This is a genomic window from Clostridium polyendosporum (assembly GCF_018332455.1).
Lineage (GTDB): Bacteria > Bacillota > Clostridia > Clostridiales > Clostridiaceae > Clostridium_AY > Clostridium_AY polyendosporum.
Genome location: NZ_BOPZ01000025.1, coordinates 1 through 54,619 on the forward strand (window position 1 = coordinate 1; position 54,619 = coordinate 54,619).

General features: G+C 31.2%; 53 protein-coding genes and 3 pseudogenes. 42 read left to right on the forward strand and 14 right to left on the reverse strand.

Annotation, left to right across the window (positions count from 1 at the left end; all coding sequences use genetic code 11):
• Positions 1-246: 246 nt before the first annotated feature.
• Entirely contained in the window at positions 247-813 is a 567-nt protein-coding gene (locus CPJCM30710_RS13215) for a hypothetical protein (protein WP_212904647.1), read from the reverse strand.
• 308 nt (positions 814-1,121) lie between these two features.
• Complete coding sequence (locus CPJCM30710_RS13220; protein ID WP_212904648.1) at positions 1,122-1,472, reverse strand: DUF6514 family protein; 351 nt, start codon at positions 1,470-1,472, stop codon at positions 1,122-1,124.
• A gap of 728 nt (positions 1,473-2,200) precedes the next feature.
• Between CPJCM30710_RS13220 and CPJCM30710_RS13225 the strand changes: the two genes are divergently transcribed.
• From CPJCM30710_RS13225 to CPJCM30710_RS13255, 7 genes are all read left to right on the forward strand, one after another.
• On the forward strand, positions 2,201-2,929 hold the full coding sequence (locus tag CPJCM30710_RS13225; RefSeq protein WP_212904649.1) for a DUF421 domain-containing protein: 729 nt from the start codon (positions 2,201-2,203) through the stop codon (positions 2,927-2,929).
• A gap of 852 nt (positions 2,930-3,781) precedes the next feature.
• Positions 3,782-5,275, forward strand: a complete 1,494-nt coding sequence (locus tag CPJCM30710_RS13230) for a phytoene desaturase family protein (protein WP_212904650.1) — start codon at positions 3,782-3,784, stop codon at positions 5,273-5,275.
• Positions 5,276-5,291: 16 nt separating this feature from the next.
• A complete protein-coding gene (locus CPJCM30710_RS13235) occupies positions 5,292-6,140 on the forward strand; it encodes a hypothetical protein (RefSeq protein WP_212904651.1) in 849 nt (282 codons plus the stop codon).
• A gap of 88 nt (positions 6,141-6,228) precedes the next feature.
• Positions 6,229-7,119, forward strand: a complete 891-nt coding sequence (locus CPJCM30710_RS13240) for an EFR1 family ferrodoxin (protein WP_212904652.1) — start codon at positions 6,229-6,231, stop codon at positions 7,117-7,119.
• A 300-nt stretch (positions 7,120-7,419) separates the two neighbouring features.
• Positions 7,420-7,791: a GntR family transcriptional regulator gene (locus CPJCM30710_RS13245; protein ID WP_212904653.1), complete on the forward strand. Its 372-nt coding sequence runs from the start codon at positions 7,420-7,422 to the stop codon at positions 7,789-7,791.
• A 5-nt stretch (positions 7,792-7,796) separates the two neighbouring features.
• Complete coding sequence (locus tag CPJCM30710_RS13250; protein ID WP_212904654.1) at positions 7,797-8,651, forward strand: ABC transporter ATP-binding protein; 855 nt, start codon at positions 7,797-7,799, stop codon at positions 8,649-8,651.
• A gap of 2 nt (positions 8,652-8,653) precedes the next feature.
• The gene (locus CPJCM30710_RS13255) at positions 8,654-9,316 is read left to right on the forward strand and encodes an ABC-2 transporter permease (protein ID WP_212904655.1); all 663 of its coding nucleotides are present in this window, start codon (positions 8,654-8,656) and stop codon (positions 9,314-9,316) included.
• 297 nt (positions 9,317-9,613) lie between these two features.
• Here CPJCM30710_RS13255 and CPJCM30710_RS13260 read toward each other — a convergent pair whose 3' ends face one another.
• A complete protein-coding gene (locus CPJCM30710_RS13260; RefSeq protein WP_212904656.1) occupies positions 9,614-10,156 on the reverse strand; it encodes a recombinase family protein in 543 nt (180 codons plus the stop codon).
• Between the two features lie 176 nt (positions 10,157-10,332).
• Here CPJCM30710_RS13260 and CPJCM30710_RS13265 point away from each other — a divergent pair, with 176 nt between their 5' ends.
• The 6 genes from CPJCM30710_RS13265 (at position 10,333) to CPJCM30710_RS13290 (ending at position 15,923) form a co-directional block, all read left to right on the forward strand.
• Positions 10,333-11,796, forward strand: coding sequence for a SulP family inorganic anion transporter (locus tag CPJCM30710_RS13265; protein ID WP_212904657.1), 1,464 nt, complete (start codon positions 10,333-10,335; stop codon positions 11,794-11,796).
• Positions 11,797-11,848: 52 nt separating this feature from the next.
• Positions 11,849-12,268, forward strand: coding sequence for a universal stress protein (locus tag CPJCM30710_RS13270; RefSeq protein WP_212904658.1), 420 nt, complete (start codon positions 11,849-11,851; stop codon positions 12,266-12,268).
• A gap of 403 nt (positions 12,269-12,671) precedes the next feature.
• Positions 12,672-12,980 carry a DUF2892 domain-containing protein gene (locus CPJCM30710_RS13275; RefSeq protein WP_212904659.1) on the forward strand — a complete coding sequence of 103 codons (309 nt, stop codon included), beginning with the start codon at positions 12,672-12,674 and terminating at the stop codon, positions 12,978-12,980.
• Between the two features lie 267 nt (positions 12,981-13,247).
• Positions 13,248-13,973 carry a ferritin-like domain-containing protein gene (locus CPJCM30710_RS13280; protein ID WP_212904696.1) on the forward strand — a complete coding sequence of 242 codons (726 nt, stop codon included), beginning with the start codon at positions 13,248-13,250 and terminating at the stop codon, positions 13,971-13,973.
• Positions 13,974-14,058: 85 nt separating this feature from the next.
• Positions 14,059-14,325, forward strand: coding sequence for a hypothetical protein (locus tag CPJCM30710_RS13285; RefSeq protein ID WP_212904660.1), 267 nt, complete (start codon positions 14,059-14,061; stop codon positions 14,323-14,325).
• Between the two features lie 500 nt (positions 14,326-14,825).
• Positions 14,826-15,923: a hypothetical protein gene (locus CPJCM30710_RS13290; protein ID WP_212904661.1), complete on the forward strand. Its 1,098-nt coding sequence runs from the start codon at positions 14,826-14,828 to the stop codon at positions 15,921-15,923.
• A 20-nt stretch (positions 15,924-15,943) separates the two neighbouring features.
• Here CPJCM30710_RS13290 and CPJCM30710_RS13295 read toward each other — a convergent pair whose 3' ends face one another.
• The 4 genes from CPJCM30710_RS13295 to CPJCM30710_RS13310 all read right to left on the reverse strand — a co-directional run bounded on the left by CPJCM30710_RS13295 (position 15,944) and on the right by CPJCM30710_RS13310 (position 20,468).
• Positions 15,944-16,264: a lipocalin family protein gene (locus CPJCM30710_RS13295; protein ID WP_212904662.1), complete on the reverse strand. Its 321-nt coding sequence runs from the start codon at positions 16,262-16,264 to the stop codon at positions 15,944-15,946.
• Between the two features lie 88 nt (positions 16,265-16,352).
• Positions 16,353-17,297: a zinc metalloprotease gene (locus CPJCM30710_RS13300; RefSeq protein WP_212904663.1), complete on the reverse strand. Its 945-nt coding sequence runs from the start codon at positions 17,295-17,297 to the stop codon at positions 16,353-16,355.
• A 551-nt stretch (positions 17,298-17,848) separates the two neighbouring features.
• A complete protein-coding gene (locus CPJCM30710_RS13305) occupies positions 17,849-19,153 on the reverse strand; it encodes a glycosyl hydrolase family 18 protein (RefSeq protein ID WP_212904664.1) in 1,305 nt (434 codons plus the stop codon).
• A gap of 193 nt (positions 19,154-19,346) precedes the next feature.
• Complete coding sequence (locus CPJCM30710_RS13310; RefSeq protein WP_212904665.1) at positions 19,347-20,468, reverse strand: 4Fe-4S binding protein; 1,122 nt, start codon at positions 20,466-20,468, stop codon at positions 19,347-19,349.
• 777 nt (positions 20,469-21,245) lie between these two features.
• Here CPJCM30710_RS13310 and CPJCM30710_RS13315 point away from each other — a divergent pair.
• The 4 genes from CPJCM30710_RS13315 (at position 21,246) to CPJCM30710_RS13330 (ending at position 25,386) form a co-directional block, all read left to right on the forward strand.
• Positions 21,246-22,664, forward strand: a complete 1,419-nt coding sequence (locus CPJCM30710_RS13315) for an NCS2 family permease (protein ID WP_212904666.1) — start codon at positions 21,246-21,248, stop codon at positions 22,662-22,664.
• Between the two features lie 282 nt (positions 22,665-22,946).
• Positions 22,947-23,240, forward strand: coding sequence for an ArsR/SmtB family transcription factor (locus CPJCM30710_RS13320; RefSeq protein WP_212904667.1), 294 nt, complete (start codon positions 22,947-22,949; stop codon positions 23,238-23,240).
• Positions 23,241-23,442: 202 nt separating this feature from the next.
• Positions 23,443-24,339, forward strand: coding sequence for a DUF2156 domain-containing protein (locus CPJCM30710_RS13325; protein WP_212904668.1), 897 nt, complete (start codon positions 23,443-23,445; stop codon positions 24,337-24,339).
• Between the two features lie 228 nt (positions 24,340-24,567).
• The gene (locus tag CPJCM30710_RS13330; RefSeq protein WP_212904669.1) at positions 24,568-25,386 is read left to right on the forward strand and encodes a nitroreductase family protein; all 819 of its coding nucleotides are present in this window, start codon (positions 24,568-24,570) and stop codon (positions 25,384-25,386) included.
• Between the two features lie 179 nt (positions 25,387-25,565).
• Here CPJCM30710_RS13330 and CPJCM30710_RS18250 read toward each other — a convergent pair whose 3' ends face one another.
• Positions 25,566-25,967, reverse strand: coding sequence for a MurR/RpiR family transcriptional regulator (locus CPJCM30710_RS18250; protein ID WP_212904697.1), 402 nt, complete (start codon positions 25,965-25,967; stop codon positions 25,566-25,568).
• Between the two features lie 175 nt (positions 25,968-26,142).
• On the opposite strand from CPJCM30710_RS18250, the gene CPJCM30710_RS13340 reads away from it, so the two are divergent.
• The 4 genes and pseudogenes from CPJCM30710_RS13340 to CPJCM30710_RS18315 all read left to right on the forward strand — a co-directional run.
• A complete protein-coding gene (locus CPJCM30710_RS13340) occupies positions 26,143-27,126 on the forward strand; it encodes a Gfo/Idh/MocA family protein (protein WP_212904670.1) in 984 nt (327 codons plus the stop codon).
• 188 nt (positions 27,127-27,314) lie between these two features.
• Complete coding sequence (locus CPJCM30710_RS13345) at positions 27,315-28,274, forward strand: Gfo/Idh/MocA family protein (protein WP_212904671.1); 960 nt, start codon at positions 27,315-27,317, stop codon at positions 28,272-28,274.
• Between the two features lie 674 nt (positions 28,275-28,948).
• The gene (locus CPJCM30710_RS13355) at positions 28,949-29,860 is read left to right on the forward strand and encodes a radical SAM protein (RefSeq protein WP_212904673.1); all 912 of its coding nucleotides are present in this window, start codon (positions 28,949-28,951) and stop codon (positions 29,858-29,860) included.
• Between the two features lie 112 nt (positions 29,861-29,972).
• Positions 29,973-30,065 (forward strand): annotated as a pseudogene (locus tag CPJCM30710_RS18315) (FAD-dependent oxidoreductase); the annotation flags it as partial.
• Between the two features lie 390 nt (positions 30,066-30,455).
• Here the strand turns inward: CPJCM30710_RS18315 and CPJCM30710_RS17880 are convergent.
• Positions 30,456-31,019 carry a hypothetical protein gene (locus tag CPJCM30710_RS17880; protein WP_246503541.1) on the reverse strand — a complete coding sequence of 188 codons (564 nt, stop codon included), beginning with the start codon at positions 31,017-31,019 and terminating at the stop codon, positions 30,456-30,458.
• A 341-nt stretch (positions 31,020-31,360) separates the two neighbouring features.
• On the opposite strand from CPJCM30710_RS17880, the gene CPJCM30710_RS13365 reads away from it, so the two are divergent.
• Both CPJCM30710_RS13365 and CPJCM30710_RS13370 read left to right on the forward strand, forming a co-directional pair.
• The gene (locus CPJCM30710_RS13365; protein WP_212904674.1) at positions 31,361-31,594 is read left to right on the forward strand and encodes a hypothetical protein; all 234 of its coding nucleotides are present in this window, start codon (positions 31,361-31,363) and stop codon (positions 31,592-31,594) included.
• A 329-nt stretch (positions 31,595-31,923) separates the two neighbouring features.
• On the forward strand, positions 31,924-32,385 hold the full coding sequence (locus tag CPJCM30710_RS13370) for a hypothetical protein (protein ID WP_212904675.1): 462 nt from the start codon (positions 31,924-31,926) through the stop codon (positions 32,383-32,385).
• Positions 32,386-32,656: 271 nt separating this feature from the next.
• Here the strand turns inward: CPJCM30710_RS13370 and CPJCM30710_RS13375 are convergent, their stop codons facing one another.
• A complete protein-coding gene (locus CPJCM30710_RS13375; protein WP_212904676.1) occupies positions 32,657-33,373 on the reverse strand; it encodes a YoaK family protein in 717 nt (238 codons plus the stop codon).
• Between the two features lie 717 nt (positions 33,374-34,090).
• Here CPJCM30710_RS13375 and CPJCM30710_RS13385 point away from each other — a divergent pair.
• From CPJCM30710_RS13385 to CPJCM30710_RS13420, 8 genes are all read left to right on the forward strand, one after another.
• Positions 34,091-34,261, forward strand: coding sequence for a hypothetical protein (locus CPJCM30710_RS13385; protein ID WP_212904677.1), 171 nt, complete (start codon positions 34,091-34,093; stop codon positions 34,259-34,261).
• Between the two features lie 253 nt (positions 34,262-34,514).
• Positions 34,515-35,147 carry a hypothetical protein gene (locus CPJCM30710_RS13390; protein ID WP_212904678.1) on the forward strand — a complete coding sequence of 211 codons (633 nt, stop codon included), beginning with the start codon at positions 34,515-34,517 and terminating at the stop codon, positions 35,145-35,147.
• Between the two features lie 160 nt (positions 35,148-35,307).
• Entirely contained in the window at positions 35,308-35,766 is a 459-nt protein-coding gene (locus CPJCM30710_RS13395) for an MgtC/SapB family protein (protein ID WP_212904679.1), read from the forward strand.
• Positions 35,767-36,019: 253 nt separating this feature from the next.
• Positions 36,020-36,253: a hypothetical protein gene (locus CPJCM30710_RS13400; protein ID WP_212904680.1), complete on the forward strand. Its 234-nt coding sequence runs from the start codon at positions 36,020-36,022 to the stop codon at positions 36,251-36,253.
• Positions 36,254-36,909: 656 nt separating this feature from the next.
• Complete coding sequence (locus CPJCM30710_RS13405) at positions 36,910-37,251, forward strand: zinc ribbon domain-containing protein YjdM (RefSeq protein ID WP_212904681.1); 342 nt, start codon at positions 36,910-36,912, stop codon at positions 37,249-37,251.
• A 513-nt stretch (positions 37,252-37,764) separates the two neighbouring features.
• On the forward strand, positions 37,765-39,435 hold the full coding sequence (locus tag CPJCM30710_RS13410; RefSeq protein WP_212904682.1) for an alpha-glucosidase: 1,671 nt from the start codon (positions 37,765-37,767) through the stop codon (positions 39,433-39,435).
• 229 nt (positions 39,436-39,664) lie between these two features.
• On the forward strand, positions 39,665-39,853 hold the full coding sequence (locus tag CPJCM30710_RS13415) for an alpha/beta-type small acid-soluble spore protein (protein ID WP_212904683.1): 189 nt from the start codon (positions 39,665-39,667) through the stop codon (positions 39,851-39,853).
• 328 nt (positions 39,854-40,181) lie between these two features.
• Positions 40,182-41,636, forward strand: coding sequence for an amino acid permease (locus tag CPJCM30710_RS13420; protein ID WP_212904684.1), 1,455 nt, complete (start codon positions 40,182-40,184; stop codon positions 41,634-41,636).
• Positions 41,637-41,853: 217 nt separating this feature from the next.
• Here CPJCM30710_RS13420 and CPJCM30710_RS13425 read toward each other — a convergent pair whose 3' ends face one another.
• Positions 41,854-42,699 carry an AraC family transcriptional regulator gene (locus CPJCM30710_RS13425; RefSeq protein WP_212904685.1) on the reverse strand — a complete coding sequence of 282 codons (846 nt, stop codon included), beginning with the start codon at positions 42,697-42,699 and terminating at the stop codon, positions 41,854-41,856.
• A gap of 458 nt (positions 42,700-43,157) precedes the next feature.
• Between CPJCM30710_RS13425 and CPJCM30710_RS13430 the strand changes: the two genes are divergently transcribed.
• Positions 43,158-44,075, forward strand: a complete 918-nt coding sequence (locus CPJCM30710_RS13430; RefSeq protein ID WP_212904686.1) for an aldo/keto reductase — start codon at positions 43,158-43,160, stop codon at positions 44,073-44,075.
• Positions 44,076-44,509: 434 nt separating this feature from the next.
• Here CPJCM30710_RS13430 and CPJCM30710_RS13435 read toward each other — a convergent pair whose 3' ends face one another.
• From CPJCM30710_RS13435 to CPJCM30710_RS13445, 3 genes are all read right to left on the reverse strand, one after another.
• A complete protein-coding gene (locus CPJCM30710_RS13435) occupies positions 44,510-44,722 on the reverse strand; it encodes a hypothetical protein (RefSeq protein WP_212904687.1) in 213 nt (70 codons plus the stop codon).
• Positions 44,715-45,890: an ArsA family ATPase gene (locus CPJCM30710_RS13440; RefSeq protein ID WP_212904688.1), complete on the reverse strand. Its 1,176-nt coding sequence runs from the start codon at positions 45,888-45,890 to the stop codon at positions 44,715-44,717. Before CPJCM30710_RS13440 ends, CPJCM30710_RS13435 begins: the two co-directional genes overlap by 8 nt.
• A 105-nt stretch (positions 45,891-45,995) precedes the next feature.
• Positions 45,996-46,481: a MarR family winged helix-turn-helix transcriptional regulator gene (locus tag CPJCM30710_RS13445; RefSeq protein ID WP_212904689.1), complete on the reverse strand. Its 486-nt coding sequence runs from the start codon at positions 46,479-46,481 to the stop codon at positions 45,996-45,998.
• Between the two features lie 408 nt (positions 46,482-46,889).
• On the opposite strand from CPJCM30710_RS13445, the gene CPJCM30710_RS13450 reads away from it, so the two are divergent.
• The 10 genes and pseudogenes from CPJCM30710_RS13450 (at position 46,890) to CPJCM30710_RS13495 (ending at position 54,342) form a co-directional block, all read left to right on the forward strand.
• Positions 46,890-47,255 (forward strand): gamma-glutamylcyclotransferase family protein, encoded by a 366-nt coding sequence (locus CPJCM30710_RS13450; RefSeq protein ID WP_212904690.1) that lies wholly within the window; start codon positions 46,890-46,892, stop codon positions 47,253-47,255.
• 65 nt (positions 47,256-47,320) lie between these two features.
• Positions 47,321-48,181, forward strand: a pseudogene (locus tag CPJCM30710_RS13455) (dihydroxy-acid dehydratase domain-containing protein); the annotation flags it as partial.
• Between the two features lie 378 nt (positions 48,182-48,559).
• Complete coding sequence (locus CPJCM30710_RS13460; RefSeq protein WP_212904700.1) at positions 48,560-48,919, forward strand: winged helix-turn-helix transcriptional regulator; 360 nt, start codon at positions 48,560-48,562, stop codon at positions 48,917-48,919.
• A gap of 173 nt (positions 48,920-49,092) precedes the next feature.
• Complete coding sequence (locus CPJCM30710_RS13465) at positions 49,093-49,467, forward strand: branched-chain amino acid transporter permease (protein ID WP_212904692.1); 375 nt, start codon at positions 49,093-49,095, stop codon at positions 49,465-49,467.
• The gene (locus CPJCM30710_RS13470) at positions 49,454-50,245 is read left to right on the forward strand and encodes a histidinol-phosphatase HisJ family protein (protein ID WP_212904693.1); all 792 of its coding nucleotides are present in this window, start codon (positions 49,454-49,456) and stop codon (positions 50,243-50,245) included. The genes CPJCM30710_RS13465 and CPJCM30710_RS13470 overlap by 14 nt, the downstream gene beginning before the upstream one ends.
• 803 nt (positions 50,246-51,048) lie before the next feature.
• Positions 51,049-51,360 carry a DUF2325 domain-containing protein gene (locus CPJCM30710_RS13475; RefSeq protein WP_212904694.1) on the forward strand — a complete coding sequence of 104 codons (312 nt, stop codon included), beginning with the start codon at positions 51,049-51,051 and terminating at the stop codon, positions 51,358-51,360.
• 121 nt (positions 51,361-51,481) lie between these two features.
• Entirely contained in the window at positions 51,482-52,201 is a 720-nt protein-coding gene (budA, locus tag CPJCM30710_RS13480) for an acetolactate decarboxylase (RefSeq protein ID WP_246503542.1), read from the forward strand.
• Positions 52,202-52,353: 152 nt separating this feature from the next.
• Positions 52,354-52,692: pseudogene (locus tag CPJCM30710_RS13485) on the forward strand (NADP-specific glutamate dehydrogenase); the annotation flags it as partial.
• 565 nt (positions 52,693-53,257) lie between these two features.
• Positions 53,258-53,731, forward strand: coding sequence for a GNAT family N-acetyltransferase (locus CPJCM30710_RS13490; protein ID WP_308442616.1), 474 nt, complete (start codon positions 53,258-53,260; stop codon positions 53,729-53,731).
• A gap of 284 nt (positions 53,732-54,015) precedes the next feature.
• On the forward strand, positions 54,016-54,342 hold the full coding sequence (locus CPJCM30710_RS13495; protein ID WP_407644996.1) for a YnfA family protein: 327 nt from the start codon (positions 54,016-54,018) through the stop codon (positions 54,340-54,342).
• Positions 54,343-54,619: the final 277 nt, after the last annotated feature.

The following is a 54,619-nucleotide window of genomic DNA, read 5'->3' on the forward strand; positions in this document are numbered from 1 at the left end:
AGATTTATATAAAATTTTATTCAAATTAATAGAAAAGCTCTCTTTTAAAATTTATCCACAAGTTTGCTAGAAAACCCCTCTGTTTTTTAAACAGGGGGTTTTTCAGCAAACTGTATAAAGCATTAGTAACTTATAATGTTACTAATGCTTTATTAATTTAATAGATTTACTTTGTTGGTAGAGAGTTTTCATAAATCATTTTTATTCAAAAACTTTAATATAAAAAAATTTTGAAAATCTATATTTTTATCGAATAAATCTAATTGCTGTTAGTGTATTAGGCCCAATATTCTCGATAATTAAATTAGGATTAGGGTCACTAACAGATAATAGAACTTGGTATCTAACATCAAAAAGTTGAGTATTAGGTACATCAACATGTGAAAATGGCTCTAATACTGAATCGTCTCCTGATGTATTATCTATTCTAAATCTCGAAGAATAGATAGTTACAGGTGTACCACTTAATGGAGAGCTTCTTGTGATAGTTATGGTAACACGTGCTGTAGCATTACCACTATCATTAGATAAGTGGACAACACCACTTAACCATACTCTATCTCCTGGGTTTATTGTGCTAAAATCTACCTGAAGAACGGGCGTATTTACTGATATAAGAGTATCTATAGGTGGGGTTATTTCATCATATTTAAATTCAACTTTATCATGATAACCAAAGCCTTCTTGCCTATTATCATTTTTATCGTTATCGCAGCTTATATTCATATAAACCTTCTGAATAGTATTTCCTGAATCGCTGCAATCCTCAGGGTATTTTTGGTGGCAATTTTGTACTGGACCGCAATTACTCATAAGGGTAAGTTCCTCCCTTTTATATTTTCTAATAATAGTATATTAATAAGAGATAATATTGTCACAATATGACGAACGTTTAAAATAAGATGGTTTTCTATGTTTTATCACCTCTTTTGAGCTGGTATCATCCGTGTAGAGATGCCTATTAAAATAGCTGAAGAGGAAAAGGCAGAGCATGCATTAATCTTTGAAAGTAAAGTAGATAAGATTAACATTGAATTTTGTGATATATATTCTAATTAAAAAAAATGACAAAGGTTAATAATCCCTTGTCATTTTTTTAATTAAGATAGATATATATATTATTAATTAGCTGTTCTAGCTAAAGCAACCTCAAAGTCCATGATATATGTATCTGCATACTCACCTAATATATCTATCAAGTGTCTTGGAGACACTCCATTATCATATACCATTTTTAATAAATTATGTACTTTATGTGTTTGTGGACTTATTGAAGCTATGGCTTCTATTTCAGTATTTATTAAATTACCATTGATGATATCATGTCTTTCAACTTCTATTCCGTAAGTTTGAACATTCACTTTGTCCTCACCTATTGGAAGTCTCAGTTCGTTCCTTACTAATTTATAAAAATATTTATAATTAACTTCATTTTGAATTTCGTTTCTAGTTAAGATTTCTACAATTTTCATTTAAATATCCCCCTATAAAATATCGTTTTGTATTAAGTGGTTCCAAATTAATTTATTTCAAGTAACACATTTAATTTACTGTCTTTATCCTATAAAAATAATATCACTTTATTAAAAAGAAATATGTCACTTTTTATAACTTAATAAAAACAAATTATCCCTTTGAAATGACACAATTACTCATATCGGGTTGATTTCATAAATCAGTAATTGTAATGGTTGGTATTCATTTACATATATTATGAAATATATTACATTTATTACGAATTATTTGTCGAATAACAAAGGTTATTGACTATATTTTTTTAAATTTTATCAATAGTTTTCTTGAATTTATTGTCCTCTATCCTTAGGTGTTTATAGTATATTCTACTAAAGTGAAATTTCCTATTACTGCACATATATCATATTCATTATAGTTTGTTATTTTATATTTTTCTTTAAAGAAATTTAAAACACCTTATTGCAATATAAAGTTAAATATTAATTTGAAATTTTCTTATATTACGAACAAAAGAGGGTTACAGGGGTTATCCTCCATTAGTATCATCTTTCTATCAAAACACATATAGAGACAATAGTAAGGGTTAAATTTTTGCTATTAATTTCATAGCATTATGATATATTAAATGTAAATGTTTGATGAAAATGAGCAACCTTTGAAAGTTTCTTGTGATAATTGGAAACACTAAATCTATAAATGATATTGTTAAGGGAGATGTATTTATATGCATTTAATTAAAGAACTTTTAATAGTTAGCGGTAGAATAGTAACTATCTTACCTTTGATGTTAGTTATAGTTTTGTACATGGGGAAACGTTCTATTGGTGAGCTTCCGGTTTTTGATTTTTTAGTAATAATTACATTGGGGGCAGTAGTAGGAGCTGATATAGCGGACCCCAAAATTGAACATATACATACCGCAGTAGCAATTGTTCTAATCGGAATTTTTCAGAAGATAGTGTCCAAATTGAAGATAAAGTATAGAAAGTTTGGACACCTAATTACATTTGAACCTACGATAGTTATACAAGATGGTAAGTTTATAGTATCAAACCTCACTAAGATACGTTATTCAATTGATAATGTTCTTCAAATGCTAAGAGAAAAAGAAGTGTTTGATATAAGTGAGATATTCTTAGGAATTGTGGAGTCGAATGGTAATATTTCAATACTTAAAAAGCCTAATAAAGCTGAAGTAACTATTGAAGATATGAATTTAACTAGGAAAGAGCCTTCTTTATCTTATCCAGTGATAGTTGATGGAATATTGTATAATGATACTATAGTAAAGCTTAATCTATCCGAGACTTGGTTAAAACAACATCTAGCTAACCTCGGCATAAATAGCTTAGAAGAGGTTTTTTTTGCTTCAGTAAATATGAAAAGAGAACTGCACGTTTCACCGAAAAATTATATGAAAGATAATAATGAAGTATTACCTATATATAATTAAATAGTTATTAAAATATCGTATTATTTAGAGTTAAATTTTATGGTGTTATTACGTTGCAACTTTCTTATATTACGAACAAAAGAGGGTTATAGCGAGCCAACCTTCAGTATATCTCCGTATCAGTATCATCTTTCTATCAAAACACATGCAGAGACAAATAGTAAGGGTCAAAAAGAACACTTATAGAAAAAACGTAGTAATATTAATGGTTAGAGGCCCTCAAGTGAGATAAATACACTTGAGGGTTTTGGTGTGTGGTAACATATTAGAGACTGTGGAAACATAAGTATATACAGAAAAAGGAATGGAGTTTTCTGATATAGTTGTCAGCAGGTAACTGGTAGAGTGTGTAGTTCGACGTACAAGATGTTAAGGTGTAATATAAAATTAAAATAATATAAGTTTTTGAATTAATTTACAGTTTATGAAAATAATGTTATTATTAAACAAGAGTGAATTGCATAAATTTGGAAAATAGTATTCCGAATAATAAAGAACGTTGTGATAGATATAGATACACAACTTCATAACTCAATTATAATTCATGCTATGGAAGCTCATATTAAACTAAGAATTTTAGAAAAAGCATTGTATGTCGAAGTTGTTTGCTACAAATTTCACAAAGTGTAATTTTATTTAACATTAATTGTTTAACAATTAATGTTGTTTATCTTTAATTAAAGAAGAATAAGAAATAGGTAAAATTGCATTAAGTAAATAATCAAAACCTGTAAGCTTTTATTAATGTGATACACATATATTTACATAAATATTTTAATTTATAGAGATGCTTTTAAGACACCGATAGCTAAGTAGCTTTGTAGAATACTAATAAAGTAAAGGGGTAAGATTATGAAGAAAATAATTATAATCGGAGCTGGTATTGGGGGATTATCTGCAGGTATATATGGATTAAAGGCAGGCTTTGATGCAGAAATTTATGAGATGCACACTGTTCCTGGGGGAGAATGTACGGGATGGAACAGGGATGGTTACCATTTTGATAGCTGTATACACTGGCTAACAGGTACCAAAAAAGATACACAGCTTTATAAAATGTGGTGTGAAGTTGGTGCTCTTGATAACGTAGAAATATATAACCATGACTATTTTACTTGTTATGAAAAAGAGGGAAAAAAGGTATATATATATCGTGACATTGAAAAGCTTCGTACTCATCTTTTAGATATTTCACCGGAAGATAAAAATCAAATTGAAGAACTTTGTAATTACACCAAAAGATTTCAAACCTGTTATGTGCCCGCAGATAAGCCTCAGGATATGATGAATTTTTTTGACTTTTTAAAGATGATAAAGAATATGAAGTCTGTTCTCCCACTTATGTCCAAATTAAACAAGATTACCGTAAAAGAATATTTAAGCCGATTTAAAAGTTCGCTTATTCGTGGTGCGTTGTTAAGTTCTATAATGATTGATTACTATTCATCTACAGCTTTATTTTTTACCTTAAGTACATTCACAGCTGATAACGGAGGTTGGCCAAGAGGGGGATCTCTTGCTATGTCAAAAAGAATGGCAAAAAGATTTGAAGATTTGGGTGGGAAGATTACCTATGGAGCAAAGGTAGGAAAAATAATTGTTGAGAATAATACTGCAACAGGTATTGAACTTTTAGATGGTAGAATAGTAAAAGGCGATTATATAATTTCTGCTACCGATGCAGATGTTACATTAAGTGAACTGCTGCAAAACAAATACAAAGATAAAAAGTTTGAAATTATGTACTCCAATCCTCAAGATTATCCACTACCTAATTGCGTTCAGGTTTCTCTTGGTGTTAATGAGGATTTGTCACATATACCTCATTGTATAAGCTTTCCTACAACTCCTTTTGATATAGGGGGGAAAGTAATTGACAGTTTAGTAATAAAACATTATTACTATGAGCCTGATTTTGCTCCAAAGGGTAAGTCTGTTATAAATTGCGTTCTTACGAATTGTGATTATGACTTTTGGAAGAAAAAACGTGAGAATATATCAGAATACAAAGCCGCAAAGGCAGAGGTTGCAGAAGAAGTTATGATTAGAATTGTAGAGCGCTTTCCTGAACTATTAGGGAAATTTGAGGTTATAGATGTAACAACACCTGTTACCTATGAACGCTACTGCGGAGCATATAGAGGTGCTTGGATGTCTTTTGCCATTACTCCAAAGGGAAAATTTATTTCTCACAGTGGCATTTTAAAGGGATTAAATAATTTTTACATGGCTGGTCAGTGGACCTTATTTCCAGGTGGATTACCAAGTGCTTTGGTAAGTGGCAAGTTTGCTGTTCAACGTATATGTAAAAATGAGAAAGTGCCTGCCTCTTTACATTTACATTAATAAAGGAGTGTTTTCTATGTATGCAAGTTCCACAAAAGTATCAAATTTTGAACGCATATTTATTTCTCTTAATGCAATCGTTTCTGGAATTGTTCTTACATTTCTTGCTGTAGAGGGACCCTTGATATTAAACAAATTAACTTATAAGACGTCACCTTCAAGTATTTATCAGATACAAGGGCAAGATTTAATAAATCTTATTTTATTAAGTCCTTTATTAATTATTGGAGGTATGCTTTTATTATTTAAAAAAGAGAGTTATAAATATTTTTTAATTTTAACGCCATTAACTGTAATTTATTATGTATTAAGCTATACAATTGGTATGGAATGGAGTCATCCAACCTATTCTGGCAACAGCGAAAAGTATGCATATTACTTTTTATATCTTTTAATTAGTTCATTATTAATATTATTTTATACACTTCCTGCTTTTAGAGGAGTTACCATGAACTTTAAAAAGAGAAATTTAGCAGTTTATTCTATAATTTGTATAGTGTTTTCCCTTATGTTTGCATCGATGTGGTTAAAAGAAGTAAATGAAGTTGTTGTTAACGGGATAAGCAAAACATATAATGATGCTCCAACAGTATTTTGGGTTATTCGTTATTTTGATTTAGGCTTTTCCATTCCATTAATGTTATTAAGTACGTATTTACTCTGGACAAGACCTCACAGCAGTTTTTCAATTCAAATGTTGTCATATGGTTTTTTTATTACTATGATTACAGCTGTAATTGCAATGGGAATCTGTATGCTTATAAATGGTGATCCATTAGCAACAATACAACAGTTGCTATTTTTCTGTGCCTTAGGAATTATAGTATATTCAGGTTTTATCTTTATTTTGAGAAGTGTTAAATAGTAAAGAGATGCCAGCCTCTTTACATTTACATATTGATACTGCCCAGATTGTTTAGAAAAAGTAAAAGCAGTTACAGGAGGTATATGTTGTGAGTGGTATAGTTTACTACTTTACAGGGACAGGGAATTCTCTTGCCATAGCAAGAGATATTGCTGAAACCATTAATGCTGAATTAATCTCTATTTCTTCCGTGGTTGAAAATGAAACTGTAAAAACCGATGCTGATATGATAGGAATTATTTTTCCTGTTTATCATCAAGGGATTCCTTATATTATAAAAAGGTTTGTAAACAAAATGGTTAATCTAGACAAAAAGTACGTATTTGGAGTATGTACATACGGAGACAGCCCGGGTATTTCACTGGAATATCTGGATAAGGCGATAAAATCAAAAGGGGGTAGGCTTTCTGCCGGGTATGGAGTAAGAATGCCCTATAATTATTTAACTCCTTCTTTTGTGATAAAGGATTTTTTCAACTCTTTTGGACTAAGAGAAATTACCATAGAAAAACAACAAAAGATGTTTAATGATTGGGATAAGAAACTTGAAGGAATTAAAGAAGACCTTCAGTCTAGAAAAATAGGGAAACTTGAAACACAGGCAAAAATAATTGAAAAATTAGTAGATTTCCTTAATCTAAGAGAAACGCTGCAAAAAACAGTATGGCTTAAGATTGCCAGATTTGAAGGCTATACAAATCTTTCTTTTGTGGAGAGCTTGCAATTGATGGATAGTGCCTTCAATTGTGACGAGCGATGCAATGGATGCGGAATTTGCTCTAAAATATGTCCGGTTAAAAATATTAAAATGGTTGAGGGAAGACCTTTATGGCAGCATCATTGTGAGCAATGCTTTGCTTGCTTGCAATGGTGCCCAAAAGAAACTGTGCAATTTAGAAATGGTACAATGTGTGGGAAAAGATATCACCATCCCAAGGTAAAGTTATCAGATATGTTATCTCAGGGTGAATGTAGTTGATTTATTAAACAGGAGAAATTCATATTAGTATTAAATAGAGAATACTAGGTTCTGGAGTATTATTTTTTAACGATCGGTGCTGGAATCTGGCTGAGTAGTTTTAGGAAACTTGATTTTAGATGTAGTTGAAGATAGCACAGAGATTGAATGTGAATTTGAATAGGATAAAAATGAGTCGATTGGGGTGTCAGAGAATCACCTTGATTGGCTTTTTTTCTTTATTAAACCAAATATTGACAAAGGTGATTATACTGTATATAATGTAATATATACAGTATGCCGGTAAGGAGGTATTATTAATTGAAAATACTAATCTCCAATAAATCTGGGTTACCTATTTATGAGCAGATTAAAGTACAGATTAAGGAGCAAATAATGTCTGGTGAGCTTGCTGAAAATGAATTTTTACCATCTATACGTCAGCTTGCAAAGGATTTGGGAATAAGTGTTATTACGACCACAAGGGCTTATTCTGACCTTGAAGCTGAAGGATTCATAGCTACTATGCAAGGAAAGGGAACTTTTATACTTCCGAAGGACAATGAAATGGTAAGGGAACAGTATTTAAAACGTATTGAAGAAGCATTCACCTCTGCCATTGAAAGTGCAAAATTAGCCAATATATCAAATGAAGAATTAATAATGATTTTAGAAAATTTGATGAAGGAGTGAAATTTATGTATGCACTTGAAATAAAAAATTTAAATAAAAGCTTTGGAACTTTCAATCTTGAAAATATTAATCTAAAATTACCGGAGGGATATATTTTAGGATATATAGGACAGAATGGAGCGGGCAAAACTACTACAATTAAACTTATTATGGAGCAACTTAAACGTGACAGTGGAGAAATAATTGTATTTGGTAAGAACTATACCGATGATGAAATTGCTTTTAAAGATATTATAGGATATATTGCAGATGAATGTTATTTCCCAGGATGCTTTACAGCAAAGGATGTAATGGATAGTTTGAAGAGTTTTTATAAATCATTTGATGAGTTCAAATTTAAATCATATATAGATAGGTGGGGCATACCACAAAATAAAAATATTAAAAACTTTTCAAAGGGAATGAAAATAAAACTAATGTTTGCTAGTGTGCTTTGCAGAGAGACAAAATTACTTTTATTGGATGAACCAACAAGTGGACTTGACCCTGTGATTAGAAGTGAGATATTAGAGTTGCTTCAGGAGTATATATCAGATGGTAAAAGAAGTGTGTTATTTTCTACTCATATCATGAGTGATCTAGAGAAAATAGCAGACTATCTCTATTTTATTGATAAAGGTAAAACTATATTTAATGATACAAAGGATAATATTTTAGAGGATTATTTATTGGTTAAGGGTGGCAGAGAAGATTTAACAGAACAAATAAAAGAAAAACTAATTGGTTATAAAAAATCTAATGTTGGGTTTGAAGGACTAATTCATTTAAGAGACAGTAAATATATGGGCAAAGGGTTGTTGCTTGAAAAACCTTCTGTTGAAGATATAGTAGTATTTCATATAAATGGTGCGAGGGGGTAATTATGATGAGAGCTATAAATTATTTAAAACTAGATATTAGAATTATGAGAGGTACATTAAAATATTTAGTGTTAGTTCCATTAGTATTTATTTTCTTAACTTTAAAAGATTCATCTGCTATGGGCTTGGGATACTTATTTTTCTTTTTAATCATAATTGCAGCAACCCCATTTACTGTTGAAAGTAACGAAAAATGCGATAAGATGTATTATATGCTTCCTTCTAAAATTTCAAGTATGGTTCTAGGCAGGTTTTTATATTTAATTAGTACGATTCTTATTGTTTGGATAATAGATGGAAGTGTAATGATGTATCTTTATAACACAAATACATTGAGTGCGTTGGAAGCTATAGCAATTTGCTTATCAGGAGCAGTAGCTACTATAGTTTGCTTCTGTCAATATCCTATATATTATAAATTTGGTATAGAAAAAGGTAAGATTTTATCTGCGTTATTATATACGGTACCTGCATTTATTATATTCGCATTGCCTTCAGTTTTAAGCAGTAGTAGTATTTTAACACCTCAATTTTTGGATAGAGTTTTAGCTTTAACTATGAGTAATAAAATTAGTCTATCGCTTTTAGTCGTAGTAATTATTAGTATTATAGGCATTGTATCATACTTATTTTCATGCTCTATTTGTCAAAGAAAAGAGATATAATGTTTAGTATATACTGTATGTAGAAGTATAAATCTAAAAATTTTGCCCCCTCTCACTTTTAGGGGCATTTTTACGTAAAAATCATAATTCTGAGTATCAATACATCTTTCTATCAAAGCACACATGGAGACGGCCTTAAGGTTACAAAGAAAATATAGTTGAACCCTGATTTTATCAGGGTTCTTTTTATACAGAAACATGTATCTACCCTAAGACGAGGTTAGGAAACATTATTTTTCTGTGTTATAACATTTAATACGAGGTAGATTACATGTCTGAGATAACTATAAAAAATATCTAATTCTCTAGATATCTATATAATGTAGATTTGCTAATTCCAGTTTCATTTTTTATTTCAGAGAGACTATATTTCTTACTTTGATACATAGCAATAGCACGTTTTACATTTTCATCAGGTTTTCTTGGTCGTCCTGTAGTGATTCCTTTTTGTTTTGCTTCATATAATCCTTTTTTTGTTTTTTCGCTTATTACATCGCTTTGAAATTCAACAAGGTGTTTTACAATATCAGTGAAATGATATCCAGTAGTATTACTTGTATCAATCCCTTCAGTAAGAGATTGAAAATAAGCACCTTTCGTATTAATTATTTCTAATAACTCGACTAAATGACGTGTTGAATCAGCTAACGTAAAAAGTTTTGTAACGACTATTTTATCACCTTTTTTAAGGATGCTTAACATATTTTTTAGTTGAGTTCTTTTTTTTGCTGATGAATGTTCCTCTGAAATGATTGTTGTACAATTTGCTTTTTTTAAGTTCTTTAGTTGATCTTCACATTTCAAATCTTCTTGATATGGTCTCATATATCCAATTAACATAGATGCTCTCCTAGTATTTAAGATGTTTCTTTTATTATACCATAATTTTTTTTATAAAATGGGTTCCAAAATGGTTCCGTTTTGGGATCGTATGTGTTAAACTATTTTTAATGTGTGGCAAACTTGAGTTTTATAAGAGTTAAAAGTAAAAAATAATAGAGTGAGGTGTATAAAAAATGATTGAGAAGTTAAAAACAGAATGGTTTTCAAATGTTAGAGGGGATATCCTTGCTGGGATTGTTGTAGCATTAGCATTAATTCCAGAAGCAATTGCATTTTCCATTATTGCAGGAGTAGATCCAATGGTTGGATTATATGCATCTTTTTGTATTGCAGTTATCATTGCGTTTGTAGGTGGTCGTCCTGGAATGATTTCGGCGGCAACCGGTGCGATGGCACTACTAATGGTTCCTTTAGTAAAAGAACATGGACTGAATTATTTGTTAGCAGCAACAATATTAACAGGTATTATACAAGTGATTTTTGGTGTATGTAAAATAGCAAAATTAATGAAATTTATTCCACGAGCTGTCATGATTGGTTTTGTAAATGCATTAGCAATTTTAATTTTCATGGCTCAGGTACCACATTTTATCGGAATTTCTAACATGACATATATTTTTGTAGTAATTACATTGATGATTGTTTACATATTACCTAAATTTATTAAGTCTATTCCAGCGCCATTGATAGCTATCATTTTGTTAACAGCTGTCTCTATTTTTATGAATCTAGACTTACGAACAGTTGGAGACTTAGGATCTATCACAAGATCGCTGCCTAAGTTTTTTATTCCAGATATTTCATTTTCTTTTGAAACATTAAAAATAATTTTTCCATATTCTATTGCTTTAGCGATTGTAGGTTTATTGGAGTCTTTATTAACATCATCAATTGTAGATGATATGACTGAAACAGAGAGCAATAAAAACAAAGAAGCTAGAGGTCAGGGAATTGCGAATATCATTACAGGTTTCTTTGGTGGTATGGCAGGTTGTGCAATGATTGGACAGTCTGTGATTAATGTTAAATCAGGGGGACGTGGTAGACTGTCCACTTTTGTGGCAGGAATATTTTTAATGTTTTTAATTATTGTATTAGGTGATTTAGTCGTGCAAATCCCAATGCCTGTTCTTGTAGGTATTATGATTATGGTATCAATCGGTACGTTCGACTGGTCTTCGTTCTCTTATTTAAGGAATGCACCTAAAAGTGATGCTGCTGTTATGTTAGCAACAGTTATCATTGTAGTTGCAACGCATGACTTATCAAAAGGTGTTATTGCAGGTGTTATATTAAGTGCACTATTCTTCGTTGCTAAAATTTCAAAGATACAAGTAATTGAACGAAAAGAAAATCAAAATATAATATTTGATATAAGAGGTCCATTATTTTTTGCATCTGTTCAAGGATTTGTAGAATCGTTTGATTTTACTACAAAGAATACAAAGATTATTATTGATTTCTCCAATACACATATTTGGGATGATTCAGCTGTGGGAGCTATTGATAAAGTAGTCATTAAATATCATGAAAATAATAATAAAGTCACTATTCTAGGTTTAAATGATTCTAGTAAAAGATTGGTAGATAGACTAGCTATATATAATAATCCAAATGTAAAATTAGCAGCACATTAATATAGCATTAGAAATAGGTAAATATGTAATAATATATATTAGGGGTGGGTAAATGTATAATAATATATTACTGGCTGTAGATGGATCAAAACATTCACTTCGAGCAACACAAGAAGCAATAAAAATTGCTTCATTAGCCAACAAATGTATGATTCAAGTTATAGTTGTGATTGATTTTTCACAATCAACGAGTGAGGTTCTTCATGCTCAAGGAAAAGAAGAATTAGAATTGTCACGACGAAAGAAACTTTTACCTATTGAAGAAAAGCTAAAATCAAGTAATTTATCTTATCAAATTAAGATATTACATGGAGAACCCGGTCCAACAATTGTAGACTACGCAAATAAAGGAAAGTTTGAGTTAGTTGTTGTAGGTAGTCGCGGTCTTAATTCATTGCAAGAAATGGTATTGGGCAGCGTTAGTCATAAAGTAGCAAAAAGAGTTCAGTGTCCTGTTTTAATTGTGAAATAGAAACAACTATTTTAAATAAGCATTTTTAGAACTAGTCCAAATTAGAAATGAATAAAAATCTCGATTTTGATGAATCTCCTTTCAAAATCGAGATTTTTTTATATCAATATAGTTTGATTACATTTGTCTAGTAAGGCTTTGAGTAAGAATGCTTATAACAGTAACTATAAACCAAACCATAACACCTAGATTATAGGTTTAACCCCGGTTTTAAGCATTTTTTCAAGTCTGAATTCAATCTAACTGCCGTAAGAGCCATGACTATCATAAACTTACGTACTATATTTATATAATGAATAATATTAAAGGAAACAGAAATCAGATGAAATATCTTCGTAATAAATTGTATGTATTGGAGTAAACTAAAAATATTATTAAAATGAATATGCGAGGAGTGTATAAAATGCTAAAGAGCATATTGTCACCTACTACGCAAAGGGTCAGACTGCACACGAAAGAAAAGATAAATAAGAGAATTCAAAAGAAAACACAAAAGAATATTGAATATTACAAAACTAGAAGCAGGAAAGAAATTATAGCCAGAATTGAAAACTTAGATAAAGAATGGGATATTGAAAGAGCTCTAGAGACTAACGCGGCTATTATTATTCTCCTTAGTGTTTTTCTAGGGATTATTACTAATAAAATAGGTTGGATTATACTTATAGGTATTATTTCGGGATTTTTATTACAGCATGCACTTCAAGGATAGTGCCCTCCTATACCTATATTTCGCAGGATGGGTATAAGACAAGTTTTCCTCTGGAACATCTTCATGAATACCTAATTTTTAATATAACTCTTTTATTGCAGCAGTAGTATTTAGCTAAATAAGTTTATAATAATCGATAATTAAAAGTAGTAATGATGATGTACAAACATGGAAAATGAAATGCAAATAAAGCGAGACTCACATTTTTACACTTAAACCATACTATATTATTGAATTATTATTTTAGGAGGAATTATAGTGTACATTATGCCTAGGGCAGAAAATCCAACAATGTATAATCCACAATTACAAGAGGCGCTTGAAGGAGTAAAAAAGGGAGTTCAAGGTGAAAGAGAAGATGAGCTGTTTTATGAGTATCTCATAAGTGTGGCACCTACTGGAGAGGAAAAAGAAATTATAGCATCTATAAGAGACGATGAACGTAGACATAATAGATTGTTTAGAAGAATTTATAAGGATTTTACAGGAATGGAGGTTTCTGCTGGTGAAGAAGAAACTTTTGAAAGACCAGAATCATACCTGGATGGTATTAAAAAAGCTTTATTCGGAGAATTAAGAGCAGTAGAGAAGTATAGAGCAATTAGAAGAGGACTGCCTATGGGTCCATATAAAGATATACTATTTGATATAATTACAGATGAACTAAAGCATTCCTCAAAATATAATTATCTATTTACACTAAATAGCAGCATGAACGTTCCATCTATGAATGGAAGTATAACACCGGATAAATCTAAATTTAGTCCCGATGACTGGGTAAGATATATTACTCCTTTAGTAAATCGTGCTTTAGCAGAAGCTAAAGAAGGAATTAACCCAGAGCACTTATATCAGGAATTTATTTTGTCAGGTGTCCTTGTAGGCTTGGGTAAGACTCCTCAAGAAGCAATTGAACAAGTTGAAGAATGGGAAAAAACTGGTATATCTCAACTACTTGCAAAGAGTAAGATGGGCAGAGGTTACTATTATTAAAACTATTTATGTTTTATATGTAAAAGGAGCTGTGAGCTGGCAGTTCCTTTTTCTATAACTTTTAATAAAAAGTGGTAACTAGTAAATGAGGATATCGCTTTTTATTAGAAGTGGTATTAAAGGTAAGATTTTATCTGCATTATTATATACAGTACCTGCATTTATTATATTCGCATTGCCTTCAGTTTTAAGCAATAGTAGTATTTTAACACCTCAATTTTTGGATAGAGTTTTAGCTTTAACTATGAGTAATAAAATTAGTCTATCGCTTTTAGTAGTAGTAATTATTAGTATTATAGGCATTATATCATACTTATTTTCATGCTCTATTTGTCAAAGAAAAGAGATATAATGTTTAGTATATATTGTGCGTAGACGTATAAATCTAAAAATTTTGTCCCCTTTACTTTTAGGGGCACTTTTACACAAAACTCATAATTCTGATCTTTGTATCAAAGCACACATGGAGATGGTCTTAAGGCTACAAAGAAAATGCAGTTGAACCCTGATTTTATCAGGTTTTTTTTATACAGAAATCTATTGCCATAGGTGACTTAATAGCTTATGCAAATGAATATAAAGATTTCAATGAAGTCTATTTAAAATGTGGTAATCTATGTAGAACTGTCATAGATATTACAGAATAAAGATTAAAAGGAATATGGTGGAGAGTCAAACTATGAATAAAAGTAATTTAGTAAGAATTGAACGCGTGGCACAAAACACCTTCAAGTTACTTACAGAACTTCTGAAGGAAGTTAAAGCTCTTAAAAAAAAGTCATCGGCTGAAGCTTTAGTAGCCGATCCGGGTTTTCGGAGTGATTGGGATCGGATTAACAGGCGGACTCGGGGATGAAGCAATTTATCCTGGTTGCTGGAGTTGACTATGAGTTCAAAGGCGTCGATTTCCGAGTGTTCTGCGACAACCGCATGAAGCGCATCCTTCTTGCCAACAGGGTGAAAGAGGAAATGACGTTCAAGATCTTCGACTTTCGCCGAGGTGAAGTCGTGACCCACGATATTACCTATCCGGGCGGCAAGCAGGCAACTAAGACCACTAAGCTGACACCCTCTCCCTTTAAGAGCATCTCCAGAGCCAACTATGACCGCTCTGTAAGTAGTAGTGGCGAAACGGACTATCGTTTCAAGGACGGACAGCGTAATACGATGTCCATCCTTGATATCTATAATGAAGTGCAACATATTGGTGCCAGTGCGCCTGGTACACTCTTCGAGCTGAGCTTCTTTTCTCACTCCTGGATAGATGGACCGATTCTCGTCAACAGTTATGATGACGGCATAATGTATATCACTGTACCACCGTCCACCACGCCAATGCCATTTGTCTTACCATCAGGTATGCGTGATCCAGACGACATGGACCCGAGAGCCGCCAAGGACTTCATCTCCCCGACGATGAATACCACTGCGCTGAACAACTTCCAGAAGGCCTTTCACGGAAGAGGGTATATCTGGATCTGGGGATGCACGTTTCCCCTCCCAGTCCATGAGATCTTGGTTAAGATCGAGCATCATCCGTCGTACAAAGAGAGAGGTCTAACAGATGATGTGGTATTCAAGATCACGAACTTCAATGCAGCGCAAGCAGACTTTCTGGAAAGCTGGATAAAGACTGAGCTGGGCGGACCGTTCCCCGACAAGAAGAAGATCGAGATCAAGTTCAAGTTCCTGAAGTACTTCTTTTGTAAGGTGACTAGAGCGAGCTACACCTACCACATCGCCAGGAACGCCAAGGTAAAGGCGTATGGTGGGCTCATGGGTACGTATTCTGTTTACGACTCTGGATCGCTTCCATTAATGAGTGTGCACAAGGGATTTGTCCGGCATTTTAATTTCTATAAGAACTACCTTGGCTTTGCTTTCGATCCCGAGGGGCGGATGTATGGAGAGTATAAACCCGGTTTTACTTGTACTGTTCCTAGGCCTTAGACTTGTCAAGTATTAATTCACTAAGTATTGGTTGAAGGGCTTTTAACTTTCAGTATATTATTCTCACATTCGATAATTTCGAGATTTTGTTTGTCCTCATCAACAGATACTTGTAAGTTATGTGAGTTTTTCATTTGCCATTGACCTTTAGACACTTCATTTACATCAGCTGAACCAATATTAGTTTTTATGAAGGTTCCGTCATGCCTAAATTCCATGCCACTTCGACCACGGGAAGGTGGGAAATTGAAAGGCTCTGGTCTAAATACCATTATGTCATCCTTATCCTCTTCGAAGGAATGACGCCATTTTTGATAAAGCTCATTAGGTACGTGGTTCATATTTTTCATCCTTTCTTTTTATAAGATTATAAGTAAGGAGACAAGATGGATACTCTCTAGCGAAGAGATATAGCCATCTTGCAGCACTTTAAACTAAAATTGGTTGTTGTAAAAAGGATGATCGAGGCCCATTAAGGCAAGCATGCATTCTATCTACTTGACCTTTAGTAAACATAACCATAACTTTATCATCCACATAATCCATATAATTCATAAACATGTCTCCAGTAGGACCGTTATTACAAGTGATATGAGGGAAGATTGTATTACTACCGCGGTTAGGCACAGCTTGATTTGGAGTATCTTCTACTTGGTCTGAGCCTGAACATTTATTGGGCTTAGACTGATCATCACCCCAAATATGGCGGAGATTTAACCAATGCCCAATTTCATGAGTTGCAGTACGTCCTAAGTTAAATGGTGCTTGGGCTGTTCCTACAGTCCCAAAAGCTATATAGTTAATAACGACACCATCTGTTTCGTCAGGGCCACCTGGAAATTGAGCGTAACCTAGAAGACCACCTTCAAGAGGACATACCCATAAATTCAGATATCGATCTGCTGGCCAAGGATCAGCACCACCTGAACTTTGGGATTTCACGGAATCGTCGTCATGAGAAAAGGAGATTTTAGTCGTTTGCGTTACAGTTATACCATTTGTCTGATTACCATTAGGGTCTTTAGTTGCAAGATGAAATTCAATTAAAGTATCTGAAACAAGGTCTTTCCATTCAGAAGGAACTTGAGATACATCTAAATTTTGAGCGCGGAAATCACGATTTAGTACATCTATTTGGCTCTTGATCTGAGCAATAGATATATTTTGGTCAGGTTTGTTCCACACAACATGAATAACGATTGGAATTTTTACTACATCTACAATTGCATTACGAGAAGTATCTTCCATAAGATTTAATGTCATATTTTCTATTTGAGTTCGTGCTTCCCTATACTTTGAAGATTCTCTTAATAATCTTTTATGTACATCTTCTGTAGCGCAAGTTCGTCTAAGTGGCTTTGTTAATTCACTCATTTTAAACCATCTCCTTAGTTGTTTTTATAGAAAATTAGTATAAGTATTTTTTACAAGCGTTATATCACTGGTTATTATCTTGAAAATTTAATAATAATGCTTGTACTTATTTTGGCATAATAACTAACATATTATATTCTGTATAATTTATATAGTTTTATTCAACAATACAAGGTAACTTTGAACTTTTACCTCTAGATAAGGTGAAGGATTAGTATACTTTTCTTTTTCATTGTTAATGTTAATATGAAAGCTTACCAGTAAAGAGATTTAGATTTAAGTAGCAGTTAGTTAAACCTGAAGTATTCATATACTCAGCTTTTAGTCTAGACTGCCTAAATCTCAGATGTAAAAGCTGAGTTTTTATATTTAAATATTTAATCATAAGTAAGAAGTTATGAAAATAAGGCTGTGACAAAAGTATGAAAATACTTAGTCACAGCCCTTGTATAAGAAAGTATGGCTTATTTTCCAGTCTGTTGAGACTGTATTCTAATCATCTAATAACCATGTAATTACATTTGCTTTTCAGCATAGTGACACGAATGCTACTACCTCAATAACTTGCTGACACGGAAAACATCATTTAATACCAACCAATTTTGAGGAAAAGAGAATGATATCTCCCAATAGCTAATTCCACGCAACTTGTATGCTTTTACAAGGTTATATTTTACTTGAACACTACGTGCGTCTTCAAACCAAACTTCATGTTTGATCCCATCTTTATCTGTATATAGGAAAAAGGGTGATTGATAAAGATAATTGTATTGAATATCAGCTCTATATGTTGATGCGCGAATAACGGCTTCATACGAACTTATCATTTCTGCTGTTGTTTCTCCTTCTTTAAAAGGCAACTTCCAATCATATCCATATAGAGGTACACCCATCAGAATCTTATCACGGGGAATTACAGATACCGCGTAATCAATTACTTTCTTGACCTCGTTTATAGGAGCTATAGGAAATGGAGGACCTCCCACCCATCCCCAATCATATGTCATTATAACTACAAAGTCAGTTAATTGTCCAAGTACTGCATAGTCCTGAGCTCCAGATAATATGCCGCTTGTCGTGTCGCTTGTTTTGGCAGCCAAAGCAATTGAGACTGAATACCCTTCAGGGTGTAGGCGGTCTACTAACTGACGTATAAACTGGTTGAATAAATGCCTATCTTCAGGGTAAATAAATTCAAAGTCAACGTTTAAACCGAGATAACCCTTGCTTTTCATTGTTGTAAGAATATTTGAAATTAAAATGTTTTGAACTTCACTACTAGAAAGTATAATGTGTACAAGCTCGGAGTCAAATCTATTTCCTACAAAATTTGCTATGACCATGATAGGGACTAAGTGTTCAGATTTTGTAATTTTAATAACTTCAGTATCATCCATCAGAGAAACATATTTATTTGCTATTATTTGTGATGGAACTATGCTTCCATCCGATTTTACGTAATAGCTAAAGATACTCACAGATGATAAATAACGACTATTCTTAATAACAGCTTGCTGGCCTACGGTGCCAGTTTTTGACAGATAACCGTTTACTTCTATAACTGGTCTTCTCATAAAAAGCATTTGTCCAGGATATATAAGTAATGGATTGGCAATATTATTGTCACTGGCAATTACCTGGGGTGAAGTTCGATATTTTTGTGCAATTAACCAAAGACTTTCTCGTGGTCTTACCATATGTGTTCCGGCTGGCGTGGGAATTACCAAGGCCTGGCCAATTACAAGCAAATCTGGGCTTTGAATTTGGTTTGCTTCGATAATTCGTGACATATCAATCCCATAAAACCTAGAAATTTTCAACAAAGTATCGTCTTTTTGTACAACATGAATCTGCAATTGATTCCTCTCTTTCACAAATATTTTTCACTCTCTTATATGCAAAAAACAAACTAGTTATGTTTAATAATTCAGCGAAAAAAGATAAGAGGAGACTGATATAAGAAACTTCTGAAAATGAAATAGTTATGTACAGTTATAGCGTATTGGAAAAGGGAAGGATACAATTTATGACCTTCCCTTCTTTAATATTCTAGTCTTTTCCTAATATGTCTTTAGCTTCGTCACTTGAAAATTCAGGTATAAAATTTTTTACATCTTTAAATCTTGTTTTCTCTGGTACATTTTCAGGAATATCTAATTTTTCATATAACTCTTTAATATCTACCTTTAACCCGTTAGCAACTTCTTTTAAGGTCATATAACCTTTTATTTCATCAGCGGTGATGGTTTGGTTGGCAGGAATAGGTGCAGGTAATGTGTTGTAAATTCCTAAAGATTCACTAATTAGTATGCCACTGAAAAATAGCACTATAACCATGGTAATAGTTAAAGCAGGCTTCAATGATTTAGTAACTTGTCTATTTTCTAAACATCCATCTTTAGGACAAGAAAGTACGCAAAGCTGACAATTTATACACTCTGCAGAGGTTATTTGATTACTGTTAGCTACATCTATGTTCATAGGACAGTTTTTAGTACAAAGATTGCAGTTTACACATTTTTCCTGATTTTTTACTATCTTATATGGACTAAATTTTGAAATCAAACCATAAACAGCACCCATAGGACAGAGGTATTTGCAGAAAAATCTATCATAAAGTATTGAGCCTATAATAGTAACTATTAATAGTATAAAGCCAACTAAATTTTCGTCAATTAAGGATGAAATGCCTTCACTTAGGTGTGCGTAAGCAGCCCAAGGGTCGTAAGGTGACATCCATAGTCCAGCGGTTTTCCAAGCATAAAATATTGTAATTAATAAAACTAAATATTTAAGATATCTTAAATAGATATCAATTTTTCTCGGTATTTTAAAACTTTTCTTAAAAATCTTCTTACCAAGCAAAGCAAAAAATTCTTGTAAGGCACCAAATGGACATATAAGTCCGCAGAAACTTCTTCTAAATATAAGTGCTATTATTATAGTAAGTACAAAAAGAACCATTGTTCCTGAATAAATCTTTTCAATAAATGTTCCGCTTCCAATTAAACTATATAAGCCTTCTAATGCACCATAAGGACACAGAGCATGTATAGAAGCAGCTTCCCCACCACCTTTTATTTGATGTAAAAATCCTTGAATTGTGATTAAGATTAAAAATAATGCCAGCAAACCCCATCTTATAAATTTTATCTTCTTATTTTTGTTCAAATAAAACACCTCCATTAAATGTATGACTTAATGGTATTGCATATAAGTGATTAACTTATGGGATAATTGTGATGAGATTGTGAAATCAGTGTAAATGATAGTAGCATTAACTGATATTAATAATATATGCTGGAATATTTGGTAATTGGTGTATTGATTAAATTAATATAAGCGAAGAATAGGTTAAGTTTCAGTATTACTATAATGGCTTTATTTTTAAGCTGAGATTTTAATTGTAAAATTACCTGAAGAAAAAAACAGGAGTGTGAAAAAGTTTGTAATTTACAAGCGTGAATTAAACAATTATGACTTTAATAGTGGAGAAATATTGAGGATAAAGGACGGGAATTCATTGAACTTTGGTGGGGCTAGTGGTTCCATACTTATTAGTAACTAAATAATTTTCATAATAGACGACAAAAGTTAAATATTATATATAAGAGAAGGAGCTCTAGATTAATTCCAGAGCTTTCTTAATAGTATAAAATCGAATTTAAAAATAGAGTGCCAAAGAAACCTAATAAAAATAACAATGAAAACAATATTAAAAAATCTATTTTTTTAGAACTTCTCTTTTTCATATTTTCACCTCAGCTAAATTATTACCACTAAAAGGAAATTTATAACAAATATAGAATATACATATAATAGCAATTTAGGAGGTTATTTACTGTGAGACCTATACTAATGACAGAGACAGAAACGCCCCAAAAGCAAAATTAAATATGAGGTTGTATAAAGAATTATCCGATTATTTTTAAAGGATGGGGGATGAAAATGGAAAAATTTTTTAAATTAAAAGAAAATAATACTAGTATTAAAACTGAAGTTATAGCTGGTATTACTACATTCATCGCAATGGCTTACATTATATTTGTTAATACTAACATACTTGCTGGTGCAGGTATGAATGAACAAAGATTGTTAGGGGATGCAGTAGGTAAGGCAGGACTTAATGCTTTTAATGATTCAGTAATAGGTGCGGTGTTCGTTGCAACAATCATTTCAGCTATAATAGGAACACTTATCATGGGTCTTGTAGCTAATGTTCCTTTCGCTCAAGCCGCTGGAATGGGAATGAATGCATTTTTTACTTATTATGTAGTTTTAACGTGCGGATTATCATGGGAAGCTGCTCTTGCAGTAGTATTCATTTGTGGTCTTATCAACATTTTTATTACCATAACTAAAATAAGAGTTGCAATTATTAATGCTATACCAGAATCTTTAAAAAATGCAATTGGTGCTGGTATTGGATTATTTATAGCAATTATAGGTTTTAATGGAGCAGGACTAATAGTATCAGATCTAGCAACATTAATTGCTATCGGAAATATAAAGTCTCCTACAACTCTCCTTGCGATTTTTGGATTAATCGTTACTGTTATATTAATGGTTAGAAGAGTTAAAGGTGCAATATTATTAGGAATTATTTTGACAACTATTGTTGGAGTAATTGCACAATTAGGATTTAATGCTAATTTAAATATAATTATTCCAGAGAACTTTAGTATTTTTTCAGCACCTCCAAGTTTAGCACCAACATTATTTAAGCTTGATTTTGGAGCTCTGTTTTCTGCAAAAGTTGGACTTTTCACTGTTATTGCAATAATTATTTCTTTTAGTCTTGTAGATACTTTTGATACAATAGGAACCTTCATAGGAACTGGAGCAAATACTGGTGTATTTGATGAAAAAAATGATAAACCAGGAAAAGGAATATTCCCAAGAAAATTGGATAAAGCTTTATTTGCAGATGCTACAGCTACTTCAATTGGTGCATTAATGGGTACAAGTAATGTAACAACCTATGTAGAAAGTGCTGCAGGTATAAGTGAAGGTGGCAGTACTGGATTAACTTCCGTAGTAACTTCAATATGTTTCTTTCTAGCCTTATTTATATCACCACTTGTTGGTATAGTGCCAACTCAGGCTACAGCGCCAGCACTGATAATAGTTGGTTTACTTATGATAAGTTCTATTACAAGAATAGATTTTCAGAACTTAGAAGATGGTATTCCTGCATTCTTTACAATTTCAATGATGCCATTTTCTTATAGTATTGCAAATGGTATAGCTGCTGGATTTATTTTTTATGTTATAGTTAAAGTATTTAAAGGAAAAGCTAAGGAAGTTCATCCTATAATGTATATATTTGCAGTACTGTTTACATTAAAATTTATAATAGGTGTATAATATTAAATTTTTATCTATCAATAGAATTAAAACCAAACCGCTAAAAACGGTGGCTAGTTTTTTCGTAAAAATAGTTATATATAAATTGAGTGCTATTCTCTGTTGTTAAGAGAATAGCACTTTATTATATAGTATACCTAAAAAACATATTGTAAAAGTAGTTATATGAGGGGGGGAAATGTTTGGCTTAACTTTAGAAATATTTGAATTTCATTGACATATCATTAAAGTTGGTTTAATATAATTTCATGATTTGATAATAATCGAAATGTGTGAGGTAATATGGAATCAAAAAAATTAGCTAGAATATTTAAAGCACTATCTAATGAAAATAGAGTAGAGCTTTATTTAGAAATAGCAAAAAGCACTGAACAAAGCTTTAATACTGATAACCAATGCTTTATAACGGATATAATAAGCAAATTAAATATTGGGGCCCCAACGATTTCACACCATCTAAAAGAATTAAGCAATGCCGAATTGGTATTTACAGAAAAGAGAGGTAAGTTTTTAGTTGCTAAGGTTAATGAAGAATTGGTAGACGAAGTATGTAATATGTTAAAAGTTAGAAAATGAGAAACTACGAAAGATAGTTTCTCGCAAATTTTAAATTTATACTTTGATAGTTAACAAATTATAAAATTGTTAAAAAAACCATATCTATTAAGTATTTAATAGAGAATTTTTTTGTTGAAACAATTCTATAGTTATCGAAATGTAAAATGATGATTAGTAAATCTAAGAAACATAAATTTATTGAAAAAAGGAGATATAGAATATGAATTTTAAAAAATTGGACTTAGAAGATAAGAATATAATTGAAAAATATATTTATCCATATAAGTTCTTAAGTTGTGAATATTCTTTTTTAACTTTATATATTTGGAAAGATGCTTGTGATGTTCAGTATGTTGTATACAAGGATGCACTTATAATAAAAAAGAAGGATTTTCAAGGAAATTATCACTTTATGCAGCCATTGGGATACTCTAAGGAAAATCTAAGAGAAATTATTGAAGTATTGAAAAAGTATAGAGAAGATAATGATATGGTGTATTTATTTAAGGATTTAGAAGAAAACTTTATAGATGAAATTAAAGATTTATTTAATAAAATAAATGATTTTTGCATAAAAGAAGATAGAGATAATTTTGATTACTTATATGAAGCGAAAAGACTTATGAGCTTCGCAGGTAAAAAGCTTCATGGGAAAAAGAATCATTATAATTTTTTTGTTAAAAACTACAATTATGAAGTAGTTGAAATAAACAGTGAAAAAGTAATTAATGATGTTATTGAAGCAGCAGAAAAATGGTATAATGAAAATGAAGAAAAAGACTACAAGCTTTATTGCGAACTTCAAGCAATAAAGAACGTAGTTAATAATATAAACATATTGAAGTTTAATGGAATAGCTGTTTATGTTGATGGAAAATTATCTGCGTTTAGCTTAGGAGAGAAATTAAATGAAAAGCTAGCTGTGATTCATATTGAAAAAGGAGATAAGAATATACGAGGCATATACAGTTTTATTGCTAAAACATTGATAGATAGATATTTTAGTAATGTAGATATAATAAACAGAGAGCAAGATTTGGGTATTGAAGGATTAAGAAAATCTAAAATGTCTTATCACCCATTAAAATTAGAAAAGAAATTTATACTTTGTTTTTAATTTAATATGATCTTGTTTAGCTATAAAGATAGTAAATAGTTTACTTACTTTGGGGGAATATCATCTACTGTACGATCTTAGAATCTTCCTTCAGCAGGAAATGTAACATATTGTTTAAATGAAATAGTTATGTACAGTAATAAGGCTATATAATTATATAAAATTATTATAAATTTTATTTATATATATGTGAAAAATATACTAAAAATATAAGGGTGAGGTTATTATATGATAAGTGTAAATACTGAAAAGTGCATAGGTTGTGGACAATGTGTTAAGGATTGCTTTCTAAGGGATATAGAGATGGTTGATAGTAAAGCTAAGATTAATAATGTAACCTGTATTAAATGTGGACATTGTATTGCTATATGTCCTAAAGCAGCAGTATCAACAGATGAGTACAACATGAAAGATGTGAAGAATTATAATAAAGAAGAGTTTTTAGTTGATGCTGATAATTTACTAAATTTCATCAAATTTAGAAGAACTATAAGACAATTTAAGGATAAAGACGTAGAAGGGAATAAAATTTCCAAAATTATAGAAGCTGGTAGATTTACTCAAACTGGTAGTAACATGCAGGATGTATCTTATATAGTAGTAAAAGATGGACTACAAGAACTTAAAGCTTTAACATTAGAAAGTTTAAAGAAATTAGGCGAAAATATGCTAGCTAGTTTAACTCCACAGACTATGTTTAAGAGATATGCCGAGATGTGGATAAAAATGTATGAAGAATATCAAGAAAATTCTAATGAAAATGATAGGCTATTCTTTAATGCACCAGTAGTAATAATCGTTACAGCTAATTCAGAGATAAATGGAGCATTGGCTGCTTCAAATATGGAACTTATGACTAATGCATTAGGTCTTGGAACTTTCTTCAGTGGATTCTTTGTAAGAGCTGCACAGGGAAATAAAAAGATTATGGATTTTCTTGGAGTTAAGGAAGGGAAACAAATTATAACATGTATGGTAATAGGATATCCTAATGTAAAATATTTAAGAACTGTACCAAGAAAAGAAGCAGACATATGTTGGAAATAGAAATTTTATTGTATAATAGAATAGTGGTTAGGTATGGATTCCATTCATCAAGCATAACCTCGACAATACTAATGGGTATTGTTGAGGTTTATTTGTATTTAAAGAGTTTTAGATAAGTAATCATGAACTGAGTATAGAGTTATATTAGATTACTATGTTATTTGGTATAGATAAGGATGCTAATAATTCTCAAGACTATTTTCATTTAATAGTTTAGTGCGACGTTCAACTTGCTTTGCGTGATTAAGTTTACGTTTCAAATTATTATCATAATTTTTTTCAAAAACACAACAAAAAAGAGTATCCAATATAAATTGAATGGATATTCCAGAGGAAAAAGTAGATATTTTAGAAACTATATTTTCTCTAGAAGATGTATGCAAGGTATATTGAGCATATTTTGAAAGTCTATTGTCACTACAGGACGTAATAGATATAATTGGAGTATTATTTTTGTTTAGTATATCTGCAATATCGATTATATCTTGGGTTTCACCTGAATAGGAAATTAAGATTGCGCAAGTATTAGAGTCTGTATTCTTAATACAACTAATTAGACAGATACTAAAATGTAGATTTATATATAAGGTATTATATTATGAAATGAAATTTCATTTTTTATTTTACTTTTTTTAAAATTATGAAATTACATTTTAAAGAGCTGAATTTATATGTACACTTCTAGAGAAATATTATATTATGATTTATAAAGTGAGAAATAAGATATGAAATCATCATATAAAAGGGGAGAGTATTATGAAAATAGGAACTATAGGAACAGGAGTAATTGTAGAGGAATTTTTAAATGCAGTAAAAGAAGTAGAAAATGTTGAATGTACAGCTGTTTATTCAAGAAAAGAAGAAACAGCCAGAGTATTAGCAGATAAGTATAATGTAAAACAAATATATACAGATTATGATGCCTTACTTAAAGATGAAAACGTAAACTTTATTTATATAGCATCACCAAACAGTATGCATTATAAATATGCTTTAAAAGCATTACAAAATGGAAAAAATGTTATTTGTGAAAAACCATTTACATCAACTGTTGAAGAAGCAGAAACATTAATAGACTTAGCAAAAGAAAAGAATTTGTTGTTATTTGAGGCAATTACAACATTACATTTACCAAACTACAATAAGATTAAAGAACAAATTGAATCTTTAGGTGAATTAAAATTAGTTCAATGTAATTATTCTCAATATTCAAGTAGGTATGATAAATTTTTAGCAGGAGAAGTGGCAAATGCATTCAATCCGGCATTTTCTGGAGGAGCGTTAGCAGATATTAATATTTATAATTTACACTTTGTAACTGGATTATTTGGGAAAGCAAAGGAAGTAAAATACGTTGCTAATATTGCTGAAAATGGAATTGATACATCAGGGATTGTTACTTTAAGATATGATGATTTCGTATGTGAGTGTGTAGGTGCTAAGGATTCGAATAGTCCAAGTTTTGCTATTATTCAAGGAACAAAGGGATACATAAAATTAAATGGTCCTGCTAATCAATGTCTTTCATTTGAATTTGGAATTGGTAATAAGGTTGAAACTTATAACGAACAAAAATTCTCAAATAGGATGGTTTATGAGGTAACAGATTTTGCAAATATATATCATAATAATGATTTGAAAAAGTATCACGAATTATTAGAACATTCTTTAAGTGTTGTAGAGATAGCAGTAATGGCAAGAAAAGATGCTGGAATTGTATTTGCAGCAGATAATAAGTAATTTAATGCAAATGAAAGATGACAAGTAAAAGGGAACTTTATTTGTAAAAGATGTCACTAAGGTGATAATTTCAGAAGGAATCAGAATTGTTTCAAGTTAATATTGTAGTTTTTTATAATATTAATAAAGCTATTGAGTAAATAACTATCAATGTAAAAGACAGTATCATTAATTTGGAGGTATTAAGATTGAGAAAAATAAGATGGGGAATAATTGGACCTGGGAATATTGCAATAAAGTTTGCGCAGGTTATAAAAAATATGGATGGAGTAGAACTAGAAGCTGTTGCTTCAAGAATAAAGGAAAGAGCACAAGTATTTGGTAAGTCATTTGATGTACCTGAGAATAAATGTTATGGAAGTTATGAAGAAATCCTTCAAGATGAGAGTATAGATGCTGTATACGTTGCAGTACCACACACCTTTCATAAAGATATATCTATAATGTGCTTGAAAAGTGGGAAAGCAACCTTATGTGAAAAACCTGTAACAATTAGTGAAGAAGAAATAAAAGAGATAGTTAAAACAGCAGAAGAAAATAAAATATTTTTTATGGAAGCAATGAAAACTAGATTCTTGCCAGTTAATCAAAAAGTTAAGCAACTAATAAATGAAGGAATAATTGGAGATGTGCGTTTACTTCAAGCAGATTTCGGGTTTAAGGCTCCTTTTGATCCATGTAATAGATTATTTGATAAGAAATTAGGTGGAGGTGCATTACTGGATGTAGGGATTTATAACGTATCTTATAGTTCCTTTATTTTTGGGAATCATCCTGTAACTATTAAAAGTGATTTGTATTTTGGAAAAACTGGTGTAGATGAGAGTGCTTCTATAAATTTAAGTTATGAAGATGGAAAAATAGCACAGTTGTATGCAGCTATAAATGTGAATACAATACGAGAAGCTAATATTGTTGGTACAGAAGGAAGGATATGTGTCCCTCGATTTTCAAATGCTGAGTCTGCAACTATTTTCATAAATGGAGAAGAAAAAAACATACATATGCCTTTTGGTATAAATGGTTTTGAATATCAGATTCAAGAGGTTGTAAATTGTCTTAATGAAGGAAAACTTCAAAGTGATATAATGAGCTGGAAAGACTCCATAGAAATAATGAGAATAATAGATGTTGCTAAAAATCAGTAATCTATTTAAGAATAACAAAGTGAGAGAATCACGCTTCCCTAGTTTTATTTTCAATTCAAGTAACTAAAAGTACTCTTATCATTTAATAACTATATAATTATATTTATTTTTCAGCATAGTGATACGAATGTTACTACCGCAATAACTTGCTGACAAGGAAAACATCATTTAATACCAACCAATTTTGAGGAAAAGAGAATGATATCTCCCAATATTTTTGTGCAATTAACGAAAGACTTTCTCGTGGTCTTACGATATGTGTTCCGGATGGCGTGGGAATCACCAAAGCCTGGCCAATTATAAGCAAATTTGGTTTGCTTCGATAATTCGTGACATATCAATCCCATAAAACCTAGAAATTTTCAACAAAGTATCTCCTTTTTGTACAACATGAATCTGCAATTGGTTCCCCTCTTTCACAAATATTTTTTATTCTCTTATATGCAAAAAACAAACTAATTATGTTTAATACTTAATTAAGAGAAGGAAGAAATAATGAAGAGTATAAATGAAAAAATAATCAAAAGGATATAAATAAGTGTAGGATATAAAATAGTCTTCTTTGTTCTGATGAATTTGTTTAATTTTTGTTATGTTTTTTATAAAGAATATTTGCAAGGTTACACTACTAAAGGAGATAAAATACTATATTTAATAGATAAAGGATGGGATTTATGATTACACCAAGCTATTTAAATTTATTAGCAACAGATGAGTTTAGCAATAGAGTTGAATCTTTAAAACAAATGCTTGAAAACTGTGTTCTTTGTCCCCACCAATGTGAAGTAAATAGGCTTAAAGGGGAAAGAGGATACTGCAAAACACTAGATAAAGCTGTTGTCTCCGGGGTTCAACCACATTTTGGTGAAGAAGAGGAATTAGTAGGTATATATGGATCAGGCACAATCTTCTTTTCCTATTGTAATATGAAATGTGCATTCTGCCAGAACTATGAGATAAGCTATTGTGGAGAAGGTGAGGAAGTAGATGCAAATAAACTGGCTGAAATGATGTTATATTTACAAAAAAAAGGATGCCATAATATTAATCTTGTTTCTCCAAGTCATATAGTGCCACAAATAGTAGAAGCCATATTTATAGCTGCTCAAAAAGGTTTAAATATACCTATAGTATATAATTCAAATGGATATGATTTAACGGATACCCTTAGACTTTTAGATGGCATAGTAGACATTTATATGCCTGATATTAAGTTTTCTGATGATGATATCGCACAAAAATACTTAGGTGTAAAAAACTACTATACAATTGCTAAAGCAGCTATAAAAGAGATGCACAGACAGGTTGGTAACTTAAAAACAGACAACAGAAATATCGCTTATAAAGGACTTCTTATAAGACATTTAGTTATGCCAGAAAATCTAGCTGGCACAGAAAAAATTATGAAATTCATAGCCAATGAAATATCAAAGGACACCTATGTAAATATCATGGCACAATACTATCCAGCTCATAAGGCTTTCGATTATGAGGAATTAAGCAGAAGAATAACAAGACAAGAATATGAAAAGGCAGTTAATTATGCTTTATCAGCAGGAATAAAGATAAGTAACTTCAATTACTAATGAATTTCTGAAAATGGTCTCAGTATTCAATGTTTTCCCGAAATTCTTAATTCAGTTATAAATTTATTTACCTATAAAAAAGCTTAATTTCAAAATATATATGTACAGAGAAACTTTAGCTGGTCACAATGCTGTAAGACTTGCTTTAGGAATGCAACTTTTGATACTGCCAAGATCCAGTCCCATAGGTGGTTTAATAGGATATATATAAATAAGCTTACCCAGGTGTGGTAAGCTATTTTTGTTGTATTTTAAGTGCTACGAGTCTTAGATTCAAAAGCAAATATTTAGCATTATAAAAATACTAAGTCTCTCTAAACCCGCATTTTCCTTATATGTTTTTATATTTTTTTGTTTTTAAGAACACAAAAATATTACAATATTTATTTTTAAAGAACAAAGGAGATTAGATGTTTGGCAGAGTACACCGCAGAGACTTACAAAGGGTGTTACTGCAAGAAGGCTCACTGAAATGTGTACTTTTTTAAATAAATAGTAAAATATTAAAGCAGTTAGTAGGGGTATACTTACCAACTGCTTTTTGTTTTGAGATTATAAACTATCTATAGTTTAAACTATATTTCCCATTTTTATATTAATAAGGTGTGGGAAATGGTGGGTAGAAATAAGGTGGAAAAGGATTAGAGTAATATGAATGATGATAATAATCTGGATAGAAATGTGAAGGAGAATAATATTGATCCATGTGTCTATAATGTTGACCAATGTTGCCATAGTATTGTCTACAAATAGTTAAATCTTTTTCTTTAATAGCAACACTTAGGCTAATCTTTTCGTAGTGTTTTACTATCGGGCAAGTATGTTTCATCGGACAAGTATACATCAACGGACAAACACACATTGGAGCAACAGGGACCATCGGAGCAACAGGAGCCATCGGAGCAACAGGGGCCATCGGAGCAACAGGGGCCATCGGAGCAACAGGGGCCATCGGAGCAACAGGGGCCATCGGAGCAACAGGGGCCATCGGAGTAACAGGAGCCTTCGGAGCAACAGGGGCCATCGGAGCAACAGGGGCTACCGGAGCAACAGGGGCCACCGGAGCAACAGGGGCCTTCATCTTTGCGATGATTTTTTTAGCTCTTTCACTATATTCATCAGAATAACTATATTGTCTGTCTTGAGTGGGATTATACATAATAACCTCCAAAAAAAATTACCTACAAGGTTAGTATATGAAAGGTATTACAAAAAGTTCCATAGGATAAAGCTAGGTATTGTTAGAAGGAATCTAGGAAATTAGGTGCTTTTTATTTTAGTGTTATGGGCGATGTGTATTTTATTAACCTACATCAAGATAAAAGAAAGTGATACAAATGTTAAATCCACCAATTACAAGAATGAGCGGAAAAAGTAAATTAAGAAAAACTTAGGATAATATCTCATAAAGGCAAAAACTAATAATAAATTAAGATGGTATCGACAAAGAAAAATTTTTATCCTAAAATATAGAAGATAATATTTTAGGGAGTTGATATTATGAAGGTAGTTTTTCAATTTTATGATAAAAATGGGCAGTCAGATTCAGCTAATAATATAGAGAAGGACTTATCAAGTGATGAAATTATGGTATTATTAAAAAGTAAGGAAATAGCTTATCCAGTTAATACAGGTTTTTTATTTACAATAAAACACTGCGAGATTGAAAATTCTGTTTACGATATGTTTACGGAACCATATAAACTAATTATAAAATTAAAAGAAAAGAATTAGTTATTAAAGAATAATTGATGACTCTTCTTTATGTTTAAAATTATCGTAGTTTTATATTCATCTATATTAAGAGCGCTGGCAAAAATGAGAGTGGGTTTGTTTTACTTACATAATAAAAAATTATAAAAAGATGATGTTATAGGAACTGGAAGTCTTTACTTGTTTTAATCAAGGGGATAGGATTCATATATACTCATCATTCAGAAGCATTTGAGTGTATAAAAAATTCAGAATGGAAATATAATTAAAGAAAATTATTAAGATATTTTTGCCTTCAATAGACTTACCATATATAGATGGGTAGTTCGATAGAGTAAAGGGGGGACATGATGTTTAAAAATCCTTATGTTAAAAACGTTTTATCTGCTTTGGCGGTTGCCTTTTTCGGTTTCATACTATTAAATCTTACCTTTATTTTTGATTGGTTAATACAATCATTCATTGATCTGTTTTTTCCATACGATTTCAATATGACTAGACAGTGGTATCCACCAATTAAACATATTATATTTATGTTTATTATTGCCGTAATTTCTTGGTTCGTTTTCAAATCCAAGTTATCTGAAATCTATAAAGCAATTTATTTAGTCGTGCCTTTGGCAGTGATCTTTACTACTACGTGGATATTTTTATATCGCTGGCCAATATTAGCTCACGGTATCAGTGCCATAATTTTTGGAGGTATTATCTTTTATTTCTACAGAACTAAAAAAAACTGGCTTTATTACTATGCTTTGATTTTAATTGCTTCTGTATTATTAGTTATGGGTCTATTGGGCGTGGATATTTAACGAGAAGGATTTTTTGTATTTGAGAATTAGAGAAAGCCATACCATTTTCAATCAATCATAAAGGATAAACGCTAGTTTAACTAATTTTTAAAGGAAGATGATTAGAAGTGAAAAATGTTGAGAGGAAATTTAGTTTAATGCCATTATTCAAATTAACAAAAATATAGGCCAGAAAAGGGCCTATTTTTTATGCTTATAAATATGTAGTTTTAATACAATACAAAAAAGAGATTTGTAGATAAAAGTATTTTCATACTTTTGTCACAGCTCCTTAATCAGCTTTACGTTCATCTATATGTAATAAAATTAGAGAAAATACTAACAAAATGGCAGCGCCCCATACTGCTTGAGTTCCAATAGAAAATGTTAGAAGTCCACCTAAAAAAGCTCCTAATAAAAATGAGAAGATAATTATAAAGTAACAAACAGCCTTTATAGCTGCTTTACGGTCTTTTTTTGTAAAAGCAACATAAGCTGCTTGTGAAGCCGAACGTAAATTACCAGTACACATGGTTGTAGCATAAGGAGAATCAACTAGTTTATTAAATGAAGAAAATTGAAGTGAAGCAACAAATGAGATTGCAACATTTACAAGAGTATTTGAAATAGTATTAGGTATAAATCCTACAATAAAAAGAATTCCTATCTCAAGAACTAAAACAGCACGTTTCGAATTTGGTATAAAAAGAATAGAGGAATCTTTTTTTATGGCTTCAGCAACTATTACTCCTATAATAAATGCAAAAATAGGCAAGGATTCCATTAAGGCCTGTCCCCAGTTTCCCTTAAAAGCTTCTATGCCTACTAAAACGATATTTCCTGTTTGGGCATTAGCAAAAACACCACCTCTCTCAATAAAGGTATAAGCATCTAAAAGCCCTCCAACTATTGCGAGAAGTATTCCTAGTAGGATGGATTCAGAAGTAATACTAGGTAGATGTATCTTTATTTTACTCTTCTGTACTGCATCTATGTCTTTAGTAATCAAAGTTTTAATATCTCCTTTCAATAGCAATCTATACAATTTTGTATACTGTAATCTGCATAACTAATAATAGGTATATTATACTTTTATCGATAATATTGCGCAACACTCAACCTTCTTCAAGGTGGAGATGGATAGCAATAAGTTATAACCATTAGATAATAAAGAAGTTAAAAATCTAAATATTAGAGCATGGGAATGTCCAGACTGCAAAACTAAGCACCATAGAGGTATAAATTCAGCTATAAATATAAAAAGAGTAGGGTTGGTACAATCCTATTTTAAGCCTGTGGAGATAGTAGGTTGCAAGGTCTTTGAAACAGGAAGCTCCAGCTTCTAAAGTGGGAGTAGTTTACATCCAACTTACCATTTGATGCAGTTATTTATCTTAAATAAGTTGCTCTTAAATGAGTATAAATTTTTAAATAATTCAAGATTTTAAATTACCGAGAAACCTTAGACGAAAGTTTTACACTCTCTCTGAAAACTATAGATTGATAAAATCTAAGATGTAGCATGAAAGATGCTTCTAATATTGTTGATGATGCATAGTATTAAGACTATACATTTCAATCTATGGGTTTCTGGCAGAAAAAGCAGTAAAGATAGAGAATATTATTATATTTTATAGAATAAAAATAGATATCGGCAAGTGATTATTATTAATAAGTATTTACATTACTCAGTTAAATAAAATATTTATAATTGAGGTGGGATATTATGAAAATATCAGAATTAAGCGAGGGAATTTTTCAAAATATTGATGGTCATGTGTATGTAGTAGAATGCTGTGAAAATGGCATGAAAAAAGTATATGCCACACATCTAGAAAGGTTTCTATCAGATAATGAGATAGATGAAATAGAAGTAATTAATGAGCCTACTAAATAATTTATTAAGACTTGGATTTAATCCAGGTCTTTTTCTATTGATAAGGAGTTATAATTTGTATAAAATCAAGCTAATAAATGGTTCTGAAGAGACTACTATTCATTATCCTACTGCAAACAGTGAAGCACCTCATTTACTAGAAGCTAAATAGAGAAGAAGAATGTATATCATAACCTTATTAATAATAACATAAATAATATTCATTAGGTACGTAAAGACAATATAGTGCAATTAATTGAAGGTGGAGGTTTTTATGAAAAACGATAGAATTATTGAATCATATAATAAATTCTATACTGATATAAATTTTGACAGGTCAGGATTGTTTGAAGTAGTAAAAAACCAATATAACTGCAATACTGTAATATATCCGGGTTGCTCTATACATATAACACCTTGTTTTTATTTTCAGCATGTTGTATTTATAGATATTAGTAAGATTGCTAAGGAATTCTTTAATCATATTCAAATTATCCTGGACTTTGTGAACAGTGTTAAAAAATATAAGCAGTCAGCCTATATTCAGTTTTTGGATAATGACTATACCAAACAACTTCCTATAAGAGAAAATAATTATGATCTGTTGATTGCTTTATATGCTGGAGGTATTACTCAATCGTGTAAAAATTACGTAAAACCAGGGGGATTTATATTAACTAACAACCATCATAACGATGCAGCAGAAGTTCTAAAGGATTCTTCAATTATTTTAGATGCACTGATTCAGAGAAAGGGCAAGAAGTATGAGGTGGACAAAAGTATAAATGAAAATCTAATAGAAGCACTTAAAGGACATAGTACGCCAACAAAAAATATAAGGAGTTCGAGTAAAGGTATAGAATACGTAGATAATGAGTGTTATTATGTGTTTAAAAAGATTCTATGATTTTTAAATTTACCACACAATCTAGTAATATATTCAAAATTATGATAAAGTATTACAAAAGGTTCGATGACAAAGACCTTAAAAAATATTTTTAATATAGATAAATTTTCTGCAAATAACCTCTCACGGTATAATAAAAATAAAAAGGGTGTTTTAAAGTATGCTTACAGAAGTAGAAATTATTAAAAGGTTGGTTTTAGCTTCATTTATTGGATACATGATAGGCTTTGATAGAGAGAAGTATAAAAAGCCTGCAGGTGGTAGAACTCATGCTCTTATATGCCTAGCTTCAGCAATGACTGTGATATTAGGCATTAAGATTTCAGAACGATACCCAAACATAGATCCTCTAAGAGTGTCTGCTCAAATCGTTTCAGGACTTTCATTTATTGGTGTAGGAACAATATTAAAAGGCAAACATGGGGGAGTTATAGGGCTAACTACAGCAACTACTTTGCTTACAATATGCGTTGTTGGTCTTGCTTGCGGTGCAGGGTATTACTTAGTATCAATAGTTGGGGCTGTGCTTATTGAAGTAATTCTTCATGTGGGGTCGATTACATATAAGAGACACAAGTCTTTGGATGATACAGAAGAAGAGGAAGATAATGAAGATTAAGATATTCTTTAAATTTACAAAGAAAACCTTCTGTGAAAAATTCAAGTCATGAAACCCTCGACAGTACTTTGAAGTGTTGTCGAGGGTTTTGTATTCGTACGGTTTTTTATTGATGAATTGTTGTTTATGGAAATCCAGCTCTAGTTTAAAATCTTACAAAAATTAAATTATTCTCTTAGTATAATAACCTTAACAATTCGACAAATTCATTCATATACTGACAGTAACTAGATGAAAAGGAGGTGGAATAACAATGACTTGTCCTGCAGAAACAAGTAGAGATATTTTACGTGTAGTTTTAGATCAGGAAGAACCTATTATAGAATTGCTTGGATTAGAGGTTTTCTTAGAGTTGTGCCTTGTCATAAGAACAGAGCCAGGATCTCTTATTGATCCAATTAACTTGACTCCTGAGCAAATCGAACTAATTGACAGCTTATTAAGTCGAATTAGAAGAATTCTTAATAGCGCTATAGCAGATATTTAGAATCAGATCTGAAACTGTTGTTTGCTTCTTTAATAGGGACAAGCTTATTAGAAAAAAGGTGAGAGTTTCCATTAATCATGATAACTTATAAAACAAGCCAAAATCTAAATTATAGATCAAGTTTAATTTGAAAATCAGTTTTAAGAGAAAGGTAGAGGCTGTAGGTTATTAATGATAATCTAGTTGTTGTAAATTAGAAATGCAATTTAATGGATAAATTAAATTGATTTTTAAAGCCGGTCCCTATTCAAATTTGATTTGAATAGGGGCTTTTTCTTATGCAAACTAAACAAAGGTTTAACATTTAGAAGTATTAATTTAATAAAAAAACAGGAGGAATAAAATTATTAAATAAACAGTTTCAAAATAATTATCATATTTAGTGGAATCATTGCTAAATATCAAAGGTAGTTAATTACTGTACGATCCCTTTTGTGGAGCTGAAGCTCTTCTAACATAAATAGAGCTTGGAGAAAGATTTGTCAATATGAGAAAACTATGATAGTATATAAGAATGTAAGCATATAAGGAACTCCCTATATGTTTTTTTTGTGAGTTTCAAGTTCGTAATTGCTATTCTTACGAAGTTGTAAAAAGGAAATTGAAAATAATTCTTATTATTAGAATTAACAATAACGAATGGAGGAAATGAAATTATGTCTAATTTGCCAAATTGCCCAAAATGTAATTCAGAATATACTTACGAAGATCGAGGTCTTTTTGTTTGCCCAGAATGTGGTCATGAGTGGACTTTACAATCAGAAATTGAAAATAGTGAAGATAAAAAGATTATCAAAGATGCAAATGGAAATATCTTAAACGATGGTGATTCTGTAACAGTAATCAAAGACCTTAAAGTAAAAGGAAGTTCATCAGTCATAAAAATAGGTACAAAAGTAAAAAATATACGTTTGGTTGATGGAGATCATGATATTGATTGCAAAATTGATGGTTTTGGAGCTATGAAATTAAAATCTGAATTTGTTAAAAAGATATAAATGCGGTTTTTAATGCAACAGAACCGAAATAGTTTCTATTATCAACGAAAGAAATAAAACAATTATAGTAGTGAGATAGGTGTGTTATAGATCGTCTCCACTAATAAAATCCCCGACAGTACTTATACTAGTATTGTTGGGGATTTTTTGATTTACAATCTATATAATATATCTTGTACATAACAAAATAGTGCAAAACAAAAAGATGACGGATATAGTGGAAAAATAAATGAAGTCCCTAATACTTACTAGTTTTGCTGGATAAAACTATTGAAGGAGTAGACGAGATTTATTATTCTAGAGATTTTGATCCAGAGAAAACATAGAATTACCACAAATTATTTTTTCTTTTAATTTGTTATTAGGCATGTTCATTCCTCCCAAGATTTTAGTTAAAATAGTGTTATTTTTAGATAAAATAAAACAAGTTTATAAACAAGAATGTAGATATAATACTATTATAAGGTTAAATATAAGCAAATGTAATTATAAAAAATCAATGGAGGAATTAGTATGAATAAAGCATGGTGGCATAATTCCGTAGTATATCAAATTTACCCTAAAAGTTTTCAAGATTCTGATGGGGATGGGGTTGGTAATATAAAAGGAATTATAAGTCGTTTAGATTACTTAAAAGATTTGGGAATTAATGTTATTTGGATTTGTCCAATATACAAATCACCTATGGTAGATCATGGATATGATATTTCAGACTACTATCAAATTGATCCTTCTTTTGGAACAATGGAGGATATGGAACTTCTTTTAAAAGAATGTAAAGAAAGAGAAATTAAAGTTTTAATGGATTTAGTAATTAATCATACTTCGGACAAGCATCCTTGGTTTGAAAAAGCAATGGAAGATTTAGATAGTGATTATGCAGATTATTATATAATAAAAGAAGGGAAAGATGGAAATCCTCCAAATAACTGGCGCTCTATTTTCGGCGGAAGTGCTTGGGAAAAAATTGGAGATACAAATAAGTATTATCTTCATTTATTTACTAAAGCTCAGCCAGATTTAAACTGGGAAAATAAAGAGCTGCGTAGTGAATTATATGAAATGGTGAATTATTGGCTAGAAAAAGGTTTAGGTGGATTTAGAGTAGATGCAATCAGTCATATTAAGAAGGACTTTTCTTATGTGAATTTACCTGCTGATGGTCCGGATGGTTTAGTTGACGCTTGGGAATATTATAAAAATACAACAGGGATTGAAGTATTTTTAAATGAATTAAAAGAAAAGACATTTAAAATCTATGATAGCATGACAGTAGCAGAAGCAGATATAAAAGAAGTAGATAGGCTCGTAGATTTCATAGGTGAAAATGGATGTTTTTCTACCGTTTTTGATTTTTGTCATACAATTTACAATGTGAATGATGAAAAGTGGAAAGATAAACCTATAAAGATGGTTAATGAAATAAGAGAAAAATTATTTAAAAAACAACTAGGGGCAGCTAAATATGGATTTTTATCTAATTTTATTGAAAATCATGATTTACCTAGATGTGTAAATAGATTTATACCAGAAAAAGAAATTAGTTTCTATAGTGAATCAATGTTAGGCACGTTATATTTCTTCCTAAGAGGTATTCCATTTATCTATCAAGGGCAAGAAATTGGTATGACAGACTTCCCTAAAAAATCAATAAATGAATTTTTAGATCTAGCTACTTATCAAAATTATGAAAAATACTTAGGTAAGGGATTAACAGAAAAGGAAGCTTTAAAGAGAATAAATATAGAATGCAGAGAACATAGCAGAACTCCTTTCCAATGGAATAGTGGTGAGAATGCCGGATTTACTAGTGGAGCTCCATGGTTTGAGATAAACCCAAATTATAAATGTATTAATATGAAGGAGCAGGAAGATAGAGAAAACTCTTTATTAACTTATTACAAGAGGTTAATAAGTCTGCGCAAAAATGAAGAATATAAGGAAACTTTTATTTATGGAGATATTATTCCGGCATTTAATGAATATGATGGAATTATTTCATATGAAAGAAAGAATGCAAAGCAGAGAGTGTTAGTTATCAATAATTGTTCTAATAAACCTTCTATTATAAAATTTAAAGAAAACGTAAAACAGATACTTTTAAATAATTATAATGATATTGTATTAAAAGGCAAAAACTTAGAATTGCTGCCATATCAATCTATAGTATTAGAATTAAATTAATAATTTGAAGCCCTCGATGTATTTATTTATACTCGAGGGCATTAGTTTGTGGGAATATATGAACTATCATGCTTTGCTTCCAGTTTAGAATAGATATAGTCAAATTATCCTCAACTACAATTAATCTCCTAGTCTAATAATTTTGAATCTATATAAACTATCAATACAGGCTTAGTATAAATTTAAATACAAGCTTAGTAAAAATTAATATACATAGGAGGATTTAAGTATGGCATATAAAACATTAGTACCAGAAGCAAGAGCAGGATTAGATAAGTTTAAAATGGAATCAGCTACTGAAGTTGGAGTAAATTTAAAGCAAGGATACAATGGTGATTTAACTGCAAGAGAAGCTGGATCAATAGGCGGAAACATGGTTAAGAAAATGGTAGAAGCTTACGAACAAGGTTTAAAATAATATATTAACAAGAAAAAGCTCTAGAATTAATCTAGGGCTTTTTCTTTTAGGGGATTAATTATTAGCAATAGAAATTAGTACAAAAGCCTTAATATTTTATGTAGTAAGCAAAAAAATATTCAAAGAATTCTGGTTGCTTCATAGATTTTTTCGTATATCTATTAGATATCGTATTTACACATTTAAACTGAGAACCAGTTTAAAGAGAATGTATTTGTAAATTTGGGGAATAATATTCTGGAAGTTATTTTAAGGCATCTTTACGAAAATAACCCTTCAGTATCCTAATTCAGTTTATTTCAGATGTTTGAACACGGAGGATAAGATTATGGAGAAAAAACATAAAGGACTGTCTGCATGGCAGCTTACAATGATGGCATTAGGGACTGTAATAGGAGGTTCATTTTTTCTTGGTTCGTCGGTAGCTATTCATGCTGCAGGGCCTGCTATTTTAATATCTTATATATTAGGAGGATTACTAGTTTACTTTATACTTTTTGCTTTATCTGAGATGACTGTAGCAAATCCTGATTCTGGCTCCTTTCGTACCTTTGCAGCACAAGTATTTGGCCCAGGAGCCGGATTTGTTGTTGGGTGGGTGTACTGGACTGGAATGGTTCTGGCTATGTCTAGTGAAGCCACTGCTGTATCAATCTTGGTACGTGAGTGGCTTCCTAATATATCTATATCTTTACTCGGAAGCTTAATTATAATTGGTGTTACTATGCTTAATCTATTAGGAGCTGATAAGCTTAGCAAGCTAGAGAGCAGTCTTGCGGCAGTAAAGCTATTAGCAATAGTTTCGTTTATAATTATAGGATTATTATTAATTATAGGAGTAATGCCAAGAATTTCACCAGTTGGTGCTGGAGCATTAGTTACGGAACCTTTGATGCCAGGAGGTATAAAGAGCATTGCGGGAAGTATGCTTATAGTGATATTTTCCTATGCAGGTTTTGAAATAATTGGCTTAGCTGCTTCAGAAACAGATAATCCTAGAGAAACTGTTCCAAAAGCAATTACTTATACAGTTTTATGTCTTGTAGGATTTTATATACTATCTGTTATTGTATTGCTTCCACTAATTCCTACAGCTGACCTCAGTGAAGATGTGAGCCCAATGGTAGCAGCTCTTAATAGGTGGGGAATTGGATGGGCTGGTACTATAATTAATCTAGTACTGATTACAGCTATACTTTCTACTATGTTAGCAGCTATGTTTGGGCTTGGAAGAATGATGCGGTCACTTGCAGATGAAGGTCATGCTCCTAATTGGCTAAAAGATAAAAGGAGTGTTCCTTATCGTGGAATAATATTTTCAGGTTTTGCTATGCTTTTAGGATTAGGTCTTGGTTTTCTGCTCCCTAGAGTTTATCTATTTTTGATAAGCTCTGGTGGTTTCGCATTGCTTTTTACTTATGCAGCAATTCTGGCCACCCATATACGCTTCCGTAAAAGGAATGGATGTCCTCCAGAAGGAAAGTGTCAGATGCCTGGATATCCATATACCTCCTGGATTGCTTTAACAAGTATAATTATTGTTATTTTAAGTATGCCATTTATTTCTGGGCAGGCATCAGGGCTTATAGCAGGTTTTATAGTGGTAGCTTTATATTCGTTAATTTATATAGCAATAAGATTTATTAATAGTTCTCAAAAAGATAATATATCTAATAGAAGGTTAAATAACAAGAGATATCAAGCAAGTTTATTGACAGAATTCTCCAAGGAACTGACTAAAGAGGTTAAGGGGAAAGATAAAAATAAGAGAAATAGAAAATAACGTCTTTGTAATTTGAAAAAATATAAAATTTAATACTAATTCACAATTTTCTTAATAGAACTAAACCGCTAAAAATGGCGGCAAGTGTAGTGGTTAAAAAAATTAAGATATAAAATAAAAAGTGTGTCCAAAGTATAACTTTTTGGACACTTTTTATTTTATATAATTATTATAATCGCATAACAGACTGACGTTCTACCGATTCTTCAAACAGTTCCTAAGGGGTTTTTACGCTATTTATTCTGTAGACCTTTGGAGACACTTCTTTATGTTTTTTAAATATTTTCGAGAATAAAAATGGATCATTATATCCTATAGAATTCGATATTTCATTGATAGATAAGCTTGAGCTTGTGAGTAAATCACAGGCTTTTTGTAGTCTAAAATTTATAAGATAATTTTGTGGTGATACATTTAATATATCTGAAAAAAGCTGACTGAGATATTTTCTATTTATTCCAACATAGCTCGCAATTTCTTCTATGCTTATTTTTCGGGAATAATTAGTGTCTATGAATTCAATTGCCTGTTTTATATAGGTTTCTTGATGTTTAGTAGAATTCTTACCTGTAGTATCTACTTTTGTCTCTTCTACTAAAATGGAGAGTAGATTATAAAAGCTGCTAAGTGATTTCAGATCCATGGACTTTTCACATTTAGTAGCATCGAAAATATCTTGAAAGCAATTGTTAATATGATCTTCCTGAGTACATTTAAATACTGGATTGTTAGAATTCAGATTTGCACGGTTTAAATAGGTTTCTGCATTAACACCATTAAAAGCTACCCAAGAATAGTTCCATGGTTCTTCTGAAGCTGGCTTATAAGACACAAGTACATTTGGACATATTAAAAAGACATCACCTTTTGACAGGTGATAGATGGTATCTCCTGCTTTGAATATTCCACGTCCACTGTGCACATAATGAAGCTTATAGTGATCCTTTATACCGGGCCCCCAAGAAAAGTCATTCTCACAATCACCTGTACCGCAGTAGTATAGTTTTATATCAAGGTTCAATTCTAAATTAATATTTTCATTCTTAGGTTTAAAACAAATCATCTTTTTATCTCCATTGCTATTAGTATTATAAGACATTATAACATTTTTTGAGGTCATTATGAAATGGTTTTCCTTTATAATAATCAATATAATTGTTTATGTAGAGATAAACAACTTCAATCTTTAAACAATTCATGTTAAATAAAATTTAATAGGCATCGATCCTATTAAATTTGAGCCAGATTTCACTTTGTGAAATGGCAGCATAATAGCCTCGACATGCAATGCTTTTTCTAGGATATACAAGTTCAATCCTTAATCAATTTTAGGAAATAGTCTCGGCATTCAATACTTTTCCTAAAATTCTTAAATCAATATGAACTTGTATATCATGAATTATAAGTTTAATTATGAAGTTGTGTATCTACAATTCACAACAAGAAACCCTGATATAGACTTGGAAATATAAATTAATAATAAGTAGTAAAGAAATAGTAATATAAAGGAAGGTGTAAACTATGAAAAAAATAAATATTGCTAATGGAGAAATCAGTGCATCTGAGATTTCCTTAGGATGCATGAGAATAAATGATCTTTCAAAGAATGAAGCATCTGCGCTTATTAATACGGCTTTAGAAGAGGGAATCAATTTTTTCGATCATGCTGATATTTATGGCGGTGGTAAATCTGAGGAAGTCTTTGCAGATGCTGTTGGTATGAATGCTAGCGTTAGAGAAAAGTTTATAATTCAGACTAAGTGTGGTATAAGAGATGGATATTTTGATTTCTCTAAGGAGCACATTTTAAATTCTGTAGACGGCAGCTTGAAGCGTCTGAATACAGACTATATAGATATTCTGTTACTTCATCGTCCTGATACTCTTATGGAGCCGGAAGAGGTTGCAGAAGCTTTTTCAAATCTCCATAGCAGTGGAAAAGTTAAATACTTTGGAGTAAGTAATCAAAATCCTATGCAAATTGAGCTGTTGAATAAGTACTTAGGCCATAAAATCATTATCAATCAGTTGCAGCTAAGTATAACAAATACAGGCATGATTGATTCAGGATTAAATGTAAATATGAAAATCGATCCGTCCATTGATAGAGATGGAAGTATTCTAGAATACTGTCGCTTGAAGGATATAACTATACAGGCGTGGTCCCCATTCCAGTACGGTTTTTTTGAAGGCGTATTTTTAAATAACGATAAATTTCCAGAGCTAAACAATAAAATAAATGAAATTGCAGACACCAGAGGGGTAACAAATACAGCAATTGCAATTGCATGGATTCTAAGGCATCCTGCTAAAATTCAGTCAATAGTGGGTACAACGAACCAAAAGCGTCTAAAGGATATTTGCAAGGCTTCACAGGTTGAGCTAACAAGACAGGAGTGGTATGAGATATATAGGGCAGCAGGTAATAAGCTTCCATAAATAGCCGTTATATGAGTCATGAAGTAAATTATCTAAGGAAGCCCTAGATGTATTTATTTACATTCGAGGGCTTTAGTTTGTGGGAACATACTACAGCAAAATCATGTCCATGAATGTTTACGCTAATGAAATAAATTTTTTTATAATAACATAGAATAGTACGAAGGGGAGTCATTAGGCGAATTACCTTTATTTTTTTGTATGAATTTGAGAAAAAGTAAGTGTCAATTAATAATAATTATCATAGTATATAATATAAAGGATACCTCCTTAGGTTAGTTTAAACAAAAGAGGAATTGAATTTATAAACAGCCATGGGTTCAGTTCATACCTGGTCCATGGCTGTTTTTGTTTTTATATTGTAAATCAAGGGTATGACTGAGTTGAAGGCATGCCCTTAAAATGTTAAGAAACTCACTCCTATTGAGTAAATACTACTCTATTGTAATATTATTAAGTTTATCTGATGATTTTAATTTACTTGCAGGCCGCTCTTTCGTTTTCTGGGAGCTTTCGTTAATACTCTCAATAATTATCAAGCCTAAATTCTTCAGTTCTTTGGACATTTTTAAAGGTAGTCGGTCCACTATTTTGCCTACAACGCTTAGTTTGTATTTAATAAATTTTTTAATTAATTTTTCATTCATTTTTATCACTTCCAAACCATATTTTTAACACTTCTTCTTCAAATTTAGCTCTTTTTATTGAAAAATCCAGAAGAGTTCTTGGAAGAGTAATGTTCCTTTTTATGCTTCCAGCCTTTATAATAAGTTCATCACCTTTCTGATTGAGGGAAAGGTCTTTTTTATCCACAAATGGTATCTCTATTGCCAAGATATAATCCTCTCCGTCCTTATATACTTTCTGTGCTCTTCCATTATATTTTATTTCAGCAGGGTTCTCATCCTTGAAAATTTCTTTTGCCATTCTGTTAAGCATTGACATTCCCACAACTTCATTCTCAAAGAGAGGTACATAGTATATTGGTATAGGTGTGAAACTTTCAATTATATCAGCCTTATATTTTTTCTGTATATCCTTCCAAACCTTGAAATAGTTGTCTGTTACATCTTCTGGAATCATTCTGTTAACAATTAATGCATCTACATTAAAATCATAAATGTTAAGATAAGTGAAGCTTCGCTGTGCTTCCTTAATAACCATTTTTTCAGGATTCACAACAATTCTTATGCTTGTAGTGCTCCTATCTGAGAAAATTTTTTTCATCTCATCAAGCTGGTAATACATATTGTCAATCTCATCAAGAACCTGTCCAGAAGGCATTGGTATTTTGAGTATAGATTCAGCAATTGGCCCTGCAATCTTTATGGCCTTTTTCTTAATAGGAAAAAGCTTTTCCATCCACCATCTAAGCATTTCAGGGAAACTCAATAAGGCAAGAGTTTCTCCAGTCGGAGCACAATCAATAATGATTATATCAAATTTGCCTTCCTTATAATATTTTAGTATTCTGAGAAGACTTAACAAGTCTTCCATACCAGGAAAAACGGTGAGTTCCTGTGTTGTTATATCTTTTACAGTCTTTGATGTAAAAAGCTGAGTTAAATATTTCTGGACTTTTCCCCAACCTTCTTCAACTTCATGTATTGCATCTATCTCCTGTGCCCAAAGATTTTCCTTAATTTCCATAGGTTCGTTGGATAACTTCATATCCAGAGAATCTCCAAGACTGTGAGCAGGATCGGTGCTTACCACAAGGGTTTTCATCCCCTGATTTGCACTTTTTACGGCAGTGGCTGCAGCTATGCTTGTTTTTCCAACTCCACCTTTACCGGTATATAATATTATTCTCATGATATTTCCTCCTTGTTTTATATAAAATACTATAATATACTTCTTTTTACGAATACTACGGAATGCGAAATATTTATTTTTAAAAATGCCCATTTTCGTGGGCGGTTATTCAATATCTATTTTTTTTATTGTCACTTTATCTTCAAGGCTAGGAGCCTTAGTATCCATTTCAGCCTGTAACTTGTGCATTATTTTGAAAGCTATCCTAATCATGAACTGTTTTTCTTCTTCTGTTAGATCATCAAGAATCATTTTAAGGTATTTGGACATCATGTCCTTCAAGTCTTTAATAAGTTGAGAACCTGCCTCAGTAAGTCTTAGTACAACTATTCTCCTATCTGTTTCGCTTCTGCCCCTATTGATGTATCCATTTTTTACAAGTCTGTCAACTATACCTGTAGCAGTACTCATTGGAGAATTTATATATTCTACAAGCTCCGTCATTGTGACTTCTTTATTTTTATCAAGAAACAACATGGTAAAAATCTCAGACTTAGAAAACTTTAAATCAAGGTTAATCCACGCTTCAGGGAAAAAGAGTTTTTTAATACTATCAATAAACAAATCCACTAAATTATCTAAATCAATCATTGATTCACCCTCCAAATACTTCGTCTTTCGAAATATCTTATTTTCATAATATCTCTATTGATAGGATTTGTCAACATCTGTGATTTAGAATTTAAGGATTTGCTTGAATGTTGAGTTTTCTGCTTTGATAACAATCTCAAGGACTTTAAGCTTTGCATCGTGATTTTTTTTAGTTATCCAAAAGTGGCCTACCATCTGAGTTGTGGTACAATTGTAATAGAATTGAGATTAATTTAGACTTTTAAGATATTATGAAATGCTATTAAAATAAACATTTTCGACATAACTGGCAAGAATACCATAGTTATACAAAATGCCATTCACCTTTTATTAAAAATAAGCCTCACATCGCGTTAGGCAGAAAAACATAAAAACAGTAAAATCATAAGTTAGAAGGGATTTTAGAATATGAATAAAATACAACATTATTTATTTGTTTATGGAACTTTAATGAAGGGACTAATCAATCATCAATATTTGATTAACCAAGAATTCATATGTGAAGCAGAAATATTAGATTTTGGATTATATAATGTTACTGAAAACTATCCGGGGATTATTAGAAAACAAAATTCAAGAGTTAAAGGTGAACTTTATAAGATTGAGGAAGATTTATTAAAGATTTTAGATGAGTTTGAAGGAGAAGAATATACAAGAATTGAAGTGGATGTCCTTGTAAAAGAAAACAAGATCAGAGCATTTACATATCTATGGTTAGAAGATGTTAATGATAAAGATTATATTTGTTACAACAAACAACCTTGGAAAAAATGAATTAGTTACCTCAACATCTGTGATTCAGCAAAAGGATGGTGAATGACATTTCGTACAACACAATGTCTTCGTATACTGTACTCCATCTTCCTGCAATAGCACATGAGGCAGATATACAACTTAATCTAGATCTTTTTGATGAAATTAGTGCTAAAACACCTCGTTTAACAAAGTTGAGTCCTAGTGGAAAGTATCATATGGAAGATCTTCACTACGCTGGAGGCATACCAGCAATTATGAAAGAATTAAGCAAATTGAGTTTAATCAATGAAGAGTGTATAAGTATTACTGGGAAAACAGTGGAAGAGAATTTGCGAAATTACAAAATAAGAAATGTGGATGTTATACACACTGTTGAGAACCCATATAGCTTTAAAGGTGGATTAGCTATACTACATGGTAATCTAGCGATGGATGGAGCAGTAGTAAAAGAATCAGCAGTTGCTAAAGAAATGTTAGTACATGAAGGACCTGCCCGTGTATTTAATTCAGAAGAGGAGGCATCGCAAGCAATATTTGCAGGGAAAATTAAAAAAGGTGATGTTATTGTTATTAGATATGAAGGTCCAAAAGGAGGACCAGGTATGCGGGAAATGCTTTCTCCAACAGCAGCAATAGCTGGAATGGGACTAGATAAAGATGTTGCACTTTTAACAGATGGAAGGTTTTCAGGTGCAACAAGAGGAGCTTCTATTGGACATATATCTCCTGAGGCAATGGAAGGTGGTATCATTGGAATTGTAGAGGAGAACGATACAATATTCATCGATATACCAAATAAAATCCTTGAGTTGAAAGTAGATAATGAGGAAATCGAAAGAAGAAAATTAAAATTCAAACCAATAAATCCTAAAGTGACAAAAGGATATTTAAGCAGATACGCAAAATTAGTTACTTCAGCAAATACAGGTGCAGCATTAAAATAATATTTTAGGTAGTAATAGAATCATTTTCTCCTTCAAATTCATAGGGGAGGAAGTGCAAATTGGATTTAGCTACTCTAGTAAATAAATTTCGAGCAAATTAAACTTTGATGCCAATTATTTTGTAGGTATCTAAATTAAACTATAGTCTCTAGTATAGAAGGAAAACTATCTTTATTTTGTAATTTTGTAAACAGTGTATAATTTGGATTCGAATATAGAATATTGGTTTCTTGAGGAAAGCTTATTTACTATGCTATAATGATAGCAATTACATGCTTTTGTAACAAGTAGTTACTATTTAGTGTCATAGTAACTAAAAAGATACTATTGAGAGGAGGAAAAACTTTGGAAGAAAATAAACGACATGAACAATGCCACATGAAAGAACAATGTCTTAAGTATGATATATGTCCAATGGTTTTGGTACAAAGAATACTATCGGGTAAGTGGAAAATACTAATTTTGTGGTATTTGAGTTACAACACACTTAGATTTAGTGATATTAAAAATAAATTGCCCTATGTTACTCAAAAAATGCTTACTCAACAACTGAGGAGTTTAGAAGAAGATAATCTTATTTACAGAAAAGTATATGCTGTTGTGCCTCCAAAGGTGGAGTATGGATTAACAGAAGTGGGCAAGAATTTAATTCCTATCCTAGGAATGATGCATAGCTTTGGATCAGAGTATTTAAATAAGGGTCTTGATAAGCAAGAAAACTCAGAGAAAAAATTATAGAAACAATATTTAAAGATAACCCAAAAGAATCATACCCCTGCACTGATTGGCATAGCAGCGTCGGTACTTTGTTTACTTTTGTTTGGTTCACGAAACTTTATTATTCCATCTATGATTCTAATTATAGTGGTATTGACTTTATTTAGAAAACCAATTGAGAAGGGGGTAGAGAAATGATTCTTAGCGTACAGCAATCACTAGTTTTGGTTTCACTTATTACACTGGGAACCTTTTTGACGAGGGGGATGTCCTTTATCCTTTTTCCAAATAGCAAGGAAACACCAAAATATATTCTCTATTTGGGGAATGTACTTCCTTTTGCGGCAATCGGTTTGCCGATTGTTTACTGCTTAAAGAATGTGTCTATCCTGTCCGCACCTTACGGTATTCCAGAGGGCATTGCCATTGTATGTGTTGTAATGCTTCACCTATGGAAATATTCCTTCACAGTAATAGTATATTTGTTAAAACTCAGTCTCAGGCTGAGTCTTTGTAATTGTTATAATATTAAAATAAAAGAGAGGAATTTTTATTATGTATTTATCTGATTATCATATTCATACAAATAATTCTTTTGATTCTAATGAAACTATGACTGTAATGTGTGAACAAGCAATAGTTGAGGGGATAGACGAAATCTGCTTTACAGAGCATTTTTCTGTAAAAGAAGGGTCAAAATCTAACGGATTTATTGATTTTAGCAAGTATTTTTCTGAGATTAATGCTTGTAGGGACATTTTTAAAGGTAAAATTACTATGAAAATGGGTATTGAAATTGGCGAGCCTTTTGAAGATGAATATAAGCTGAGTTGTGAATTGACAAAGCTGCCTTTTGATTTTTTGTTAGGTTCTGTTCATAATATCGGATTTGGAGGGATAAGTAGGTACATAGAAGGTAGAGATAATAAGGAGATTTGGGATGCGTACTTTAAAGAATTGAGCAAACTATCTTCTTCTCAATATGTAGATGTTGTCGCTCATTTAGATCTTATGAAGAGATATTCATATGATAGTCATGGAAATTATTCATATGAATATTATAGAGATGTGATAGCGGAGGTGCTAAGAGGGATAATTAAAAATGATAAGGGTATAGAAGTTAATACCTCAGGATTAAGGTCATCTGTGAAAGAAACAATGCCGTCAATATCTGTTTTGAAGCTATATAAAGAAATTGGTGGAGAAATTGTTACTATTGGTTCGGATGCTCATGTAAAGGGTGATGTAGGAAGGGATATTAGATATGCAGTAAATATGCTTTCAGAACTTGGGTTTAAGTATTTATATACTTATCATCAAAGGCAGCCGATTGCAAAAAAGATATAGAAAATAGGGCAACGGGTCCGTTAAAATGGCCATTAACTATAATATTTACACTTAGGGTAGTTAAATTTTGCGGAAGCTTTTTGTGTACAACAATATCTTTACCAAACCAAACTGGTATGAGAAAAGCAATAAATTTAAGATAAATGAAATTTTTATTTGTAAAGCTGTGGTATGTTCAGTGAGATACTAGCTGAAACAATATAGAAATAAGAAGATGTTTGTTATGACAGAAGAGCAATTTGATGTATTTCTAGATAAATTTATTAGTAAAGCAGGAACTAATAATATAGAAAAAAGTACATAAGGTATTTACAATTATAGAATAAAATAGTATAATTACATTGAGAATCGTTATCGTTAAGAAGTGTTTAGATGGCGATATTTTTTTAGATATTAATTGATAATGAATTTCAACTAATATCTAAGGGGCAGGATTATTTCAAAATTAATAGGATTATATGAAGTGGAAGTTAAGCTTAATGTTAAGGTGATGAAAGCAGTTCCACAAAGTAGAATACGAAGAAGAATAATGAACATGGAAATAGTTAAAGGTACTGAAGTTTGGTAGAAGGAAAACTCCTATAGGAGATCCAATACATGCAATGAAGCTGCCTTCTTATCGTATACCAACAGTTAAAAGTGATTTATTCATATGTGAGAAAAATCAGAAGGTTTTGTTAAGAAAATTAGTACAGTTATAGGTAACAAGATTTTAATTTTATAGGGTAAAGTCTGTGATTTGAATGATAATAATTATCTATATCAATAGATATATGCCTTACAATTAAGAAAGGAGAAATTCTATGAGTATTTTACTTATAGGGGGAGATAGACTTGGCAACATAACTGACAAATTAATAGAAAGTGGTTTTGAAAATGTAGCGCACATAAGTGGTAGAAAAAATGGAGATAAAAAAATAAAAATACCGGGAAAAACGGATTTAGTACTGGTTTTGGTAGATTACGTAGGCCATAAATTGGTAGAGATTGCAAAAGAAGAATCAAAAAAATCTGATGTGAAAATTGCGTTTTCTAGGCGCTCATGGGTACATATAGAGAAGATTATACAGAAATGTATTATGGAGATATCAAATGATAGGAATGGTCTCATATAGATTTAGAAAAAGAGAAGAAGGCTATATCGGGGTAGTATCAGCAAACCTTCGCTGGTTAACAGATAGAAAAGTATGTCATAAAAATTAATAATAAAAATCATTATTAAAGAGGAGTAATAGATTGAAAGAACTTTGGAGGAGAGAGATAAGGATGAATGCACAACAAGTTTCAAATAATATATATCAAATGTCTACTATAGGTGCATTAATGTCAGGTCTATATGATGAATGCATATCTCTAAGTAAATTAAAAGAAAATGGTGATTTGGGGCTAGGAACATTTAAAGGTCTTGATGGTGAATTAACACTTTTGGATGGCAATTTCTATAGAACAAATCCTGATGGTAGTATATGTTTATGTGATGAAAGTGTAACTGCTCCTTTTGCTATGGTGACAAAATTTAACGATTATAAAGAGTTTACAATTAAAGATTGCTGTAATTTTAAAGAGCTTATAAAAAGATTAAATAAGCTTATCGAAAGTAAAAATATTTTTTATGCATTTAGTATAGAAGGTGAATTTAAGTATGTAAAAACAAGAAATGTGGTGAAACAAGAGAAACCCTATAAACCTTTTACTGAAGTGGTAAAAAACCAACCTGTTTTTGAGTATGTAAATATAAAAGGTAATATGGTTGGGTTTAGATGTCCAGAGTATGTTGATGGGTTAAGTGTGCCAAGTTATCATTTTCATTTTATAAGTGCAGATAAAAAGATTGGTGGACATGTTGTAGAATGCGGCATAGATTTAATAAAAATAAAAATTCAAAAATGTTCCTGTTTTAGAATGGAATTACCTCAAAATAGTACTTTTTATAAGATGGATTTAAGTTTTACTTAATATTGTCACTGATTTTTAAGACCTTGATTACTGTAAAGCGTGTAGTATCAGAATTTTATTGATTTTTATGCTTCCTTGTATCATTTATTTAAAGACAGCAAGATAAAGATTTTGCATTTCATAGTGTTATACTAGCGGGTGTTCATGATATTATGTATGATTATTACAACAAGCTTAAAAGTTCAAATGAGCAGGGAGTACTAACTGGTAAGGGATTAAACTACGGAGGTAGTCTTGGCAGAACGGAGGCAACGGGCTACGGATTGATTTACTTTACTGAAGAGGTGTTAAAGGACAATGGGGTAAGCTTAAAAGATAAGACTGTAGTAATTCCGGGTTCTGGCAATGTAGCAATTTATGCTATTAAAAAAGCAGCTGAGTTAGGTGCCAAGGTTATCACATGTTCTGATTCAAACGGATATATTGCTGATGAAAATGGAATAGATTTAGAAGTAGTAAAAGAGATTAAAGAAGTTAGAAGAGGAAGAATAGTTTAATATATATTAGGAGTTAATGTCTCAACTTTCGCATCATAAAAACTTAGACGAAAGCCGCTTTTTTCACTATAAGTCACAAAAATATCCCTTTTTAGCATGGTAGAATCATGACAAACTATATTATACAAATTAAGGTGTTTTTAACTAGGATATATTTGGTATAATAGTCATATCACAATCGTAATTTACTGCGAAGTAAGCTATTTTTATTGTATTTTAAGAATGTTATGGATCCTATATTCAAAAGCAAATATATATATATTTTTTTATACTGAGTTTTAAAACAAAAGGTTTAAGGCTAGTTACACAGTTTTTAAATCAATATTTTTTCTTGCCTTAATAAAACAAACTATCGATAAAGCTAATGTTAGTAATGAAGTAAGTTTATAAAAATGCCATGCATTAGGTCTACCATTATAGGGAGTTATAACTCATACATAACTGTCGGGAATACCATAGTTATACGATACGTTTAAGGTGAAGTAATACTTGATCAAGTATTTAAAAGCTAAGATTGTATTTAGAGTTTGTAAAAAGGGAACAGAGAGGAGATTTGATAGTGAAAACAGATTTTACTATAAGAAATGCACAACATAGCGATATTCAAATGCTAATTGAACTACTAAGAGCTCTTTTTTCTATTGAGGAAGATTTTGTTTTTGATGAAGAAAAGCAGAGACAAGGCCTTGAGATGATGCTTGAGGACCAGAAAAATCGTTGTATATTTATAGCCGAATTTGAACAGCAAGTTGTAGGAATGATTTCAGGTCAAACTTTGGTTTCAACTGCTGAAGGTGGTATATCGGTTTTGGTAGAAGATGTAGTTATTGATCAAAATTATAGAAGACAAGGCATTGGAAGAGAACTTATTAGCGTAATAGAAAGTTGGGCATTTCAAAAAGGGGCTAGGAGATTACAGTTGCTCGCAGATATAAACAATTCTTCAGCATTAGCCTTCTATAAACAGTTAAATTGGAGCAACACAAGGCTTATGTGTTTACAGAAAAAAGACATTCAAAATATCAGGTTATGAAACTAATTGTATCGTATAATACCGTGTTTCCAATATGTCACTGCCTAAGCTAGGAGCTAGCTAAGGCGCTGCCGCATCGGAGATACTACGTCATCAAGTATATAAAGAAGGAGAGTATACATATATAAATCCTATAATAACAAATTAAACTCTGAATTATTTCAGAGTTTTTTATTATGGGCTGTGTTTCAAACATTTGGTATAATGATTTTAAATTATGTCGCTGTTGTAAATTACCGTTTACTAATATAGGATTTAACGAAGGAGGAATATACTTGGATAATATGAAGTCATTATTTTATTTTATATTAGCAGGAGTATTTGAGATAGGAGGTGGCTACCTTGTATGGCTATGGTTGCGTGAAGGAAAAGACATATGGTATGGAATTACTGGAGCGATAGTGTTAATTTTATATGGTGTTATTCCTACATTGCAACCTCTAAATGCTAATTTCGGTAGAGTATATGCAACCTATGGTGGAATTTTTATTGTTTTATCGATTTTATGGGGTTGGAAGATTGATAATATAATTCCAGATAAGTTTGATTTAATTGGTGGTTTTATTGCATTAGTTGGTGTTACCATAATTATGTACGCTCCTAGAGGATAGCTCCCTATGCTATCACATAAGAGCTTTAGAGTATATTTAAAGCTTTTGGCATATTTATATCATCTCATTAGAATTATTGAAAATATTTGATATAATTAATGTGCAATATCGTTGTTGTTTAATACTGTGTAAAAAATAGACTGAGAATAATCTCAGTCTATTTTTTCAGTTTGCTGAAAAACCCTCTGTTTTTTAAACAGGGGGTTTTTCTAGCAAACTTGTGGATAAATTTTAAAAGAGAGCTTTTCTATTAATTTGAATAAAATTTTATATAAAT

Coding starts and splice junctions, on each gene's coding strand:
- CPJCM30710_RS13215 (WP_212904647.1), bottom strand. CDS start 813: ATGAGTAATTGCGGTCCAGTACAAAATTGCCACCAAAAATACCCTGAG.
- CPJCM30710_RS13220 (WP_212904648.1), bottom strand. CDS start 1,472: ATGAAAATTGTAGAAATCTTAACTAGAAACGAAATTCAAAATGAAGTT.
- CPJCM30710_RS13225 (WP_212904649.1), top strand. CDS start 2,201: ATGCATTTAATTAAAGAACTTTTAATAGTTAGCGGTAGAATAGTAACT.
- CPJCM30710_RS13230 (WP_212904650.1), top strand. CDS start 3,782: ATGAAGAAAATAATTATAATCGGAGCTGGTATTGGGGGATTATCTGCA.
- CPJCM30710_RS13235 (WP_212904651.1), top strand. CDS start 5,292: ATGTATGCAAGTTCCACAAAAGTATCAAATTTTGAACGCATATTTATT.
- CPJCM30710_RS13250 (WP_212904654.1), top strand. CDS start 7,797: ATGTATGCACTTGAAATAAAAAATTTAAATAAAAGCTTTGGAACTTTC.
- CPJCM30710_RS13255 (WP_212904655.1), top strand. CDS start 8,654: ATGATGAGAGCTATAAATTATTTAAAACTAGATATTAGAATTATGAGA.
- CPJCM30710_RS13260 (WP_212904656.1), bottom strand. CDS start 10,156: ATGTTAATTGGATATATGAGACCATATCAAGAAGATTTGAAATGTGAA.
- CPJCM30710_RS13265 (WP_212904657.1), top strand. CDS start 10,333: ATGATTGAGAAGTTAAAAACAGAATGGTTTTCAAATGTTAGAGGGGAT.
- CPJCM30710_RS13270 (WP_212904658.1), top strand. CDS start 11,849: ATGTATAATAATATATTACTGGCTGTAGATGGATCAAAACATTCACTT.
- CPJCM30710_RS13275 (WP_212904659.1), top strand. CDS start 12,672: ATGCTAAAGAGCATATTGTCACCTACTACGCAAAGGGTCAGACTGCAC.
- CPJCM30710_RS13280 (WP_212904696.1), top strand. CDS start 13,248: ATGCCTAGGGCAGAAAATCCAACAATGTATAATCCACAATTACAAGAG.
- CPJCM30710_RS13285 (WP_212904660.1), top strand. CDS start 14,059: ATGAGGATATCGCTTTTTATTAGAAGTGGTATTAAAGGTAAGATTTTA.
- CPJCM30710_RS13290 (WP_212904661.1), top strand. CDS start 14,826: ATGAAGCAATTTATCCTGGTTGCTGGAGTTGACTATGAGTTCAAAGGC.
- CPJCM30710_RS13295 (WP_212904662.1), bottom strand. CDS start 16,264: ATGAACCACGTACCTAATGAGCTTTATCAAAAATGGCGTCATTCCTTC.
- CPJCM30710_RS13300 (WP_212904663.1), bottom strand. CDS start 17,297: ATGAGTGAATTAACAAAGCCACTTAGACGAACTTGCGCTACAGAAGAT.
- CPJCM30710_RS13315 (WP_212904666.1), top strand. CDS start 21,246: ATGGAAAAATTTTTTAAATTAAAAGAAAATAATACTAGTATTAAAACT.
- CPJCM30710_RS13320 (WP_212904667.1), top strand. CDS start 22,947: ATGGAATCAAAAAAATTAGCTAGAATATTTAAAGCACTATCTAATGAA.
- CPJCM30710_RS13325 (WP_212904668.1), top strand. CDS start 23,443: ATGAATTTTAAAAAATTGGACTTAGAAGATAAGAATATAATTGAAAAA.
- CPJCM30710_RS13330 (WP_212904669.1), top strand. CDS start 24,568: ATGATAAGTGTAAATACTGAAAAGTGCATAGGTTGTGGACAATGTGTT.
- CPJCM30710_RS13340 (WP_212904670.1), top strand. CDS start 26,143: ATGAAAATAGGAACTATAGGAACAGGAGTAATTGTAGAGGAATTTTTA.
- CPJCM30710_RS13355 (WP_212904673.1), top strand. CDS start 28,949: ATGATTACACCAAGCTATTTAAATTTATTAGCAACAGATGAGTTTAGC.
- CPJCM30710_RS17880 (WP_246503541.1), bottom strand. CDS start 31,019: ATGTATAATCCCACTCAAGACAGACAATATAGTTATTCTGATGAATAT.
- CPJCM30710_RS13365 (WP_212904674.1), top strand. CDS start 31,361: ATGAAGGTAGTTTTTCAATTTTATGATAAAAATGGGCAGTCAGATTCA.
- CPJCM30710_RS13370 (WP_212904675.1), top strand. CDS start 31,924: ATGTTTAAAAATCCTTATGTTAAAAACGTTTTATCTGCTTTGGCGGTT.
- CPJCM30710_RS13385 (WP_212904677.1), top strand. CDS start 34,091: ATGAAAATATCAGAATTAAGCGAGGGAATTTTTCAAAATATTGATGGT.
- CPJCM30710_RS13390 (WP_212904678.1), top strand. CDS start 34,515: ATGAAAAACGATAGAATTATTGAATCATATAATAAATTCTATACTGAT.
- CPJCM30710_RS13395 (WP_212904679.1), top strand. CDS start 35,308: ATGCTTACAGAAGTAGAAATTATTAAAAGGTTGGTTTTAGCTTCATTT.
- CPJCM30710_RS13400 (WP_212904680.1), top strand. CDS start 36,020: ATGACTTGTCCTGCAGAAACAAGTAGAGATATTTTACGTGTAGTTTTA.
- CPJCM30710_RS13405 (WP_212904681.1), top strand. CDS start 36,910: ATGTCTAATTTGCCAAATTGCCCAAAATGTAATTCAGAATATACTTAC.
- CPJCM30710_RS13410 (WP_212904682.1), top strand. CDS start 37,765: ATGAATAAAGCATGGTGGCATAATTCCGTAGTATATCAAATTTACCCT.
- CPJCM30710_RS13415 (WP_212904683.1), top strand. CDS start 39,665: ATGGCATATAAAACATTAGTACCAGAAGCAAGAGCAGGATTAGATAAG.
- CPJCM30710_RS13420 (WP_212904684.1), top strand. CDS start 40,182: ATGGAGAAAAAACATAAAGGACTGTCTGCATGGCAGCTTACAATGATG.
- CPJCM30710_RS13425 (WP_212904685.1), bottom strand. CDS start 42,699: ATGATTTGTTTTAAACCTAAGAATGAAAATATTAATTTAGAATTGAAC.
- CPJCM30710_RS13430 (WP_212904686.1), top strand. CDS start 43,158: ATGAAAAAAATAAATATTGCTAATGGAGAAATCAGTGCATCTGAGATT.
- CPJCM30710_RS13435 (WP_212904687.1), bottom strand. CDS start 44,722: ATGAATGAAAAATTAATTAAAAAATTTATTAAATACAAACTAAGCGTT.
- CPJCM30710_RS13440 (WP_212904688.1), bottom strand. CDS start 45,890: ATGAGAATAATATTATATACCGGTAAAGGTGGAGTTGGAAAAACAAGC.
- CPJCM30710_RS13445 (WP_212904689.1), bottom strand. CDS start 46,481: ATGATTGATTTAGATAATTTAGTGGATTTGTTTATTGATAGTATTAAA.
- CPJCM30710_RS13450 (WP_212904690.1), top strand. CDS start 46,890: ATGAATAAAATACAACATTATTTATTTGTTTATGGAACTTTAATGAAG.
- CPJCM30710_RS13460 (WP_212904700.1), top strand. CDS start 48,560: ATGAAAGAACAATGTCTTAAGTATGATATATGTCCAATGGTTTTGGTA.
- CPJCM30710_RS13465 (WP_212904692.1), top strand. CDS start 49,093: ATGATTCTTAGCGTACAGCAATCACTAGTTTTGGTTTCACTTATTACA.
- CPJCM30710_RS13470 (WP_212904693.1), top strand. CDS start 49,454: ATGTATTTATCTGATTATCATATTCATACAAATAATTCTTTTGATTCT.
- CPJCM30710_RS13475 (WP_212904694.1), top strand. CDS start 51,049: ATGAGTATTTTACTTATAGGGGGAGATAGACTTGGCAACATAACTGAC.
- CPJCM30710_RS13495 (WP_407644996.1), top strand. CDS start 54,016: ATGAAGTCATTATTTTATTTTATATTAGCAGGAGTATTTGAGATAGGA.